14 protein-coding genes and 2 pseudogenes (2 of these 16 running past the window's edge) are annotated in these 57,671 nt (G+C 75.5%); 9 read left to right on the top strand and 7 right to left on the bottom strand.

Annotated features, from left to right (window positions below; all coding sequences use genetic code 11):
• Nucleotides 1–5,700, top strand: the 3' portion of a protein-coding gene (locus tag AFB00_RS29660) for a type I polyketide synthase (RefSeq protein WP_442965895.1). It extends 717 nt beyond the left edge of the window; the window shows 5,700 of its 6,417 coding nt (coding positions 718–6,417); the start codon falls outside the window, past its left edge; its stop codon occupies nt 5,698–5,700.
• A 24-nt stretch (nt 5,701–5,724) separates the two neighbouring features.
• Here AFB00_RS29660 and AFB00_RS34375 read toward each other — a convergent pair.
• The 3 genes and pseudogenes from AFB00_RS34375 to AFB00_RS29650 form a co-directional block, all read right to left on the bottom strand.
• A pseudogene (locus tag AFB00_RS34375) lies at nt 5,725–5,841 on the bottom strand (IS5/IS1182 family transposase); the annotation flags it as partial.
• A 327-nt stretch (nt 5,842–6,168) separates the two neighbouring features.
• A complete protein-coding gene (locus tag AFB00_RS29655) occupies nt 6,169–7,026 on the bottom strand; it encodes a TylF/MycF family methyltransferase (RefSeq protein ID WP_082375170.1) in 858 nt (285 codons plus the stop codon).
• 102 nt (nt 7,027–7,128) lie between these two features.
• A complete protein-coding gene (locus AFB00_RS29650; protein ID WP_060711078.1) occupies nt 7,129–7,710 on the bottom strand; it encodes a dTDP-4-dehydrorhamnose 3,5-epimerase family protein in 582 nt (193 codons plus the stop codon).
• A gap of 203 nt (nt 7,711–7,913) precedes the next feature.
• On the opposite strand from AFB00_RS29650, the gene rfbA reads away from it, so the two are divergent.
• The 3 genes from rfbA (at nt 7,914) to AFB00_RS29635 (ending at nt 11,079) form a co-directional block, all read left to right on the top strand.
• Nucleotides 7,914–8,789: a glucose-1-phosphate thymidylyltransferase RfbA gene (rfbA, locus tag AFB00_RS29645; RefSeq protein ID WP_068800854.1), complete on the top strand. Its 876-nt coding sequence runs from the start codon at nt 7,914–7,916 to the stop codon at nt 8,787–8,789.
• Complete coding sequence (gene rfbB, locus AFB00_RS29640; RefSeq protein WP_083276212.1) at nt 8,786–9,778, top strand: dTDP-glucose 4,6-dehydratase; 993 nt, start codon at nt 8,786–8,788, stop codon at nt 9,776–9,778. Before rfbA ends, rfbB begins: the two co-directional genes overlap by 4 nt.
• A 65-nt stretch (nt 9,779–9,843) precedes the next feature.
• A complete protein-coding gene (locus tag AFB00_RS29635; protein WP_068800853.1) occupies nt 9,844–11,079 on the top strand; it encodes a nucleotide disphospho-sugar-binding domain-containing protein in 1,236 nt (411 codons plus the stop codon).
• 80 nt (nt 11,080–11,159) lie between these two features.
• Here AFB00_RS29635 and AFB00_RS29630 read toward each other — a convergent pair whose 3' ends face one another.
• Together AFB00_RS29630 and AFB00_RS29625 are read right to left on the bottom strand one after the other, a co-directional pair.
• Entirely contained in the window at nt 11,160–12,167 is a 1,008-nt protein-coding gene (locus AFB00_RS29630) for a Gfo/Idh/MocA family protein (RefSeq protein WP_197520030.1), read from the bottom strand.
• On the bottom strand, nt 12,164–13,585 hold the full coding sequence (locus tag AFB00_RS29625) for an NDP-hexose 2,3-dehydratase family protein (RefSeq protein WP_068800851.1): 1,422 nt from the start codon (nt 13,583–13,585) through the stop codon (nt 12,164–12,166). The genes AFB00_RS29630 and AFB00_RS29625 overlap by 4 nt, the downstream gene beginning before the upstream one ends.
• A 273-nt stretch (nt 13,586–13,858) precedes the next feature.
• On the opposite strand from AFB00_RS29625, the gene AFB00_RS29620 reads away from it, so the two are divergent.
• From AFB00_RS29620 to AFB00_RS29600, 5 genes and pseudogenes are all read left to right on the top strand, one after another.
• On the top strand, nt 13,859–17,539 hold the full coding sequence (locus tag AFB00_RS29620; protein WP_068800850.1) for a type I polyketide synthase: 3,681 nt from the start codon (nt 13,859–13,861) through the stop codon (nt 17,537–17,539).
• A gap of 60 nt (nt 17,540–17,599) precedes the next feature.
• Nucleotides 17,600–27,199 carry a type I polyketide synthase gene (locus tag AFB00_RS35285; RefSeq protein WP_068800849.1) on the top strand — a complete coding sequence of 3,200 codons (9,600 nt, stop codon included), beginning with the start codon at nt 17,600–17,602 and terminating at the stop codon, nt 27,197–27,199.
• A 47-nt stretch (nt 27,200–27,246) separates the two neighbouring features.
• Entirely contained in the window at nt 27,247–48,189 is a 20,943-nt protein-coding gene (locus AFB00_RS29610; protein ID WP_068800848.1) for a type I polyketide synthase, read from the top strand.
• A 300-nt stretch (nt 48,190–48,489) separates the two neighbouring features.
• Nucleotides 48,490–55,446 (top strand): annotated as a pseudogene (locus AFB00_RS29605) (SDR family NAD(P)-dependent oxidoreductase); the annotation flags it as partial.
• A 37-nt stretch (nt 55,447–55,483) separates the two neighbouring features.
• Nucleotides 55,484–56,668: a cytochrome P450 gene (locus AFB00_RS29600; protein ID WP_068800846.1), complete on the top strand. Its 1,185-nt coding sequence runs from the start codon at nt 55,484–55,486 to the stop codon at nt 56,666–56,668.
• Nucleotides 56,669–56,741: 73 nt separating this feature from the next.
• Here the strand turns inward: AFB00_RS29600 and AFB00_RS29595 are convergent, their stop codons facing one another.
• Complete coding sequence (locus AFB00_RS29595) at nt 56,742–57,590, bottom strand: phytanoyl-CoA dioxygenase family protein (protein WP_068800845.1); 849 nt, start codon at nt 57,588–57,590, stop codon at nt 56,742–56,744.
• Between the two features lie 30 nt (nt 57,591–57,620).
• Nucleotides 57,621–57,671, bottom strand: partial view of a glycosyltransferase gene (locus AFB00_RS29590; RefSeq protein WP_068800969.1) — the 3' portion only. It continues 1,356 nt past the right edge of the window; only the last 51 of its 1,407 coding nucleotides appear in the window; its start codon lies off the right edge, out of view; the stop codon is at nt 57,621–57,623.

Here is a 57,671-nt window from a genome sequence, read left to right as displayed (position 1 = left end):
AGCCGTCAGGGCGGCCTCGCCGCGGACGGGCGCTGCAAGGCGTTCTCCGACGACGCCGACGGCACCGGCTGGGCCGAGGGCGTCGGAGTGCTGGTGCTGGAGCGGTTGTCCGAGGCCCGCCGGCGCGGGCACCCGGTGCTGGCGGTGGTCCGCGGCAGCGCCGTCAACTCCGACGGAGCGTCGAACGGGTTCACCGCCCCCAGCGGCCGTGCCCAGCAGCGGGTGATCCGCGCGGCACTGGCCGCCGCCGGGCTGAGGGCGGCCGACGTCGATGTGGTGGAGGCGCACGGCACCGGGACGCCGCTCGGCGACCCGATCGAGGCCCGCGCGTTGCTGGCCACCTACGGCGACCGGGACCCCGCGCAGCCGCTGCGGCTGGGCTCGGTGAAGTCCAACATCGGCCACACCCAGGCCGCCGCGGGCGTCGCCGGCGTGATCAAGATGGTGCAGGCGATGCGGCGGGGGACCGTGCCGGCGACCCTGCACGCGGACACGCCCTCCTCCCACGTGGACTGGAACTCCGGCGCCGTCCGCCTGCTCACCGACGCCGAACCGTGGCCCGAGACCGGACGGGCGCGCCGCGCGGCGGTCTCCTCGTTCGGTGTGAGCGGCACGAACAGCCACGTCGTCCTGGAACAGGCACCGGCCCTCGACCCGGCCCTCGACCCGGCCGGCGACCCGGCGGTCGACCCGGCCGACGGCCCGGCGCGCACCGTGCCGTGGCTGCTGTCCGCACCGACCGCGTCCGGGCTGCGGGCCCAGGCCGGGCGCCTGCACCGCGCCCTGGACGGCGCAGCGGCCGCGGCGTCGGACGTCGGGTACTCGCTCGCCACCTCACGCACCCGGTCCCCGCACCGGCTCGCCGTCGTCGGCGACGACACGTCCGCGCTGGCCGGGGCCCTGTCCGGCTGGCTCGACGGCGCACCGGCCGCGGCGCAGGGCACCGCCCGCCGCGACGCCCAGCTCGGCGTCCTGTTCGCCGGTCAGGGCTCGCAGCGGCTCGGGATGGGGCGTGAGCTGCACGCGCGGTTCCCGGTGTTCGCGCGAGCCTTCGACGAGGTGTGTGCGCACCTGGATCCCGCGGTGGGGGAGGTGATGTGGGCCGACGATGCCGGTGCGTTGAACGACACCGGTGTGGCGCAGCCGGCGTTGTTCGCGCTGGAGGTGGCGTTGTTCCGGCTGGTCGAGTCGTGGGGTGTGGTCCCGGATCACCTGGTCGGGCACTCGATCGGGGAGATCGCGGCCGCGCACGTGGCGGGGGTGTTCTCGCTGGCCGATGCGGCGACCCTGGTGTCGGCGCGTGCCCGGTTGATGGGTGCGCTGCCGGCCGGTGGCGTGATGGTGGCGGTCGCGGCCACCGAGGAGGAGGTCACGCCGCTGCTGACGGGGGGAGTATCGATCGCCGCGGTGAACGGGCCGTCGTCGGTGGTGGTCTCGGGTGCGGAGTCCGAGGTGGACGCGCTGGTGGGCCGGTTCGCGGACCGGCGGACCAAGCGGTTGGCGACCTCGCATGCGTTCCATTCGCCGTTGATGGCGCCGATGATGGAGGAGTTCCGGGCGGTGGTGGTGGGCCTGGAGTTCGCCGCGCCGCAGATCCCGATCATCTCCACCGTTGCCGGGCGCACCGGCGACGACGTCACCGATCCCGCCTACTGGGTGGAGCACGTCCGCGCCACGGTGCGCTTCGCCGACGCCCTCACCACCCTCACCGAGGAGGGCGTGCACACCCTGATCGAGATCGGCCCGGACACCACGCTCTCCTCGCTGGCCGCCGGGGCGGGAGCCGACATCGCCGTCCCGGCACTGCACCCCGACCAGGGCGAGGAGACCTCGGTCGTCACCGCGCTCGCCCGCCTGGACACCGCAGGCGCCACCGTCGACTGGGCACGGTTCTTCACTGGCGCCACCCGCGTCGACCTGCCCACCTACGCGTTCGAGCACGAGCGGTTCTGGGCCCGTGGCGGCAGCGCGGCGACCGACGCGGCCGGTCTCGGGCTGACCCCGGCCGGACACCCGCTGCTCGGGGCCACCGTGCCGGTCGCCGGCACCGGCGACGTCGTGCTCACCGCGGCCCTGTCCACCGCGACCCACCCGTGGCTGGCCGACCACGTCGTCGGCGGGGCCGTGGCCTTCCCCGGCACCGGCTTCCTGGAGCTCGCGATCCGGGCCGCCGACGAGGTCGGCTGCGAGCGCGTCGAGGAGCTCACCCTGGCCGCGCCCCTCGTCCTGCACGGCGCGGCCGCGACCCACCTGCAGCTGCGCGTCGGCGCCCCCGCCGACGACGGGCGTCGCGACATCGGGATCCACTCCCGGGCCGGGGGCACCGACGAGTGGGTGCGGCACGCCACCGGAACGCTCGCCGGCGGCGCGCCCGCGGGCGGCGCCGCGCACCCGGACCTGTCCGGGACCTGGCCGCCCGAGGGCGCCACCGCGGTCGACATCGACCACCTCTACGCCACGGACACCGGCGTGCAGCACGGCCCGGTGTTCCGTGGGCTGCGCGCGGCCTGGCGCCGCGGCGAGGACGTGTTCGCCGACGTCGCGCTCCCGGACGAGGTCGACGACGCCGGCGCGTTCGGGCTGCACCCCGCGCTGTTCGACGCCGCGCTGCACGCCATCCGCTCCGCCCACGACGACGAGGACACCGCGCTGCTGCCGTCCTCCTGGTCCGGGGTGACACTGGCGGCCTCCGGCGCGTCCGCGCTGCGTGTGCGGATCGGGCGCCGCGACGGCGACGAGGTCACCCTGGACGCCGCCGACCCCGACGGCGGTCCGGTGATCTCGGTGGAGTCACTGGCCCTGCGCCACGCCGACCCCGCGACGGCGACGGCGCGCCGAAACGACCTGTCCGGGCTGTTCCGCCTCGACTGGGTCACCGGCGCGGCCGTCCCCGGCCGCGCCCCGACGCGGGTGACGGTGCTCGGCCCGGACCCGCTCGACCTGGTCCCGGCACTGACCGGCGCGGGCCACCACGTCGCACACCGCGACGACTCGGCCGACGCCGGGCCGGCCGACGCCGCGGAGACCGCGGACACGGGTCCGGTCCTCGTGCCCCTCGCCGGGGGCCCCGCCGGATCGGGCGACACCCGCGCGCTGGTCGCCGCCGCGCTCCGGCGGTTGCAGGACCTCGTCTCCGGGGACGGCGCCGGACGGGTCGTCCTGGTCACCCGGGGCGCGGTCGCGACCGACCCCGGCGACGACGTCACCGACCCCGCCGCCGCGGCCGTCTGGGGGCTCGCGCGCTCCGCACAGGCCGAACACCCGGACCGGGTGCTGCTCGTCGACCTGGACTCCGCTCCGGAGTCCGCCGCGCGCCTGCCCGAGATCGTCGCCGCACTGGACCCGGAGGAGCCGCAGGTCGCCGTCCGCGCCGGCGTGCCCCGACCGGCCCGGATCGCGCCGCTCACCACGAGCACCGCACTGGTACCGCCGGCCGGCACCCCGTGGCGGCTCGACGCCACCGGCGGCGGCAACGCCGACGGCCTCGCACTGGTGCCCTGCTCGGAGGTGACCGAGCCGCTGACCGGACGCGACGTCCGCGTCCGGGTGCACGCGGCCGGCCTCGGCCCCCGGGACGTCCGCACCGCGCTGGGGGCGCACCGTGGCGACGCGCGGCGGCTCGGGTCCGAGGCGGCCGGTGTCGTCACCGACGTCGGACTGCTGGTCACCGACCTGCGCCCGGGTGACCGGGTCGCCGGGATGCTGTCCGGCGGGTTCGGCCCGGTCGGCGTCGTCGACGAGCGGCTCCTCGCCCGGATCCCGGACCGGTGGTCGTTCGAGGAGGCGGCCGCGGTGCCCTCGGCGTTCCTCACCGCCTACTACGCACTCGTCGACCTGGCCGGGGTGCAGGCGGGCCAGAAGGTGCTGGTGCACAACGGTGCCGGTGCGGTCGGGATGGCCGCCATCGAGCTGGCCCACCACCTCGGGGCCGAGGTGTACGCCACCGCGGGCCCCGGCACGCAGGACATCCTGCGCGGGCTCGGTGTCGCCGACGACCACATTGCCTCCCCGCGTGACACCACGTTCGCCGAGAGCCTCGCCGGTGCCGGGATCGACGTCGTCCTCCACGCGCCGACCGACGGGTTCGCCGACGCCTCCCGCGGACTGCCGGTGCCGGGCGGGCAGGTCCTGGACCTCGGCCCGACCGACGACCCCGTCGGGCAGCCCGGCACCACCGACGCCGCGTCCGCCCTCGACACCGTCGACCCGGACCGGATCCACACGATGCTCGAGACCGTGCTCGGACTGCTCGCCGACGGCACACTCGACCCGCTGCCCCGCGTCGCGTGGGACGTGCGCCGGGCGCCGGAGGCGTTCCGGTTCGTCACCCGCGCCGGGCACGCCGGCGCGGTGGTGCTGCGCGTCCCGCGCGAGCAGGACCCCGAGGGCACCGTGCTGATCACCGGTGGTCTGGGCGGGCTCGGCGCCGAGCTCGCCCGCCACCTGTCCGTGCGGGGTGCGTCCCGCCTGCTGCTGGCCGGCCGCCGCGGCCCGGACACCCCCGGCGCACTCGAGCTGGTGGCCGAGCTCGCCGCCCACGGCACCGACGCCCGGGTGGTGGCCTGCGACCTCGCCGAACCCGGTGCCGCAGCGGACCTCGTCGCGGGCGTCGACCCCGACCACCCGCTGACCGCCGTCGTGCACGCCGCGGGCGTCCTCGACGACGGCGTCCTGGAGGCGATGACCCCGAAGCGCCTGGACACCGTCCTGGCCCCGAAGGTCGACGCCGCCTGGGAGCTGCACCGGGCCACCGAGCACCTCGACCTGGCGGCGTTCGTCCTCTACTCCTCCACCGCCGGGGTGATCGGCAGCCCCGGGCAGTCCAACTACGCGGCGGCGAACGCCGGCCTGGACGCGCTCGCCGCGCACCGACGCGCCACCGGCCTGCCCGCGGTGTCGCTGGCCTGGGGTCCCTGGGAACAGGGTGCCGGCATGACGGCGACGCTCGGCGAGCGTCAGACCCGCCGGTTGGGCGCGGCCGGGATGCCACCGCTGCCGGTCGAGCGGGGACTCGCCCTGTTCGACGCCGCGCTCGGCTCCGACGAGGCGTTGATCCTGCCGCTCGGCACACCGCCCTCGGGCGGTGGCGCGCCGTCCGGGCCGGTGCCCCCGGTCCTGCGCAACCTGGTCCGGGGCGGGCGGCGCAGCGCCGCCGCCGGGTCGGCGGCCTCGGCCCCCGACCTCGCCGCGCGACTGGCCGACCTCCCCGAGACCGACCGCCGCGCCGCGCTGACCGACCTGGTCCGGACCGCGGCGGCCGCCGTGCTCGGGCACGCCTCGCCGGACGCCGTCGACGCCGACCGGGAGTTCCGCCTGCTCGGGGTCGACTCGCTGACCGCCGTCGAGCTGCGCAACCGGGTCGGCGCGGCCACCGGGCTGCGCCTGCCGACGACCCTGGTGTTCGACCACCCGACCCCGGTCGCGGTCGCCGAGCACCTGGCGGAGTTGCTGCCGACCGGCCCCGGGTCGCCCGACGGCGGGGGATCGGTGCTCGACCGGCTCGCGAACTTCGAGGCGGCCATGGGCGCCGCCGCCCCGGACGCCGACGAGCGCGCCGACGTCACCGCGCGCCTGCGCCGGATGCTGGCCCGCTGGGAGACCGCGCCCGCCGACGGTGTGGGTGACCGGCTGAGCGGGGCCAGCACCACGGACCTGTTCTCCTTCATCGACAACGAGCTCGGCCGCTCGGCAGGCGCCTGAGAGCGTGTCGTGAAACCTCGTGAGTCAGGTCCCGAGGTCTTCTGACATCCGGCGGGCGGCTTCCTTCTCGATCTCGCTGCGGGGTTCGGGGAGCTGCTCGCCGGCCGACCGCGCCGACATCAACCGCTGACCAGCACACTTACCGCCCACTGCCTGTTGGTCGACGACGAGTCATGAGCCGGGTGACTCCGGTGGGACCACCAACGCCGCCGCGCCGGACGATCACCGGTTTCACAACACGTTCTGAGCCGCGCTCCGGCCCGCCCCCGCCACCCGGCGGCGCCGCGGCCCGGCCGCCCGGCCATGATCGCCACGTCTGAGCCGATCGGTGCCGGAAACGGCACCGATCCCTGCACTGGTGGTGATCATGGGGTGCCTCGGCCCCCCTGAGCCGCCGGCTCGGACCGGGGGACACGGAACGGGCCGCGTCCTGGTGGACGCGGCCCGTTCCCGTCGGAGTGTCGTCGGTCAGGGCTTGCGCCAGTACACGCCCATCCGGTCGATGTCGATGATCTCCGCGTCGATCCCGTGCTGCGCGCGGTAGTCGGTGACGGCGTCGGCACAGCCCGGTACGCAGTAGTCGTCGATGATGACGAACCCGCCGGAGGACAGCCGCGGGTAGAGGTTCACCAGGGCGTCCATCGTCGAGTCGTACCAGTCGCCGTCGAGGCGCAGCAGCGACAGCCGCTCGATCGGCGCGGTCGGCAGGGTGTCGGAGAACCACCCCGGCAGGAACCGGACCTGGTCGTCGAGCAGCCCGTAACGGTCGAAGTTCTCCTGCACCTGCGCCAGGTCGACGGCCAACATCCGTTCGTTGACCGTCGCGACGTCGTGACCCATCGCCGCGACCGGGTCGGGGTCGCGATCCCCGGCGGGGGGCAGGCCGGCGAACGAGTCGGCCACCCACACGGTGCGGTCGGTACAACCGTGGGCGACGAGGAAGGCCCGCATGAAGATGCACACCCCGCCGCGCCAGACGCCGGTCTCGATGACGTCGCCGGGGACGTCGTCGGCGAGGATCCGCTCGAGGCACTCGTGGACGTTGTCCAGCCGCCGCCGCCCGACCATCGTGTGGGCCACCGTCGGCCAGTCCCGACCCCCGTCGCGGGCGTCGGCGTCGAACTCGAGCAGCCGCTCACCGAGACCTTCGACCGGAATGGGCATCTCGGTGGAGTCGGGATCGTCGATCTGCCGGATGTGGGCGTAGGCCCCGTCCGGATAGATGACGTTGGTCAGAACCTTCTTCATCAGATCCAGATAGCGGTCGGTGCCGGTGACCCGTCCGTCGGCCACGTCGACCACGTCGACCTGTGGGGAGATCGTCATTTCCTGCTCCTTCGCAGCAGTTCGGTGGGATGGCGCACAGTCACCGAAACTGTAGGACGACCGGATCTGGTGAATTCCCTGAACAACGCGGTCCGGGCCGGGTCAGGTGCCGGCCGGCTCGCGGTAGGCAGTGAGCAGGCCCAGCTCGACGGCCTCGGACAGCGTCGGCGCGGCCGCGTCCTTGTCCGAGCGGATCGGGTCCTCGGTGAGATTCCAGGGAATCGCCAGATCGGGGTCGAGCGCCTGAATGTCGATCATTGTTCCGGGCACGTACTCGGTGTCGCACAGATAGTTCATGCACGTGTCGTCGGTGAGTGCCAGGAATGCGTGCCCCAGGCCGTCCCCGAGGTAGACCCCGACACCGGAACCGGCCTCCTGCAGGGTGGTGTCCACGGCCCCGAACGTCGGCGAGCCCACCCGCAGGTCCACCACCACGTCCAGCGCGGCGCCCCGGACGCAGGTCACCAGCTTCGCCTGGCCGGGCGGCAGGGTGGTGCCGTGGATGCCGCGCAACGTGTTGCGGTGGGACACGGAGAAGTTGGTCTGCGCGACCCGGAACGGCCTGCCGAGCGCGGCCTCGACGTCCGAGATCCGCCACGCCTCGTAGAACAGGCCCCGCCGGTCGGGGATCTGGGTCGGGGTGATCCGGAACGCGCCCGGCACCGCCGTCTCGGTGATCTCCATCGTGCCGCTCCGCTCCGCTCGCTCGTCGTGTGACGGGCCCAACGCTAGGGCGGGGATCCGCACGGCCGGGGGCTTCCGGGGCAGGTCAGGGGATTGCCCTAGACATCGTCGCGCCGGCGGCACGGGTCGGCTGCTTCCGGGGTTCTTCCCAGTCCGGCGTTGGTAGACCTCGTCCGATCTCTCCCGACCCCGAGGAGCACGCAGTGAAAGGCATCGTCCTGGCCGGCGGATCCGGCAGCCGGCTCCACCCACTGACGCTGGCCGTGTCCAAGCAGCTGATGCCGGTCTACAACAAGCCGATGATCTACTACCCCCTGTCGGTGCTGATGCTGGCCGGCATCCGGGACATCCTGATCATCACCACCCCACGTGACGCCCCGGCCTTCCAGGCCCTGCTCGGCGACGGCTCGCACCTCGGACTCTCGCTGACCTACGGCGAGCAGCCGGAGCCGAACGGCCTGGCCGAGGCGTTCCTGATCGGTGCCGACCACATCGGCGACGACCCGGTCGCGCTGATCCTGGGCGACAACATCTTCCACGGCCCGGGCTTCGCACCGCTGCTGCAGCGCACGGTCGACGAGGTGAAGGGCGCCGTGCTGTTCGGGTACCCGGTCGCCGACCCGCACCGGTACGGGATCGGCGAGATCGACGCCGACGGCGTGCTGGTCTCGATCGAGGAGAAGCCGGCGTCGCCGCGCTCGAACCAGGCGGTCACCGGGCTCTACCTCTACGACAACGACGTCGTCGAGATCGCCCGTTCGGTCCGGCCGTCGGCGCGGGGGGAGCTGGAGATCACCGACGTCAACCGGGTCTACCTCGAGCGGGGACGGGCCCGGATGATCAACCTGGGGCGGGGGTTCGCCTGGCTGGACACCGGCACCTACCCGTCGCTGCTCGACGCCGGTCAGTTCGTGCGCACGCTGGAGGAACGGCAGGGCACCCACATCGCCTGCCTGGAGGAGATCGCCCTGCGGATGGGGTTCATCGACGTCGAACAGTGTCGCGTCCTCGGCGAGCGGCTGGAGCGGTCCGGCTACGGGCGGTACGTCCTGGAGACCGTCGAGGCGGTGCGGTCGTGAGGCGGGTCCTGGTCACCGGCGGCGCCGGGTTCATCGGCTCGAACTTCGTCCGCATGGCCCTGACCGGTGCGTTGCCCGGCCTCGAGCCGGACGAGCTGGTGGTGCTGGACAAGCTGACCTACGCCGGGAACCGGGCGAACCTGGCGCCGGTCTCCGACGACGACCGGCTCCGGCTGGTCATCGGCGACGTCTGCGACCCGGAGCTGGTCGCGCGCGAGACGGCGGGCACCGACCTGGTCGTGCACTTCGCCGCCGAGTCGCACGTGGACCGCTCCATCGCGGGCTCCGCGGACTTCGTCACCACCAACGTGGTCGGGACCCAGGTCCTGCTGCAGGCGGCGGTGGCCGCGCGGGTCGAGCGTGTCGTGCACGTGTCCACCGACGAGGTGTACGGGTCGGTGGGCGAAGGTGCCGCCGCCGAGGACCACCCGCTGCTGCCGAACTCGCCGTACGCGGCGTCGAAGGCGTCGTCGGACCTGCTCGCGCGCGCGTTCCACCGCACGCACGGCCTGTCCGTGTCCACGACGCGCTGCTCGAACAACTACGGGCCCTACCAGTTCCCGGAGAAGGTCATCCCGCTGTTCGTCACGAACCTGATCGAGGGCCGGACCGTGCCGCTCTACGGCGACGGGCTCCACGTCCGCGACTGGCTGCACGTCGACGACCACTGCCGCGGGATCGCGCTGGTCGCGAACGGGGGCCGGGACGGCGAGGTGTACAACATCGGCGGCGGCACCGAGCTGAGCAACCGCGACCTGACCGACCGGCTGCTGGCGGCCACCGGCAGGGACTCCTCCGCCGTCCGGCGGGTGACCGACCGCCTGGGCCACGACCGTCGCTACTGCGTCGACATCACCCGCATCTCCGACGAGCTCGGCTACCGGCCCCAGGTCGGTTTCGACGACGGCCTCGCCGCCACCGTCGACTGGTACCGCACCCGCCGCGACTGGTGGGAACCGCTGCGGACGGGTGTGTCCGGAGCGGCCTGAGCCCCGCCCTCCGGCCCCGCCCGCTGCACACCGACCGACCGCTCCCGACCGACGAAGGATCTCCCGTGCGTGTGCTCTTCGCCATCTCCTCGTGGACCGGCCACTACTTCCCGATGGTCCCGCTGGCCTGGGCGATGCGGGCCGCCGGACACGACGTCCGCGTGCTCTGCCGTCCCTCCGACCAGGCCGACGTGACCGCGGCAGGACTGATCCCGGTGCCCGCGCTGGACGGCCTCGACCTGCTGCGCGGCGCGCGGCTGCTCAACGTGATGAGCCTGCTGCAGGGGACGTGGCCCTACCCAGAGCCGCCGCCCCACCCCGACACCGGGGAGGCGATGGATCCGGCCGGGTTCGACATCGCGGCGTGGCACGCGGAGAACATGCCCGCCATGGTGGCGTCGTCGCGGGCCGGTACCGACGCCGCCGTCGCGTTCGGCCGGTCCTGGGCCCCGGACCTGGTCGTGCACGACCAGCTGAGCCTGGAGGGCCCGCTGGTCTCCGCGGTGACGGGCGCGCCGTCAGTGCTGCACCTGTGGGGGCCTGCCGGCACCGCCGACGCGTTCGCCCCGGTCGGTGGCGAGCAGGCGGGTCTGCCGCAGGACCTCTCCGACGCCTTCACCCGGTACGGCGCCGGGACGCTCAGCCACGACCTCGCCGACCACGTACTCGACCCCTGCCCGCCCCCGCTGCGGACCGCCGTGGCCGGGCGCGACGCCGGCATCCGTTACGTCCCCTACAACGGCCCCGGGGCTGCCCCGCTCGACCTGCCCGAGCCGGACGGGCGACGGCCGCGGGTCTGCGTGATCTGGGGCCGGTCGGTGACCAGGACGTTCGGACCGGTCGTGAACCGGCTGCCACAGGCCGTCCGGGCCGCCGCCGACCTCGGTGCCGAGGTGCTGCTGCTGGCCCGGCCGGAGGACGCCCGCGACGCCGGCCCGCTCCCCGACGGCGTGCGTCCGTTCCACGAGGTCCCGCTGAGCCTGGTGCTGCCGGGCTGCGAAGCGGTCGTGCACTACGCCGGTGCTGGTTCGGTGATGACCGCGCTGACCGCGGGCGTGCCGCAGCTGTCGGTGCCCTGCGGGTTCGACCAGCCGATGGTCGCCGAGCGCCTGAGCGCGACCGGGGCCGGTCTGCACGTGCACAACCTCGACGCGGATGCCGCGACTCTGGGCGGCGCCCTGGAGAAGCTGATCGGACAGCCGTCCTACGCCGACGCGGCCCGCGACCTCGCCCGGCGGTGCGCCGCCATGCCCAGCCCGGCCGAGGTCGTCGCGGACCTGGAGGCGCTGGCCGCCCGTTAGCGCGGCGGCCCGGACGTCACGGCGCGGCACGGCACGAACGACACGGGGGCGGGCGACCACGGTCACCCGCCCCCGTGTCGTCAGGCGACGGTGGAGCGCGTCGGCCCCGGGAGCCGGACCGCGACCCGGCGGATCTCCTGCAGCAGACGGGCGGTCTCCCGGGCCGCGGCGGTCCAGGCCCGCTCGTCACGGTGGTCCGGCCCCGCGGTCGCGGCGTGGGCGAACGACCGCAGCGACTCCCGGAACTGGTCGCACGGTTCGACCACGACCGTGTCGGTGGTGTGCTGCTCCTCGATCCGCAGCAGCGACCGGTGGTCCGGGGGCGGGGTGAAGAAGCGGTCGATCTCCAGCGACGCGGTGGAGGTCCAGAGCCGGTACCGGTTGCGGTAGCGGTGCCGGAACCCGAAGTCGAGATCGGCGACGACCCCGTCGGCGGAGTGCAGCAGGACGTGGCCGGACACGTCGACGCCGAACCGGTCGTCGACCTGGCTCGTCGCCGCGACGACCGTGAGGGGGCCCTCGAGCAGCTGCTGGGCCGCCCGTACCGGGTACACGCCGACGTCGAGCAGTGCCCCACCGCCCAGCTCGGGGGAGTGCCGGATGTCGTCGGCGGGCAGCTCCGGGATGCCGAACGTCGCGGCGAAGGTCCGCAACGAGCCGAGCCGGCCGGCCCGCAGCAGGTCCGCCACCACCGTGTGCTGGGGATGGTGCAGGAACGCGAAGTTCTCGCGCAGCACCAGGTCGCGTGCCTCGGCGAGCTCGGCCAGCTCCTCGGTGTCGGGGAGGTTGTCGGTCAGCGGCTTCTCGCAGAGCACGTGTTTGCCCGCCCGCAGCGCCGCGGCCGTCCACCGGTGGTGCAGCGCGGCGGGGGTCGAGACGTACACGGCGTCCACGTCCGGGGCGTCGATCAACTCCTGGTAGCCGGTGGGCCGTCCGCCGTGCCGCTCGGCGAACTCGGCCGCGCGCTGCCGGGTCCGGCTGGCCACGGCGACCAGCTCGATCTCACCGAGCGAGGTCGCCGCGGGCAGCGCCTTGCGGTCGGCGATCTCCGAGCAGCCCAGCGCACCGAGCCGCAGCGGCCGCGTCACGCGAGGCCCCGCAGGCAGGCGATCAGGCTGCGCGCCTGGACGTTGACGTAGTTGTTGTGCAGGAGCAGGCCGTTGAGCTGGGCGACGGTGAGCCAGCGGTGGTCGGGGGTCGTGCGGTCGTCGAGCACGGGGTCCACCTCGATGATCTGGTAGCGGTTGCGGGCGTGGTGGAAGCGCCCACCCTCCTCGGACAGCCCCGCGTCGAACAGGACGCGCTCGCCGCGTCCCACCTCCTCCACGACGTCGAGGAACGCGGGCGGGGCGAGCCCCAGACCCCGGTAGGTCTCGGGGGCGAACTGGACGGTCGGGGCCAGCTCGACCGCCTCCAGGTACCCGGGCTCGACCCGGGCGTGCATCAGGGCGTGCAGGACCCCGCCGAACCGGGCCACCAGCAGCGCGACCCGCCCGACGCCGTGCGGTTCCAGCAGGGGCTGGGTCCAGCTGCCCACCTCACGGCTGGTCGCGGTGACGGCGACGGCGATGACGCTGAAGAAGCTCTCCGGATCGTGCCGGATGCGGTCGGGGGTGCGCCGCCAGTGCGCCACGTCGTGCAGCGGGATCAGCTCGGTGCGGATCTCGTGCCCGGACTGCCGGTCGGTGATCCAGCTCAGCACCTCGGCGTCGGTGTGCAGCCCGCCGCTGGACGCGACGCAGGACCGGGCCAGCGCGTCGGCGAGCCCACCGGACCCGGTGCCGGCCATCCCCTCGAACCCGGTGGGCATCCCGGCCAGGACGGTGCGGGTGTCCATGTTGACGATGTTGTCCACGGCGCACAGCTCGTGCACCTGGCCGAGCGGGATCCAGCGGAAGTCCTCGTGCGCCTCGAACGGCTCCTCGACCTCGACGACCATGTTCCGGTTGCGCTTGCGGTAGAACCAGGAGCCCTGTTCGGACTGCAGCACGTCGGAGAGCACGCGCCCGGCTCCCGGGTTGCGGAAGTACTCGAGGTAGGGCACCGCGTTGCCGGCGTGGACGCCGGTGTAGTTGCTCCGCGTCGCCTGCACCGTCGGGCTGAGCTGGACACCGTTGACATTGCCGGGCTCGGTCTTGGCCTGCAGCAGGCAGTGCAGCACGCCGTCGATCTCGGCCATCAGGATGCCGAGGATCCCGATCTCGGGCTGGTTGATGATCGGCTGGGACCAGGACCGGACCGGGCCGTGGTCGGTGTGCACCTGCAGGCCCTCGACGCTGAAGAAGCGCCCCGTGTCGTGTCGCAGGTTGCCGGTGGCCGGGTCGAACGCCCAGCTCCGGAGCTCGTCGAAGGGGATCCGTCGGACGTCGTGCCGGTGCGCGGCGTTGCGCTCGGCGATCCACTCCCGTGCCCGCGCGGCACCGGCGGCGTCCCACAGCGCCGAACGGGCCAACCTCCGGGGCAGCGTCCGGTCGGCGGTCCGGAGTGCGGGAGGTGCCGGGCTCACGGTGTCCCTCCGGCCGGGACCGCGCGGTGGCCCTGCTCGCTCGGGTTCGGTTCCATTCCGGTCACACCTCTCACAGTCGGGCACGTGCACGTGCCCGGAGGCGGGCGGCACGCGGGACGCGATATCGGGTCAGTTATCGCACGCGGCGCACCGGTGAATCACCAGTCGTTGCCCCCGCCCGCATCGGCGGTCCCCCGGCTTCTGGGGAATCGACCAGTGGACCCGCACCTAATGTCCGTCGCGCCCCGACCGACGTCTCGAAGGTGATGGGATATGACGCAGACACCGGCGACGCTCGTCGACGACCAGGTGGCGATCGTGGGCATGGCCTGCCGCGCACCCGGTGGTGTGCGCAGCCCGCAGGACCTCCGCGAGCTGACCCTGTCCCGGGGCGAGGCGTTCTCCGCGTTCCCCACCGACCGGGGGTGGGACCTCGCCGCGCTGTCCGGTGACCGGCCCGTCGCGAACGGGCGCGGCGGCTTCCTCGACGACGCCGCGGGTTTCGACGCCAGGTTCTTCGGGATCTCCCCGCGCGAGGCGGTGGCCATGGACCCGCAGCAGCGTCAGCTGCTGGAGGTGTCGTGGGAGGCCCTGGAGCGGGCGGCGATCGACCCGCGCACGCTGCGCGGGACCGACGCCGGCGTGTTCGTCGGTCTGCACGGTCAGGACTACGCGGTCGCCGCCCACGGCTCGCGCGACGACCTCGTCGGCCACGCCATGACCGGGATGTCGGGCGCCGTCGCCTCCGGCCGGCTGGCCTACGTGCTGGGCTGCGGCGGACCCGCGGTCACGCTGGACACCGCGTCCTCGTCGTCGCTGGTCGCGCTGCATTACGCGGTGCGGTCGCTGCGCTCCGGCGAGTGCTCGCTGGCGCTGGCCGGCGGTGCCTGCGTGATGTCGACCGAGTCCGGGTTCCTTGGCTACGGACGCCAGGGCGGCCTCTCGCCGTCGGGGCGCCCGGCCCCCTTCTCCGACGACGCCGACGGCACGGTCTGGGGCGAGGGCGTCGGGCTCCTGGTCCTGGAGCGGCTCGCCGACGCCCGCCGCCACGGCCACCCGGTCCTGGCGGTGGTCCGGGGTACCGCGGTCAACCAGGACGGCGCATCGGACGGGCTGACCGTGCCCAGCGGGGCCGCCCAGGAACGGGTCGTCGCCAGCGCACTCGACGACGCGGGGCTGCGGCCCGCGGACGTGGACGTGGTGGAGGCCCACGGAACCGGCACCCGGGTCGGCGACCCGGTGGAGGTCACCGCGCTGCGGGCGGCCTACGGAGCGGGACGCGAGCGTCCGCTGCTGCTCGGCTCGGTGAAGTCGCACGTGGGCCACCTGCAGGCCGCGGCCGGGGTGATCTCGGTGATCGCGTCGGTGCTGGCGATCCGTACCGGGGTGCTGCCGGGCCTGCGCCGGCTGGGGACACCCACCACCCGGGCCGACTGGTCCGGGGAGGTGCTCGAGCCGCTCGCCCGCACCACCGACTGGCCGGACACTGGACGGCCGCGCCGGGCGGGGGTCTCGTCGTTCGGGGTCTCCGGGACGAACGCCCACGTCGTGCTGGAGCAGGGCGACGGGTCCGGGCCGGTGGACGGGGCGCAGGCTCCCGACGACGACCGGCTGGTGCTGTGGGCGGTGTCGGCGCGCACGGCGACCGCGCTGCAGACCGCCGTCGAGGAGCTGCGGGGCGCGGCGGCCGGGCGTTCCCGGCGCGACGTCGGCCACACGCTGGCGGTCGGGCGCGCCACGTTCGACCATCGCGCGGTGCTGCTGGCCGGTCCGCAGGGGACGGTGGAGGTCGCCCGCGGACGCGTGGGCGACGGGGAGACGGCGCTGCTGTTCGGTGGCCGGGCCGCACCGGCCGGGGCCGGCCGGGAGCTGGCGGAGCGGTTCCCGGTCGTCGCCACCGCCCTCGACGACGTCCACGCGCATCTGCACTCCGACGGCGGCGGCGGCGAGACCGCGACGTTCGCGTTGCAGGTGGCGCTGTACCGGCTGTGGGAGTCCTGGGGGGTCACACCCCGCCGGGTGGCCGGGGCGGCGGTGGGGGAGGTCGCCGCGGCACACGTGGCCGGGGTCCTGTCCCTCGCCGACGCGACCGCCCTGCTGGAGGCCCGGTCCCTGCTCGGCGAGCGCCCGGCCGACCGGGCGGCCGGGCCGGATCCGGAGCTGGACCGGTTCCGCGCGACGGTCGCGGGACTGCGGTTCGCACCGCCCCGGATCCCGGTCGTGTGCGGCGCGGCCGGACGTGCCGCCACGGCGGACGAGCTGGCCGACCCCGACCGCTGGGTTCCCCGTCCGGGCCCGGTGGCCGACCCGGTGGCCGCGGCGCAGGTGCTGCACGCCGACGGGGTGGAGACGTTCCTGGAGATCGGGCCGGACGCGACCGCGTCGGCGGCGGTGCGCACCGCGCTCGGCGAGCGGGTTACGACGGTGCCCACGCTGCGCGGCGGCGGCGACGAGGTCACCTCGGTGCTGACCGCGCTGGGCCGGCTGCACGTCGCCGGGACCCCCGTCGATCTCGCGGCGGCGGTCGGGGACGGTCGCCGGGTCGAGCTGCCCGGCTACCCGTTCGAGCATCGGACCTACTGGCCGGCTCCCGGCGACGGCGGCCGGACCGGTGCCACCGGGCATCCCCTGCTCGGCGCCCGCGACGACCTCGCGGGCGCGGGCGGGCTGCTGTTCAGCGGCCGGGTCCCGGCGCGGGCCCACCCGTGGATCGCGGACCACCGGCCGGGCGGCGGTGGCGCCACGCTGCCGGTCCCCGCGCTGGTCGAGCTCGTGCTGCGTGCCGCTGACGAGGTGGGGTGCGACCGGATCGACGACCTGCGCGCGGGCGACCCGTTGCCGGTCGAGGAGCACCGGACCGTCGAGCTGCAGACCTGGCTCGGAGCGGCGAACGCCGGCCGGCGCGTGGTCACGGTGCACAGCCGGACCGCCGGCACGGGGCAGCCCGGTGCCGAGGGGTCCGGCTGGGAGCTGCGTGCCCGGGCGACGGTGTCCCGGGGGGCCCCCGCCGCGGGCGGGGACGGTTCCGACCTGCCCGACGGGGCCGTGCCGCTGACCCCGGCTGCGCTGGGCGAGCGTCTCGACGGGGCCGGGTTCGGCCCGGACCTGGCCGGGCTCGTCGGTGCGGGCTGGGAGCTCGACGACGACACCTGGGTCGAGGTGACGCTGCCGCCGGACGTCGACCGGGCCGGTTTCGGGCTGCACCCTGCTCTGCTCACCGCCGCGCTGGGCGCCGTCGGTCGCCGGGGGGACGGCTCGGAGGTCCCGGCCCGGTGGCGGGACGTGGCGCTGCACGCCGAGGGTGCGAGCGCTGTGCGGGTGCGGATCACCCGCACCGACGGGTCGACGCTGCGGCTCGAGGCCGTCGACGTGGCCGGTGCCCCGGTGCTGACGGTGGGCGCGATCGAGCTGGGCCGCGGCCGGACGGTCCCGGTCCCGTCCGCCGTGCCCGACGCGCCGGACCGGCCCGCCCGCCCGGTGCGCCGGGCCGCGGCGCTGCCGGGCGCCTCCGGCGCCGGCGCTACCGGCGTCGACGTGGTGGCCCTCACCGGGCCGCACCGCAGGCGCGGGCTCCGCATGCTGGTCCGGGCCGAGGCCGCCGACGTGCTGGGGCTGTCCGGTCCGGACGAGGTCCTCGGCCGGGCCCGGTTCAAGGAGCAGGGCTTCGAGTCGTTGACCGGCGCCGAGCTGGTGAACCGGATGGCGGCCCGCACCGGGCTGGCCCTCCAACCCGGCCTGGTGTTCGACCACCCGACCCCGGACCTGCTGGCCGGCCACCTGGCCGACGAGCTGGACGCCCGCGACGACGGTCCGGCCCCCGATGCCGCACCCGGCCCTGCTCCCGGCCCCGGACCGGAGCCCGGGTCCCCGGACGACCCGCTCGACAGCGAGATCGCCGACGCCTCGCTGGACCGGCTGATGGACATTATCGATGCCGAGATCGGCGTGGCCTGAACCGCGCTCGGCGAACCGACCGCGCAGAGCACTTCTTCGCCCCGTACGTGAGGACGGACCATGACCGACGCAGAGCAGAACGCCGGCACCCAGCAGCACGACGGGGCCGCGACGGCCCCCCAGGACAAGGTGGTCGACTACCTGCGCAAGGTCACCACCGACCTGCGGCGCACCCGTCGTCGCCTCGACGAGATCGAGACCCGCGAGAACGAGCCGATGGCCGTCGTGGGCATGGCGTGCCGCTACCCGGGCGGGGTCCGCAGCCCGGAGCAGCTCTGGGACCTGGTCGCCTCCGGCACCGACGCGATCACCGGGTTCCCGACCGACCGGGGTTGGGACCGGCAGGCGCTCGCCGGCGGCGGAGCGGGCAGCAGTGCCACCGCCGAGGGCGGCTTCCTCGACGGCGTCGGCGACTTCGACGCGGAGTTCTTCGGCATCTCCCCGCGGGAGGCCCTGGCGATGGACCCGCAGCAGCGGCTGCTGCTGGAGGTGTCCTGGGAGGCGCTGGAGCGGGCGGGGATCGCCCCGACGTCGCTGCGTGACAGCGCGACCGGGGTGTTCGTCGGCTCCTACCACTGGGGGCACTCCCAGGGCCCGGCCGACCCGGAGGTCGACCTCGGCGGGCACACCCTCACCGGCACCGCGGCCAGCGTGGCGTCGGGCCGGATCTCCTACACCCTCGGGCTCCGCGGCCCGGCCCTGACCGTGGACACCGCGTGCTCGTCGTCGCTGGTCGCGCTGCACCTCGCGGCGCGGTCGCTGCGTGCGGGCGAGTCGTCGCTGGCGCTGGTCGGCGGCGTGACCGTGATGTCGGACCCGTCGCTGTTCGTGGAGTTCAGCCGCCAGGGCGGGCTGTCACCGGACGGGCGCTGCCGGGCGTTCGGTGAGGGGGCCGACGGCACCGGGTGGGCCGAGGGGGCCGGCGTCCTCGTGCTGGAGCGCCTCTCCGACGCCCGCCGGCACGGGCACGAGGTGCTCGCGGTCGTGCGCGGCTCGGCGGTCAACCAGGACGGCGCCTCGAACGGGCTCACCGCCCCGAACGGGCCGTCGCAGCGCGCGTTGATCGGTGCCGCACTGTCCGCCGCGGGGCTGCGCCCGGGCGACGTCGACGTCGTGGAGGCCCACGGCACCGGGACCTCGCTCGGTGACCCGATCGAGGCGCAGGCCCTGCTCGCCACGTACGGGCGCGACCGGGAGCAGCCGTTGTGGCTCGGCTCGCTCAAGTCCAACATCGGGCACACGCAGGCCGCCGCCGGCGTCGGCGGAGTGATCAAGATGGTGATGGCGCTGCAGCGCGGCATGCTGCCCGCGACGCTGCACGCCGAGACCCCGTCGTCACGCGTGGACTGGTCGGCGGGCGCGGTGCGGCTGCTCACCGAACCGGTCGCGTGGGAGCCCGGGGAGCGTCCCCGCCGGGCCGGTGTGTCGTCGTTCGGGGTCTCCGGCACGAACGCGCACGCGATCATCGAGGAGCCTCCCGCCACGGACCAGGAGGACACCTCCGACCGGCCGGACGCGCCGACCACGTGCGCGTGGTCGTTCTCCGCCCGCGGCCCCGAGTCGCTCGGCGCGCAGGCCGCCGGGCTGGCGGCGCGGCTCACCGACTCCGACCCCTACGACGTGGCCTACTCCCTGGCCCGCACGCGTGCCTCGCTCGAGGACCGTGCGGTCGTCATCGGTTCCGACCGGGAGGAGCTGCTCGCCGGGGCGCGCGCGGTCGCCGCGGGCGAGCCGTCCGCGGCGGTGGTGACCGGACGGGCCGACCTCGACGGCGGTACGGTCTTCGTGTTCCCCGGTCAGGGTGCCCAGTGGGCGGGCATGGGAGCCGAGCTGCTCGACACCTCTCCCGTGTTCGCCGAGGCGTTCGACGCCGCGGCGGCCGCCCTGCGGCCCCACGTCGGGTTCTCCCCGCACGACGTCGTCCGCCAGGTGCCCGGCGCACCCGGGCTGGACGCCGTCGACGTCGTCCAGCCGCTGAGCTTCGCCGTCATGGTCGCGCTGGCCGCGGTGTGGCGGCACCACGGTGTGCACCCGGACGCCGTGCTCGGCCACTCGCAGGGCGAGATCGCCGCCGCCGTGGTGGCCGGGGCACTGAGCCTGGACGACGGCGCGCGGGTCGTCGCCCTGCGGGCCAGGGCGATCGGCGAGCACCTGGCCGGAGCCGGGGGGATGCTCTCGGTCCCGCTGAGCCGCGACGAGGTCGTCACCCGGATCGGCTCCCGGAGCACGCTGTCGGTCGCCGCGGAGAACGGGCCGCGCGCGGTCGTGGTGTCCGGATCGGCGGAGACGGTGCAGGGCCTGCACGCCGAGCTCGTCGCCGACGGTGTCCGGGCGCGCATGATCGCCGTCGACTACGCGTCGCACTCGGCGCACGTGGAGGCGATCGAGCAGCGTCTGCTCGACGACCTCGCCGGGCTCACGCCCGGCCCGGCCGCCGTGCCGATGCTGTCCACCGTCACCGGCGAGTGGCTCGACGGCGGTGAGCTCGACGCCGGCTACTGGTACCGTAACCTGCGCCGCACCGTCGGGTTCGGGCCGGCGGTCGAGACGCTCGTCGAGCAGGGCCACCGGGCGTTCATCGAGGTCGGACCGCACCCGGTGCTGTCCGGCGCGGTGGCCGACTCCGCGCGCGAGCGCGGGACCGACGTGCTGGTCACTGGCACACTGCGCCGGGGCCGGGGCGGCCCCGCCCAGCTGCTCACCTCGTTCGCCGAGGCCCACGTCCGCGGGATCGACGTGGACTGGGCGTCGTTGTTCCCCGGTGGGCGCCGGGTCGCGCTGCCCACCTACCCGTTCCGGCGCAGGCGCTTCTGGGCCGGTCCGGCCACACCCGAGAGCGCGGCGGCCGACCCGGCCGGCGTGGACCCGCAGGAGCAGGCGTTCTGGGCGGCCGTGGAGGACGGCGACGTCGCGGCGCTGACCTCGAGCCTGCACGCCGACGCCGACTCCCTGGCGGCCGTGCTTCCGGCGCTGTCGGACTGGCGGCGGACGAACCGGGAGCGGGCGACCCTCGACTCGTGGAGCTACCGGGTCGAGTGGCGACCGGTGCCCGTGGCCGGCACACCCACCCTGTCCGGGGACTGGCTGGTGGTCACCACCGACGACGACACCGACACCGGGGACGACGTCGTCGCCGCCCTCACCGCGGCCGGTGCCGCCGTGCACCCGGTCGTCCTGGACGGGGCGTGCGACGGCCGTGCCGCCGCCGCCGAGCTGCTCGCCGCAGCCACCGGCGTCGCCTCGGCCGCCGGGGTCGTCTCGCTGCTGGCCGCCGACGAGCGGGCGGACCCGGACCACCCCGGCTCCACCGTGGGCCTGTCCCGCACGCTCGCCCTGGTCCAGGCGTTGGGCGATCTCGGGGTGCATGCGCCGCTGTGGTTCCTCACCCGCGACGCCGCGCGGACCGGTCCGTCCGACCGTCTCACCCACCCGATCCAGGCGCTGGTCCACGGCCTGGCCTGGACCGCGGCGCTGGAGCACCCGGACCGGATCGGCGGCACGGTGGATCTGCCGCCGGGCGCCCTCGACGCGAGCACTGGGCCGCGCCTGGCCGTCGCGCTGTCCGGTGCGCCGGGCGAGGACCAGCTCGCCGTCCGGCCGGCGGGGCTGTTCGCCCGCCGGATCGTGCGGACCGTGCCCGGTGCGGTGTCCACCGGGGGCCCGGAGCGGGAGTGGGCACCCCACGGGACGACCCTGGTCACCGGGGCCGGCGGCGCCCTCGCCCCGGACCTGGCCCGGTGGCTGTCCCGCCAGGGGGCCGAGGACCTGGTGCTCGTCGGCCGCCGCGGACCGGACGCCCCCGGAACCGCCGAGCTGGTCGAGGAGCTGGCCCGGCTCGGGACCGCGGTGCGCGTGGAGGCCTGCGACGTCGGCGACCGGGACGCCGTGGCCGCGTTGCTGGCCGGGCTGGCCGAGGCGGGTCACGTCGTCCGGCACGTCGTGCACGCCGTCGCGGTGATGGAGCTGGAGAGCGTCGACGCCACCGACGCGGGCGAGGTCGCGAACGTGCTGCGCGGCAAGGTCGACGGTGCCCGCCACCTGGACGAGCTCCTCGACGGCGGGTCGCTGGACACGTTCGTGCTCTACACCTCCACCGCCGGGATGTGGGGCAGCGGGCGGCACGCCGCCTACGCCGCCGGCAACGCCTACCTGTCCGCGTTGGCCGAGCACCGCCGCGCCCGCGGCCTGCCGGCCACCGCGGTGCACTGGGGCAAGTGGCCGGACGCGGTGGGTTCGACGGAGGAGGCCACCGACCCGCACCGGGTCCGGCGCACGGGCCTGGAGCTGATCGACCCCGAGACCGCCATGGCGGGTCTGCGCCGGGTGCTCGACCACGACGAGGACGTCATCAGCCTGATGGCGGTGAACTGGCCCCGCTACCACGACGTGTTCACCTCCGGGCGTCCGACGACCCTGTTCGACGAGATCCCGGAGGTCCGGCTGCGGAACACCGCCGCGGACGCCGGCGCACCCGCGGTGTCCGAGCACGGGGACGGGCGACTGCTCGGCCGGTTGCGGCCGCTGCCGGCGGCCGAGCAGGAGCGGCTCCTGCTGGAGATGGTCCGCGCCGAGGTCGCCGCCGTGCTCGGGCACGGATCCGGTGCCGAGGTGCCCGAGCTGCGGGCGTTCCGCGACATCGGCTTCGACTCGGTGACCGCGGTCGACCTGCGCAATCGGGTGGCCGCGGCGACCGGCGCGAACCCGCCCGCGACGATGGTGTTCGACCACCCGACCCCGATCGCGCTGGCCCGCCACCTGCGCACGGAGCTCCTCGGCGGGGAGAGCACCGCCCCCGCCGCTCCCGCGTCCGGTGCCGCCGCGTCCGACGACCCGATCGCGGTCGTCGCGATGAGCTGCCGGCTGCCGGGTGGGGTCGCGTCCCCGGAGGACCTGTGGCGCCTGGTCGCCGACGGGCTCGACGTGATCTCCGACTTCCCGGACGACCGCGGCTGGGACGCCGACGCGCTGCGTGATCCCGACCCGGACGCGCCCGGGCGGACGTACTCCACGGTCGGCGGCTTCCTGCACGACGCCACCGAGTTCGACGCGGGGTTCTTCGGCATCTCCCCGCGGGAGGCGCTGTCGATGGACCCGCAGCAGCGGCTGCTGCTGGAGACGACGTGGGAGGTCTTCGAACGGGCCGGGATCGACCCGGCGGCGCTGCGTGGCTCCGCCACCGGGGCGTTCGTCGGTGCCGGCGCGCAGCCCTACCCGCACGCCGTCGGCGACGCGGGTGAGACGCACATGATGACCGGCACCGCGGCCAGCGTGCTGTCCGGGCGGATCTCCTACCTGTTCGGGCTGGAGGGCCCCTCGGTCACGGTGGACACGGCGTGCTCGTCGTCGCTGGTGGCCCTGCACCTGGCGTGCCGGTCGCTGCGCAGCGGGGAGAGCTCGCTGGCACTGGCCGCCGGGGCCACCGTGATGCCCACCCCGGAACCGTTCGTCGGGTTCAGCCGCCAGCGGGCGCTCGCCACCGACGGCCGGTGCAAGGCGTTCGCCGACGGCGCGGACGGGATGAGCCTGGCCGAGGGGGTCGGTGTGGTGCTGCTCGAGCGCCTGTCCGACGCCCGGCGCCACGGCCACCGGGTACTGGCGCTGGTGCGCGGCTCGGCGATCAACTCCGACGGCGCGTCGAACGGGCTGACCGCGCCGAACGGCCCGTCCCAGCAGCGGGTGATCCGCGCCGCGCTGGCGGATGCCGGGATCACCCCGGACGGCGTGGACGCCGTCGAGGCCCACGGCACCGGGACCGCGCTCGGCGACCCGATCGAGGCGCAGGCGATCCTGGGGACCTACGGCCGCGACCGCGACCCCGACCGGCCGCTGCTGCTCGGGTCGCTGAAGTCCAACATCGGCCACACCCAGGCTGCCGCCGGTATCGCCGGGGTGATCAAGACCGTGCTGGCGTTCGGGCACGACGAGCTGCCGCGGACGCTGCACGCGGGAACCCCGTCGTCACGGGTCGACTGGTCGACGGGCGCGGTACGGCTGCTCGACGAGCCGTCCCCGTGGCCGCAGGCCGAGCGCCCCCGCCGCGCCGCGGTGTCCGCGTTCGGGATCAGCGGCACCAACGCCCACGCGGTGCTGGAGCAGGCGCCGCCGGAGCCGGCCGCCGCCGGACCGGAGGCCACCGTCGTGGCGCCGGGCGGCGACGCCCCGGTATACGACACGCCCACGATCTGGCCGCTGTCCGCGCGTTCGGCGGAGGCGTTGTGCGCCCAGGCCGCGCGGCTGCGCGAGTCCTTCGACAGGCACCGGCCCGACGGCCCCGGCCGCGCCGGGCACACCGAGGACACGGCGCGGCGCCCGGACGACGTCGGCTGGTCGCTGGCCCGGCTGCGGGCCGGCTTCGAGCACCGCGCGGTCGTGCTCGGCCAGGACCTCGACACACTGCTCGCCGGGCTGGAGTCGGTGGCCGCCGGGGAGACCGCCCCCGGGGTGCAGCGGGGCACCGCGGCCGAGGGCGACCGCCGTCCGGTGTTCGTCTTCCCCGGCCAGGGCTCCCAGTGGCAGGGGATGGGGCGCGAGCTGCTGGCGTCCTCGCCGGTGTTCCAGTCCACGATCGCCGACTGCGAGCGGGCGCTGTCCCCGCACGTGGACTGGTCGCTCACCGAGGTACTGGCCGGTGACGCCGACCCGGAGCTGTCCGCCCGGGTCGACGTCGTGCAGCCCGCGCTGTTCGCGACGATGGTCGCCCTGGCGGCGCTGTGGCGGGCCTACGGGGTCGAGCCGGCCGCGGTCGTCGGACACTCGCAGGGCGAGATCGCCGCCGCCCACGTCGCCGGTGCGCTCAACCTGGACGACGCGGCGATGATCGTCGCGCTGCGCAGCCGCGCGTTGCTGACGATCTCCGGCGCCGGTGGCATGACCTCGGTCGCGGCCGGGCCGGACCGGGTCGCCGAGCTGATCGCCCCCTGGTCGGACGCGATCACCGTCGCCGCGGTGAACGGGCCGTCCTCGACGGTCGTCTCGGGGGACGCCGCCGCCCTGGACGAGCTGGCCGCGCACTGCGCGGCCGAGGGGGTCCGGTCGCGGCGGGTGGACGTCGACTACGCCTCGCACGGCACCCACGTGGAAGCCGTGCGCGACGAGCTGGCCGCCGTGCTGGCCGGGGTGCGCCCGGTGTCGTCGCCGATCCCATTCTACTCCACGGTCGACGGTGCCGTGGTCGACACGGCCGGGCTGGACGCCGGCTACTGGTACACCAACCTGCGCGAACCGGTGCGGATGGAGGCGGCGACCCGGGCGCTGCTCGACGACGGCAGGAGGGTCCTGCTGGAGATCTCCCCGCGCCCGGTGCTGGGCACGGCGATCGAGGAGACGGTGGAGGCGCACGGAGCCGACACCGCCGTCGCACTGGGCACCCTGCGCCGCGACGACGGCGGCCCGGACCGGGTCCTGACCGCGGTCGCCGAGGCACACGCCCACGGTGTGGCGGTCGACTTCGCCGCGGTCTTCGCCGGGCGCGACGCCCGGCCGGTGGACCTGCCGACCTACGCGTTCCGCCGCCGCCGGTACTGGCCCGAGGAGATCGCACCGGCCGCACCGGCACCGACGGACGGTGCGGGCGGGCGGTTCTGGGAGCTCGTCGCCTCCGGTGACGGGGAGTCGCTGGCCGCCGAGCTGGGCGTCGGGTCGAACGGCACCCGGTCCTCGCTGGACGCGGTGCTGCCGGCCCTGTCGGCCTGGTGGGACCGGGCCGCCCGGCGCGACACCGCCGACGGCTGGCGCTACCGGATCGGCTGGACCCGGATCCGCCCGCAGGGCGCCGGGCGCCCGGCCGGGCGGGTGCTCCTCGTCCGCCCGCCCGGGATGCCGGACCTGGAACCGGTACGCGAGGCGTTCGGCCCGGGAGCGACGACGGTCGAGCTGGACCCGATCGTCGCGGCCGACCGGGCCCGCGCGGCCGCGGCGCTCGCCGACGCCGCGGTGGGCGCCGACCTGGTCGTGTCCCTGCTGGCCGCGGGCACCCCGTCCGACGATGGCGAGGTCCCGGCGGCGCTGGCGGCGACGTTGGGCCTGGTCCAGGCGCTCGGTGGCATCGGGGCGGCGGCGCCGCTGTGGTGCGTCACCCGCGGCGCCGTGCGCACCGGGCCCGGCGACACCACGGTCGTGGACCCGGGCGCCGGCTCGGTGTGGGGCCTCGGCCGGGTCGTGGCCCTGGAACACCCCGCGCGCTGGGGCGGGCTGATCGACCTGCCCGCCGAGCCCGACCGGCGCAGCGCCGAGGCGCTGGCCGCGTTCCTGGCCGCTCCGGCGGGGGAGGACCAGGTCGCGGTCCGCTCCTCCGGGATCTCCGCGCGCCGTCTGCTGCACGCCACCCCGGCCGCCGACCGGCCGTGGACCACGTCCGGGGCCGCGCTGGTCACCGGCGGCACGGGCGGGGTGGGCGCGCTCGTGGCCCGCTGGCTGGTCGACCGGGGTGCCCGGCACCTGGTGCTGACCAGCCGGCGCGGGCCGGACGCGCCGGGCGCGGCGGAGCTCGTCGCCGACCTGCGTGAGCGCGGGGCTACGGTCACTGTCGTGGCCTGTGACGCGGCCGACCGGGCGGCGCTCGCCCAGGTCCTGGACGGGATCGACACGCCCGGCGGGCTGCGCTCGGTGTTCCACGCCGCCGGGGTCTCCGACGGCGACGCCCCGGTCGCGGACCTGACCGGCGAGCAGCTGCGCGCGCTGCTGCACCCGAAGGCGCCCGCCGCCGAGCACCTGGACGAGCTCGTCGGGGACCGGGAGCTGGACGCGTTCGTCCTGTTCTCCTCCGGCGCGTCGGCCTGGGGCAGCGGCGGCCAGCCCGGCTACGCGGCGGCCAACGCCTGGCTCGACGCGCTGGCCGAGCGGCGGCAGGCACAGGGCCGGGTCGCGACGTCGGTGGCGTGGGGCGCGTGGGCACAGGCGGGGATGGCGACCGACCCCGTCGCGCACGCACGCCTGGAACGCCAGGGGGTCACGGCGATGGATCCCGACCTCGCCCTGCAGGCGCTCGACACGACGCTGGCCCACGCCCCGGCGGTGGCCGCGATCACCGCGATGGACTGGACGCGTTTCGCCGACGGGTTCACCTCGGTCCGGCCGAGCCCGCTGCTCGCGGAGCTGGCCGAGGCGCAGGAGGTGGTGGACACCGTCCCGGACGCCGCAGCCGACGGCGTGGCGCCGCTGCTCGGCCGGCTCGCGGGACTCCCGCCCGCCGAGCGCGACCGGGCGATGCTGGAGGCGGTGCGCACCGAGGCCGCCGCCACCCTGGGCCACGACGATCCGGCGGCGGTCCCGGCCGGGCGGGCGTTCCGCGACGTCGGGTTCGACTCGGTGACCGCGGTGGAGCTGCGCAACCGGCTCCGCGGCGCGACCGGGCTGCGACTGCCCGCCTCGCTGGTCTTCGACTTCCCGAACCCGCGCGACCTGGCCCGACATCTGGGCACGCTCGCGTTCGGCGGCGACGCCGCCCCGGACGGCCCGCCCGACCCGGACGCTCCCACCCGCGAGCTGCTCGCGTCGATCCCGCTGGCCCGGCTGCGCCGGGCCGGGCTGCTCGACGAGCTGCTGCGCCTGGCGGGAGCCCCGGAGGACGACCCGCACGAGCAGCCGGACGAGCACGGCACCTCACTGGACGACATGGACGGCGAAAGCCTCCTGCGCCTGGTGTCCGAGGCCTCGAACTGACCCGTGGGCAACTGACCCGTGGGCCACGAACCGAACCTGGAGAACCGATGACCACCGACAGCAACCAGTACGTCGAGGCGCTGCGGTCGTCGCTCAAGGAGAACGAGCGGCTGCGCCGGCAGAACGAGGCCCTGACGGCCGCCGCCGCGGAGCCGATCGCCGTGCTCGGGATCGGCTGTCGCTTCCCCGGCGGGGTCGCGTCCCCGGAGGATCTCTGGGAGCTGCTCGACCGGGGCGGCGACGCCGTGTCCGGGTTCCCCACCGACCGTGGCTGGGACCTCGAGACCCTCGCCGCCGGCAGTGCGGGAGGCGACGGCGGCGAGGGGCGCAGCCTGGCCACCGAGGGCGGCTTCCTGGACGACGCCTCCGGTTTCGACGCCGGGTTCTTCGGGATCTCCCCGCGGGAGGCCGTCGCGATGGACCCGCAGCAGCGGCTGCTGCTGGAGGTCACGTGGGAGGCCCTCGAACGGGCCGGGATCGACCCGTCGAGGCTGCGGGGCAGCGACGCCGGGGTGTTCATCGGCACCACCGGGCAGGACTACGGCGAGGTGCTCGCCGGGTCCGCCGACGACGCGGAGGTCTACGCCACCACCGGGCACGCGGCGAGCGTGATCTCCGGGCGGCTGTCCTACACCCTCGGCATCGAGGGCCCGGCCGTCACGGTGGACACGGGGTGCTCGTCCTCGCTGGTCGCGATGCACCAGGCGATGCAGGCGCTGCGGGCACGGGAGTGCTCGCTGGCCCTGACCGGTGGTGCGGCGATCATGGCGACCCCGCTGGCGTTCACCGCGTTCACCGCCCAGAACGGCCTGGCCGCGAACGGGCGGTGCAAGCCCTTCGCCGACGCCGCCGACGGCACCGGCTGGGGTGAGGGCGCCGGTGTGCTGGTGCTCGCGCGCTTGTTCGACGCGCGCCGGCTCGGGCGCCCGGTCCTGGCCGTGCTGCGCGGGTCGGCGATCAACCAGGACGGTGCCTCGAACGGGCTCACCGCGCCGAACGGACCCTCCCAGCAACGGGTGATCCGGGCCGCGCTGCGCAACGCCGACCTCGAACCGGCGGACGTGGACGTGGTCGAGGGACACGGCACCGGCACCACGCTGGGCGACCCGATCGAGGCCCAGGCGCTCATCGCCACCTACGGCCGGAACCGCCGGAAGCCGCTGTGGCTCGGGTCGCTGAAGTCGAACATCGGACACACCCAGGCCGCGGCCGGGGTCGCCGGTGTGATCAAGATGGTGCTGGCGATGCGGCACGGCACCGTCCCGGCCACGCTGCACGTGGACGCGCCGTCGTCCAACGTGGACTGGGACGGCGGCGGCGTGGAGCTGCCGGTGACCGCGCAGCCGTGGCCGGAGACCGGCCGGGTGCGGCGCGCGGCGGTGTCGTCGTTCGGGATCAGCGGCACCAACGCGCACGTGATCCTGGAACAGGCCCCGGCCGAGGCACCGTCCGGGGCGCAGACCCCGGCCCGCGACGCCGAACCGGCGTGGCCGGTGCCGTGGCCGGTCGGTGCCCGGGACGACGACGCCCTGTCCGACCGGGTGCGGGCCCTGTGCGACCCGGCCCGACCGGCCGGTTCCGCCGTGGACGTCGGCTGGTCGCTGGCCACCGGCCGCGCCGCGTTCGAGCACCGTGCGGTGCTGCTGCCCGGCCCGACCGGCCACGCCGAGGTCGCGCGCGGTGTCACCGACGAGGGGCTGCTCGCGACGGTGTTCGCGGGACAGGGATCGCAGCGACTCGGGATGGGCCGGACGCTCCACGAGCGCTTCCCGGTGTTCGCGCAGGCCTTCGACGAGGTGTGTGCGCACCTGGACCCCTCGGTGCGCGAGGTGATGTGGGGGACCGACGCCGGTGCCCTGAACGACACGGGAACCGCGCAGCCGGCGCTGTTCGCGGTGCAGGTCGCGTCGTTCCGCCTGCTGGAGCCGTGGGGGGTGGCACCGGACTACCTGGTCGGGCACTCGATCGGGGAGATCGCGGCGGCGCACGTCGCCGGTGTGCTGTCGGTGGCGGACGCGGCGCAGCTGGTGTCGGCCCGGGCCCGGCTGATGAGCCTGCTGCCCGCCGGCGGGGTGATGGTCGCGGTCGAGGCGACCGAGGACGAGGTCACCCCGCACCTGACGCCCGGGGTGTCGCTGGCCGCGGTGAACGGGCCGTCGTCGGTGGTCGTCTCGGGTGCGGAGCCCGAGGTCGACGCCGTGGTGGGCCGGTTCGCCGACCGCCGGACGAAGCGGCTCGCGACCTCGCACGCGTTCCACTCGCCGTTGATGGCGCCGATGGTCGAGGAGTTCCGCGCCGTCGTGGCGGGGCTGACGTTCGCCGCGCCGCAGATCCCGATCATCTCCACCGTCGTCGGGCGCACCGGTGACGACGTCACCGACCCCGGCTACTGGGTGGAGCACGTGTCCGCGACCGTCCGGTTCGCCGACGCCGTCGCCGAGCTCGGTCGCCGCGACGTCGGCACCACCCTGGAGCTGGGCGCGGACGGGACCCTGTCCGCACTCGTGGGCCAGGTGCTGCCGACCGCGACCGCGGTCCCGCTGCTGCACCGCGACCACGACGAGGACCGCTCCGCGATCACCGCGCTGGCCCGTGTCTGGACCACCGGCGCGGACGTGGACTGGACCGCGCTGCTGCCCGGCGGGCGTCGGGTCGACCTCCCGACCTACCCGTTCCAGCGGCGCCGCTACTGGCCCGCACCCGCCCGTGCGGCCGACGCGGGCGCGGCCGGCCTGGACGCCGTCGAGCACCCGCTGCTCCGCTCCGCGGTCACACTCGCCGACGACGCCGGCGTCGTGCTCGCCGGACGGCTCTCGCTCGCCACCCAGCCGTGGCTGGCCGACCACGAGGTCGCCGGGCGGGCACTGCTGCCGGGCACCGCGTTCGTCGAGCTCGCGGTGCGGGCCGGCGACGAGGTGGGCTGCGAGCGCGTCGAGGAGCTGACCCTGGCCGCCCCGCTGATGGTGCCCCCGACCGGCGCGGTGCAGATCCAGGTGCACGTCAGGGCGGCCGAGGGGACCTCGGCAGGGCCCGCCCGGCGCCCGTTCACGGTGTCCTCGCGCGCCGCGGGCGCGGTCGAGCTGCCGTGGACCCGGCACGCCGCGGGCACCCTGACTGGCGGCGACCCGGGCGCCGGGGAGACCGCGCCGTTCGACGCCGAGGCCTGGCCGCCGCCCGGGGCCGAGCCGGTCGACCTGGACGGCTGCTACGAGCGCCTCACCGACCTGGGCTTCCGCTACGGGCCCACGTTCCGCGGGCTGCGCGCGGCGTGGCTGCGCGACGGCGAGGTCTACGCCGAGGTCACCCTGCCCGGCGACGACCCGGACACGGCCCGGTTCGGGCTGCACCCGGCCGTGCTCGACGCCGCCCAGCACGCCGCCGTCTACGCCGACCTGGGGCCGCTGAGCGAGGGCGGGCTCCCGTTCACCTACGAGGGCGTGACGCTGCACGCCGCCGGGGCCACCACCGTGCGCGTCCGGCTGACCCGCCAGAGCGACGACTCGGTGTCGATCGCCATCGCCGACACCGCGGGCGGCGCGGTCGCCACCGTCGGCTCCCTGGTCTCGCGGCGGACCGGCGCCGGGTCCCCGGCCGGGGCCGCCGGTGCGGGCCGGGACCCGCTCTTCGCCATCGACTGGCACCCGCAGGCGCCCACCGCGGCGACCCCGGAGCCCACGGCCGTCGCCGTCGCCGGGCCGCTGCCGGCCGGGTTCGACGGCGCCCACGTCGCCGTGCACCCCGACCTCGACACGCTGCTCCACGACCCGGCCGGGCCGTCCGGCACGGTGCTGTTCCCGGTCGTGCCCTCCGGGGCGGACCTGCCCTCCGCGGTCCGCGAGGCCACCGCGACCGTGCTCACCGCCCTGCAGCGCTGGCTCGCTGACGAGCGCGGCGACGGGGCACGTCTGGTCGTCGTCACCTGCGGCGGCGCCGCCGTCGCCGACGGGGACGACGTGGACCCGGCCGGCGCCGCGGTGCGCGGCCTGGTCCGCTCCGCACAGGCCGAGAACCCCGGCCGGTTCGGCCTGCTCGACCTGGAGCGCGACGCCGACGCCCCGACCACCGCGGCAGCCGCCGCACTGGCCGGCCTGCACGGCGGCGAGCCGGACCTCGCCGTGCGCGGCGGGAGCGTCCTCGTCCCGCGCCTCGTCCGGGCCCTGCCCGGCACGGCGGACCCGGGCGCACCCGGCTGGCGCCCGGACGGCACGGTGCTGATCACCGGGGGCACCGGCGGCCTCGGCGCGCTCACCGCCCGACACCTGGCCGCCGAGCGCGGCGTGACCCGGCTGCTGCTACTCAGCCGGCGCGGACCGGACGCGCCCGGCGCGGCCGAGCTGGTCGCCGAGCTGGGGACGCTGGGCGCCGAGGCCACCGCGGTCACCGTGGACGTCGGCGACCGCGACGCCCTGGCCCGCGTGCTGGACGCCGTGCCGCGCGAGCACCCGGTGCGCGCCGTGGTGCACACCGCGGGCGTCGTCGACGACGGGGTGATCGGATCCCTGACCCCGGACCGGCTGGACACCGTGCTGCGACCGAAGCTGGACGCGGCGTGGCACCTGCACGAGCTGACCGGCGACCTCGACGCGTTCGTGCTGTTCTCCTCCGTGGCGGCCGTCGTCGGCAGCCCCGGGCAGGGCAACTACGCCGCGGGCAACGCCGCGCTCGACGCCCTCGCCGCGCACCGGCGCGCCGCGGGCCTGCCCGCGTTGTCGCTGGCCTGGGGTCCGTGGACGCGCACGGTCGGGATGACCGCCGCGCTGTCCGACGCCGACGCCGCCCGCGTCGCCCGGTCCGGCATGCCCGAGATCGACGTCGACGCCGGACTGGCGCTGCTCGACACCGCGCTGGACCAGCCGCGCCCGGCCGTCGCGCCGGTCCACCTGGACCTGGTCGCACTGCGCGCGGGCGGCGACGTGCCGCACGTGCTGCGGGCACTGGTCCGGCTCCCGCGCCGCCGCGCCGCCGCCCGCGGCGAGGTCGCCGACGGACTCGCCCGCAGGCTCGGCACGCTCGGCGCACCGGAACGCGACGAGGCGTTGTTCGACCTGGTCCGCGAGGAGGTCGCCCGGGTACTCGGGCACACCGACGCGGGGGAGGTCCCGGCGACCCGGCCGTTCACCGAGCTCGGCATCGACTCGCTCAGCGCGGTCGAGCTGCGCAACCGGCTCTCCGGGGTCACCGGCCTGCGGCTCTCGGCGACGCTGGTGTTCGACCACCCGACGCCGCGGGCCCTGGCCGGGCACCTGCGCGACGAGCTGTTCGGCGGCGGGACCGAGGCCCCGGTCCCGGTCCCGATGCTCCCCGCCACCGCCGAGGACCCGGTCGTCATCGTGGGGATGGCGTGCCGCTACCCGGGAGGGGTGTCCTCGCCGGAGGACCTGTGGCGCCTGGTCACCGACGGCGGGGACGCGATCACCGGGTTCCCGACCGACCGCGGCTGGGACCTCGCGAACCTCTACGACCCGGACCCCGACCGCCCGGAGCACACCCACGCGGTGGGCGGCGGGTTCCTGCACGGCGCCGGCGGGTTCGACGCCGAGTTCTTCGGGATGAGCCCGCGCGAGGCGCTGGGCACCGACGCCCAGCAGCGGCTGCTGCTGGAGTGCTCGTGGGAGGCGTTCGAGCGGGCCGGGATCGACCCGTCGTCGTTGCGCGGCAGCGCGACCGGCGTGTTCGCCGGCGTCATGTACAATGACTACTCCATGCTGCTGCCCGGCGGGGAGAACGAGGCGTTCCGCGGCAACGGCAGCGCGCCCAGCGTCGCGTCGGGCCGGGTGTCCTACAGCCTGGGCCTGGAAGGGCCTGCGGTCACCGTGGACACCGCGTGCTCGTCGTCGCTGGTGGCGATGCACTGGGCGGCGCAGGCGCTGCGGTCCGGTGAGTGCTCGCTGGCCCTGGCCGGCGGCGTCACGGTGATGTCCACACCCAGCACGTTCGTCGACTTCTCCCGCCAGCGCGGCCTGTCCCCGGACGGGCGGTGCCGGGCGTTCTCCGACGACGCCGACGGTGTCGGCTGGTCCGAGGGTGTCGGCATGGTCGTCCTGGAACGCCTGTCGGACGCGCGGCGCAACGGGCACGAGGTGTTGGCGGTGCTGCGTGGCAGTGCGGTGAACCAGGACGGCGCCTCGAACGGGTTGACCGCGCCGAACGGCCCGTCGCAGCAGCGGGTGATCATGGCTGCGCTGGCCTCGGCCGGCCTGCGCAGCTCGGACGTCGACGTCGTCGAGGCGCACGGCACCGGCACCACCCTGGGCGACCCGATCGAGGCCCAGGCCCTGCTGGCCGCCTACGGGCAGGACCGGGAGACCCCGCTCTACCTGGGCTCGGTGAAGTCGAACATCGGCCACACCCAGGCTGCGGCCGGGGTGGCCGGTGTGATCAAGATGGTGGAGGCGATGCGGCACGGGGTGTTGCCGGTGACGTTGCACGCGTCGACGCCGTCGTCGCACGTGGACTGGGACGCGGGTGAGGTGGAGCTGCTCACCGAGCCGCTGCCGTGGGACATCGACGGGCGTGCGCGTCGTGCGGGTGTGTCGTCGTTCGGGATCAGCGGCACCAACGCCCACCTGATCCTCGAGGCACCCGACCCGGCCCCGGTGACCGAGGCCGCGGACCAGGAGACCGGCGTCGTGGCGTGGCCGCTGTCCGGACACACCCCGCACGCGCTCCGCGCCCAGGCCGCACGCCTGGCCGACGCCGCCCTGCGCGAGCGGCCCGTCGACATCGGGCTCTCGCTGGCCACCACACGGGCGACGTTCGCCCACCGTGCCGTGGTCCTGGCACACGACCACTCCGACGCCGAGCAGGCGTTGCGTGCGCTCGCCGACGGGACCGCCGACGAGCGCGTCGTCACCGGGCGGGCCGGGACCGGCACCGGCGTCACGTTCCTGTTCGCCGGCCAGGGCGCCCAACGCCTCGGCATGGGTCGTGAGCTGTACGACCGGTTCCGGGTCTTCGCCGACGCCTTCGACGCGGCCTGCGCCCACCTCGACCCGGCCGTGCGGGAGGTGATGTGGGCCGACGACGCCGAGGCCCTGCGCGACACCGCGATCGCCCAGCCGGCGTTGTTCGCGCTGGAGGTGGCGTTGTCCCGGCTGCTGGAGTCCTGGGGCCTGACCCCGGAGCGGGTGGTCGGGCACTCGATCGGGGAGATCGCCGCGGCGCACGTGGCCGGGGTGCTGTCCCTGCCCGACGCCGGGACACTGGTCTCGGCGCGTGCCCGGCTGATGGGTGCGCTGCCGGCCGGTGGTGCGATGGTGGCGGTCGCGGCCACCGAGGAGGAGGTGACGCCGCTGCTGACCGCCGGGGTGTCGATCGCGGCGGTGAACGGCCCGTCGTCGGTCGTGGTGTCGGGTGTGGAGTCCGAGGTCGACGCCGTGGTGGCGCGGTTCGCCGACCGGCGCACGAAGCGGCTGGCGACCTCGCACGCGTTCCACTCGCCGTCGATGGCACCGATGCTCGACGAGTTCCGCACCGTGGTGGAGGGACTGAGCTTCGCCGCGCCGCGGATCCCGGTGGTCTCCACGGTCGCCGGGCGCACCGGCGCGGAGATGGCCGAGCCGGGCTACTGGGTGGACCACGTGGCGGCCACGGTCCGGTTCGCCGACGCCCTCACGGGCCTCGGCGACACCGTCACGGTCGAGATCGGACCGGACGCGACGCTGACCGCACTCGCCGCCGGCGTCGCGCCGGCCGGGGCCACGGCCGTCCCGGCACTGCACCCCGAGCGCGACGAGACCGGCACAGTCCGGGCCGCGGTGGCCCGCTGCTGGAGCGCGGGCGCCGACGTCGACTGGGCCGCGGTGCTGACCGGCGGTCGCCGTGTCGACCTGCCCACCTACGCGTTCCAGCACGAGTACTTCTGGCCCGAGCCCGTCCCGCGGGCCGCCGACGCCGGCACCGTCGGGCTGCGCCCCGCCGGACACGGGCTGCTCGACGGCGTCATCGAGACCACCGACGGCGTGCTGCTCACCGGACGCATCTCCCGGACCACCCACCCGTGGCTCGTCGACCACGCCGTCTCCGGCACCGTGCTGCTGCCTGGCAGCGCACTGCTCGACCTGGCCGCGCGGGCCGGGGAGGAGACCGGGTACGACCGGGTCGAGGAGCTGATGCTCACCGCGCCGCTGGCGCTGCCCGAACAGGGCGGCATCGCGCTGCGGGTCACCGTCGGCGCCGCCACACCGGACGGCCCGCGCACCGTCGTGGTGCACTCCCGCCCGGACGCGGCGCACACCTGGACGTCACCGACCTGGACCGAGCACGCCTCCGGGCTGCTCGGCAAGCACACCCCGCCGCTCTCCCCGTTCGCGCAGCAGTGGCCGCCGGCCGGGGCGGTCCCGGTCGACGTCGACGGGTGCTACCAGCGCTTCGCCGACGACGGCTTCGACTACGGCCCGGTGTTCCGCGGCCTGCGCGCGGCGTGGCGGCGCGGCGACGAGCTGTTCGTCGAGGCCGCGCTGCCCGACGGGACCGACCCGGAGCCGTTCGGCCTACACCCGGCGCTGCTGGACGCGGTGCTGCACCCGATCGCCGAGATCCAGCCCGACGACGAGCGCGGCGCCGTCCCGTTCGCCTGGCGCGGTGTCACCCGGTACGCCGACGGCGCCACGTCGGCCAGGGCACGGTTGCGCCGCGTCGGGCCCGGGGCCGTCTCGATCGACCTCGCCGACGCCGCGGGAGCACCGCTGGCCGCGGTCCACCAGCTCGAGCTGCGTGCACTGACCGCGTCGCGTACCGCGGCACCGGACCGTGACGCGTTGTTCCGGCCGGGCTGGGAGCGGGTCCCGGCGACTGTGCCGTCCGGGCTGACCGTCCACGCCGAGACCGTGGACGGCGGTCCGGTCGGGCCCGACCTGGCCGCGCTGCTCGAACGCTCCGGCGTCCGGGTCGCCGGCACCGCCGGCACCGCCGGCACCGCCGACACCGCCGAGGTCCTGCTGCTCGACGCCAGGTCCGGCGGGACCGCCGCGACGCCCGACGGCGCCGCGCACGCCCGTACCACGGCCGTCCTGGCCAGGCTGCAGACCGAGGCGTCCGGGACCCGCCGGACCGTCGTACTCACCCGCGGCGCCACCGACGGCGCCGACCCGGCGGCCGCCGCCGTCGCCGGTCTCGTCCGCTCGGCCGCGACCGAGCACCCCGGGCGGTTCACCGCGCTCGACACCGCGCTCGACACCGGGGCCGACGCCCTGGACGCGGCGGCGTTCGCCGCGGCACTCGGCCGCACCGACGAACCCCAGCTCGCCGTGCACGACACGGAGCTGCGGGTCCTGCGCCTGACCCGCCTGGAGCCGCCGGCCGACCCCGCGTCGGCGGAACGTCCCGCCGTGCCGTGGCGCCCGGACATGACGGTCCTGGTCACCGGCGGCACCGGCGGCCTCGGCGCGCAGGTCGCCCGGCACCTGGTCACCACGCACGGTGTCGGGTCGCTGCTGCTGGCCGGGCGGCGTGGCCCGTCCGCGCCCGGGGCCGCGGAGCTGACCGCCGAGCTCACAGCGGCCGGGGCCCAGGTCGAGGTCGTGGCCTGCGACGCCGCCGACCGCGACGCACTGGCCGCGCTGTTGGCCCGGCGTCCGGTCGACGCCGTCGTGCACGCGGCGGGCGTCGTCGACGACGGCGTGCTGGAAGGCCTCACCCCCGACCGGCTCGCGGCCGTGCTGCGGCCCAAGGTGGACGCCGCCCAGAACCTGCACGAGCTGGCCGGGGACGTCGAGGCGTTCGTGCTGTTCTCCTCGCTGGCCGGGACGCTCGGCTCGGCGGGGCAGGCCAACTACGCCGCCGCGAACGCGTTCCTGGACGGCCTCGCCGTCCACCGGCACGCCGCGGGACTGCCCGCGACGTCGCTGACGTGGGGGCCGTGGAGCGGCGCCGGCGGGATGGTGGGCGACCTCGACGACGCCGCCCGCGAGCGCATGGCGCGGGCCGGGATGCCGCCGGTCGAGCCGGGCCGCGCGCTGGCGCTGTTCGACTCCGCCGTCGCCACCGGGGAACCGGTTGTCGCGCCGGTCCCGCTGGACCCCGCCGCCCTGCGGGCACGGGGCGGCGACGTGCCGGCCGCGCTGCGCGGCATCGTCGGCGCGGTGCGCCGTGCCGCGGCCACCGCGGTCATCCCGTCCGGGCTGCGCGAGCAGCTGGCCGCACGGCCCGTCGCCGAGCGCCGGGCCCGGATCGGCGGACTGGTCCGGGACGAGATCGCCCACGTCCTGGGGCACGCCGAGGGGTCCCGGATCGATCCGGATCGCGCGTTCCTCGACCTCGGGTTCGACTCGCTGACCGCGGTCGAGCTGCGCAACCGGCTCGCCGCGTCCACCGGCCTCGGGCTCCCCGCGACGCTGGTGTTCGACCACCCGACCGCCGCCGCGCTCGCCGTGCACGTGCACGACGAGCTGTTCGGTGCCGACACGGCGCCGGAGCCGGTGACGGCCACGGCGACCGGACCGGCGGACGGCGACGACCCGGTCGTCGTCGTCGGGATGGCCTGCCGCTACCCGGGCGGGGTGTCCTCGCCCGAGGACCTGTGGCGCCTGGTCACCGACGGCGGGGACGCGATCTCGGAGTTCCCGACCGACCGCGGCTGGGACCTCGCGAACCTCTACGACCCCGACCCCGACCACCCCGGCACCTCCACCACCCGCCACGGCGGGTTCCTGCACGGGGCGGGCCGGTTCGACGCCGAGTTCTTCGGGATGAGCCCCCGCGAGGCGCTGACCACCGACGCCCAGCAGCGGCTCCTGCTGGAGTGCTCGTGGGAGGCGTTCGAGCGGGCCGGGATCGACCCGGTGTCGTTGCGCGGCAGCGCGACCGGCGTGTTCGCCGGCGTCATGTACCACGACTACGGCGACCTGCTCCACGCCCCGGAGCACGAGGGGTACCAGGGCCACGGCAGTGCCGGCAGCATCGCGTCCGGCCGGGTCTCCTACACCTTCGGCCTGGAGGGCCCCGCCGTCACGGTGGACACCGCGTGCTCGTCGTCGCTGGTCGGGATGCACCTGGCCGCGCAGGCGTTGCGTTCCGGTGAGTGCTCGCTGGCCCTGGCCGGCGGCGTCACGGTGATGGCCACGCCGGCCACGTTCGTCGAGTTCTCCCGGCAGCGCGGGCTGTCCCCGGACGGGCGGAGCAAGGCGTTCTCCGACGACGCCGACGGTGTCGGCTGGTCCGAGGGTGTCGGCATGGTCGTCCTGGAGCGGCTCTCCGACGCCCGCCGCAACGGGCACGAGGTCCTCGCGGTGCTGCGCGGCAGTGCCGTCAACCAGGACGGTGCCTCCAACGGGCTCACCGCGCCGAACGGGCCCTCGCAGCAGCGGGTCATCCGTACCGCACTGGCCGCGGGCGGGTTGACCGCCGCCGACGTCGACGTCGTCGAGGCACACGGCACCGGGACCCGCCTCGGCGACCCGATCGAGGCCCAGGCCCTGCTGGCCACCTACGGGCAGGACCGGGAGACCCCGCTCTACCTGGGGTCGGTGAAGTCGAACCTCGGCCACACCCAGGCCGCGGCCGGAGTCGCCGGCGTGATCAAGATGATCCTGGCGATGCGGCACGGCGTGCTCCCGGCGACCCTGCACGCGTCGACGCCGTCGTCGCACGTGGACTGGAGCGCCGGGGCCGTGGAGCTGCTCACCGCGAACCGTGTCTGGAACGCGGACCGTCCCCGCCGGGCCGGGGTGTCCTCGTTCGGGATCAGTGGCACGAACGCCCACGTCGTCCTGGAGGCGCCGGAACCGGCCGAGGCCGTCGCGCGCCCGGACACGGCGGGGCCGCTGCCCTGGGTGCTGTCCGCCCGTACCGGCCCCGCGCTGGCCGCGCAGGCCGCGCGGCTCGCCGGGTCGCTCGAACACCGGACCGACGTCGACGCCCTCGACGTCGGGTGGTCGCTGGCCACCGGGCGCGCCCGGTTCGGCCACCGCGCCGTCGTCCTCGCCGAGGACACCGCGGCAGCCCGCCGTGCACTCGCCGCGTTCGCCGCGGGCGAGCAGCACCCGGCCGTCGTCGAGGGAACCGTGGCCGCCGGCGGGACGGCGTTCCTGTTCGCCGGTCAGGGCTCGCAGCGGCTCGGGATGGGGCGTGAGCTGCACGCGCGGTTCCCGGTGTTCGCGCGAGCCTTCGACGAGGTGTGTGCGCACCTGGATCCCGCGGTGGGGGAGGTGATGTGGGCCGACGATGCCGGTGCGTTGAACGACACCGGTGTGGCGCAGCCGGCGTTGTTCGCGCTGGAGGTGGCGTTGTTCCGGCTGGTCGAGTCGTGGGGTGTGGTCCCGGATCACCTGGTCGGGCACTCGATCGGGGAGATCGCGGCCGCGCACGTGGCGGGGGTGTTCTCGCTGGCCGATGCGGCGACCCTGGTGTCGGCGCGTGCCCGGTTGATGGGTGCGCTGCCGGCCGGTGGCGTGATGGTGGCGGTCGCGGCCACCGAGGAGGAGGTCACGCCGCTGCTGACGGGGGGAGTATCGATCGCCGCGGTGAACGGGCCGTCGTCGGTGGTGGTCTCGGGTGCGGAGTCCGAGGTGGACGCGCTGGTGGGCCGGTTCGCGGACCGGCGGACCAAGCGGTTGGCGACCTCGCATGCGTTCCATTCGCCGTTGATGGCGCCGATGATGGAGGAGTTCCGGGCGGTGGTGGTGGGCCTGGAGTTCGCCGCGCCGCAGATCCCGGTCGTGTCCACGGTGGCCGGGCGGACCGGTGCGGAGATGACCGACCCGTCGTACTGGGTGGAGCACGTGTCGGCGACCGTCCGGTTCGCCGACGCCGTCACCGCCCTGAACGAGGACGGCACCCTCGTCGAGATCGGGCCCGACGCCACCCTGTCCGGGATGGCCGGGCAGCTGACCGACGCCCGCACCGTGCCCACGCTGCGGACCTCCGGACCCGACGGCGACCGGGACGAGGTCACCGCCCTGTTCGCCGCGCTCGCCCGGCTCGGGACCGCCGGCGCCGACATCCGCTGGGAGACCGCCCTCGACGGCGGCCGGACCGTCGACCTGCCCACCTACCCCTTCCAGCACGACACCTACTGGCCGGCACCGGCACCCGCGGACCGCGGCGACGCCGGATCCCTCGGCCTGTCCGGGCCGGGGCACCCGCTGCTCGGCGCGGTCGTCGCCCGCGCCGACACCGACGGCGTCCTGCTCACCGGCCGGCTGTCGACCGTGACGCAGCCGTGGCTGGCCGACCACGTCGTCGGCGGCCGGGTACTGCTGCCCGGCACCGCCCTGCTGGAGATGGCGGTGCGGGCCGGGGACGAGGCCGGCTGCGACGTCGTGCGCGAGCTCACCCTCGCCGCGCCGCTGGAGATCCCGCAGGGCGGCGTCACCGTGCAGGTCTGGCTCGACGCCCCGGACGACGCGGGCGACCGCGCCGTCTCGATCCACTCCCGGGCGGGCGAGACCGCCCCGTGGACGGTGCACGCGACCGGCCTCCTGGGCACCGGCGGGACCGCCGCCCCGGAGACCCTGACCGTCTGGCCGCCGCAGGGCGCGGAGCCCTTCGACGTCACCGACCGCTACGACCGCCTCGCCGAGACCGGACTCGCCTACGGGCCTGCGTTCCGCGGGCTGCGCGCGGCGTGGCGCCGCGGCGGCGACGTGTTCGCCGAGATCGTGCTGGGCGAGAGCGCCGGGCCCGCCGACGGGTTCGGCCTGCACCCCGCGCTCCTCGACGCCGCCCTGCACGCGGCGGGCACCGTAGGCGGGACGGCGTCGGTGCCGTTCGGCTGGGGCGATGTCACGCTGCACGCGACCGGCGCGACCGCGCTGCGCGTCCGCCTGCGCACCGACGCCCCGGACACCCTGTCGGTACTGGTCGCCGACGGCGCCGGGGACCCGGTCGCCACCGTCGGCGCACTCACCCTGCGTCCGCTCCCCGAGGGAGCCCCCGGTCGCGCCGAGCGTGACCTGTACCGGCCGGTCTGGATCCCTGCCACCGACACCCCCGACACCGGGGAGACAACGATCGGTGTGCTCGCCGAGGACACCGCCGTCCTCGACGTGCCGGGCGGCACCCGCCACGCCGACCTCGCCGAGGCCCTCGACGCGGCACCCGACGTGCTGCTCGTCCCGGTCGCCACCGGCGACGGCGACCTCGCCGCCCGCACCCACGACGCGACCTCGCGGGTCCTGGACCTGCTGACCCGCTGGACCGCCGACGAGCGCAGCGCCGGCTCCCGGCTGGTCGTCCTCACCCGTGGTGCGGTCGCCGCGCAGGACGGCGACGGTGTCGTCGACCCGGCCGCGGCCGCCGTGTCCGGCCTGGTCCGGGCCGCGCAGGCCGAGCACCCGGGCCGTATCGGGCTGCTCGACCTCGACTTCGACGCCGACCCGGCGTCGGCGGCAGCGATCCCGGTCGCGCTGGCCGGGGACGAGCCGCAGCGGGCGATCCGCGCCGGCCGCGTCCTCGACCCGCGCCTGCAGCGCCACGACGTCACCGCCACCGACGGCACCGACGTCACCGCCACCGATGGCACCGACGCCACCGGCGGCACCGCCGGGGGGACCGGATGGCGCCGCGACGGGACGGTCCTGATCACCGGTGGCACCGGCGGGCTCGGTGCGCTCACCGCCCGGCACCTGGCCGCCCGCCACGACGTGAGGCACCTGCTGCTGCTCAGCCGCCGCGGCCCGGAGGCGCCCGGCGCTGCCGATCTGACCGCCGAGCTGGAGGAGCTCGGCGCCCGGGTCACCGTGGTCGCCGCCGACGCGGCCGACCGCGCGGCACTGACGCGCGTGCTCGACGCGATTCCCGCCGAGCACCCGCTGACCGCGGTCGTGCACACCGCGGGCGTGCTCGACGACGGAGTCCTCGCCTCGCTGACCCCGCAGCGCCTGCACACCGTGCTGCGCCCGAAGGTCGACGCGGCGTGGAACCTGCATGAGCTCGCCGCTGACATCGAGGGGTTCGTGCTGTTCTCCTCGGTCGCCGGGACGCTCGGCGCCGCCGGGCAGGCCAACTACGCGGCCGCCAACGCGTTCCTGGACGCGCTGGCCACCGTCCGCCGGGCGGCCGGCAGGCCCGCGTTGTCACTGGCCTGGGGCCCGTGGGAGCCGGTGGGCGGCATGACCGGCACCCTCACCGACGCCGACCGCGCCCGGATGTCCCGCAGCGGCCTGCCCCCGATGCCCGTCGCGCGCGGCCTCGAGCTGCTCGACGCCGCCCTGGGAGAGGCCGCTCCGGGAGAGGCAGCTCTGGGAGAGGCCGCCCCGGTAGAGACAGCACCGGTGCTGCTGCCGGTGCCCTTCGACCTCGACGCACTGCGCGGACGACCGGAGATCCCCGCGATGCTCCGGGGTCTGGTGCGCGCGCCGTCGGCCCGCCGCTCGGCCGCGGCCGGCTCCTCCGGCGCGTCCGGCACGCTCGGTGACCGGCTCGCGGCGCTGGGCGAGGCCGACCGGCACGACCACGTGCTGGGCCTGGTCCGGGACGAGGTCGCCGCGGTGCTGGGACACGCCTCCGCGGCGTCGGTGGACCCCGCGCGGGCGTTCACCGACCTCGGGTTCGACTCGCTGACCGCGGTCGAGCTGCGCAACCGGCTGACGACCGTCACCGGGTTGCGGCTGCCGTCCACACTGGTGTTCGACCACCCGTCGGCCGGCGCGCTCGCCACGCATCTGCTCGGCGAGCTGGTCGGGCACGTCGCGGCGACGCCGGTCGGGTCCCCGACCGCGGTGGACCGCGACGACCCGGTCGTCATCGTCGGGATGGCCTGCCGCTACCCGGGCGGGGTGTCCTCGCCCGAGGACCTGTGGCGTCTGGTCACCGACGGCGGCGACGCGATCTCCGGGTTCCCGACCGACCGCGGCTGGGACCTGGAGGGGCTCTACGACCCGGACCCGGACCACCGCGGCACCACCTACGCCCGCGGCGGAGGGTTCCTCGACGGCGCCGCCGACTTCGACCCGGGCTTCTTCGGGATGAGCCCGCGCGAGGCGCTGACCACCGACGCCCAGCAGCGGCTCCTGCTGGAGTCGTCGTGGGAGGCGTTCGAGCGGGCCGGCATCGACCCGGTGTCGTTGCGCGGCAGCGCGACCGGCGTGTTCGCCGGCGTCATGTACCACGACTACACCGAGCTGCTCGACGACCCGGAGCACGAGGGCTACCACCACGGCAGCGCCGGCAGTGTCGCCTCGGGCCGGGTGTCCTACAGCCTGGGCCTGGAAGGGCCTGCGGTCACCGTGGACACCGCGTGCTCGTCGTCGCTGGTGGCGATGCACTGGGCGGCGCAGGCGCTGCGGTCCGGTGAGTGCTCGCTGGCCCTGGCCGGCGGCGTGTCGGTGATGGCGACCCCGGGCGCGATCCTGGAGTTCTCCCGCCAGCGCGGCCTGTCCCCGGACGGGCGGTGCCGGGCGTTCTCCGACGACGCCGACGGTGTCGGCTGGTCCGAGGGTGTCGGCATGGTCGTCCTGGAACGCCTGTCGGACGCGCGGCGCAACGGGCACGAGGTGTTGGCGGTGCTGCGTGGCAGTGCGGTGAACCAGGACGGCGCCTCGAACGGGTTGACCGCGCCGAACGGCCCGTCGCAGCAGCGGGTGATCATGGCTGCGCTGGCCTCGGCCGGCCTGCGCAGCTCGGACGTCGACGTCGTCGAGGCGCACGGCACCGGCACCACCCTGGGCGACCCGATCGAGGCCCAGGCCCTGCTGGCCGCCTACGGGCAGGACCGGGAGACCCCGCTCTACCTGGGCTCGGTGAAGTCGAACATCGGCCACACCCAGGCTGCGGCCGGGGTGGCCGGTGTGATCAAGATGGTGGAGGCGATGCGGCACGGGGTGTTGCCGGTGACGTTGCACGCGTCGACGCCGTCGTCGCACGTGGACTGGGACGCGGGTGAGGTGGAGCTGCTCACCGAGCCGCTGCCGTGGGACATCGACGGGCGTGCGCGTCGTGCGGGTGTGTCGTCGTTCGGGATCAGCGGGACCAACGCCCACCTGGTGATCGAGGCCCCCGAGCCGTCGGCCGCGCCGGTCGCACCGGCCGGAGCCGCCCAGGACGACCCGGGCGACCTGGTCCCGTGGGTCCTGTCCGGACGTACTCGGGACGCCCTGCAGGCCCAGGCCGCCGCGCTGCGGACCGCGGCACCGGACGGCCCGCGGGCCGACGTCGGGTTCTCCCTGGCCACCACACGCAGTGCGTTCGAGCACCGGGCGGTCGTACTGGCCACGAGCCGCGACGAGGCGCTCGCGGCGTTGGAAGCGCTGGCGCGCGGGGACCGGGACGAGCGGGTCGTCGACGGGCGCACCGCCGCGGGCGGGACGGCGTTCCTGTTCGCCGGCCAGGGCTCGCAGCGGCTCGGCATGGGCCGGGAGCTGCACGCGCGGTTCCCGGTGTTCGCCGAGGCGTTCGACGCGGCCTGCGCCCAGCTGGACCCCGCCGTGCGCGAGGTGATGTGGGCCGACCACGCCGAGGCCCTGCGCGACACCGCGATCGCCCAGCCGGCGTTGTTCGCGCTGGAGGTGGCGTTGTTCCGGCTCGTGGAGTCCTGGGGTGTGCGGCCGGACCGGTTGGTCGGACATTCGATCGGGGAGATCGCGGCCGCGCACGTGGCGGGGGTGTTCTCGCTGGCCGATGCGGCGACCCTGGTGTCGGCGCGTGCCCGGTTGATGGGTGCGCTGCCGGCCGGTGGCGTGATGGTGGCGGTCGCGGCCACCGAGGAGGAGGTCACGCCGCTGCTGACGGGGGGAGTATCGATCGCCGCGGTGAACGGGCCGTCGTCGGTGGTGGTCTCGGGTGCGGAGTCCGAGGTGGACGCGCTGGTGGGCCGGTTCGCGGACCGGCGGACCAAGCGGTTGGCGACCTCGCATGCGTTCCATTCGCCGTTGATGGCGCCGATGATGGAGGAGTTCCGGGCGGTGGTGGTGGGCCTGGAGTTCGCCGCGCCGCAGATCCCGGTCGTGTCCACGGTGGCCGGGCGGACCGGTGCGGAGATGACCGACCCGTCGTACTGGGTGGAGCACGTGTCGGCGACCGTCCGGTTCGCCGACGCCGTCACCGCCCTGGACGAGGACGGTGTCACCACCCTCGTCGAGATCGGCCCGGACACGACCCTGACCGCGCTCACCGCGCAGGCCCTGACCGGTGAGCAGATCTCGGTGCCCACCCTGCGCGCCGGGGAGGCCGAACCGGCGACCCTGCTGCGGGCCGTGGCCACGGTGCACGTCCGCGGGCGGACCGTCGACTGGGCGGCGCAGCTGCCCGGCGCGCGCCGGGTCGAACTCCCGACGTACGCGTTCCGGCACACCCGGTTCTGGCCGACCGCGTCCGCGGCACGCTCCGGCGACGCCACCTCGCTCGGCCTGGCCCGCCCCGGGCACCCGTTGCTCGGCGCCGTCATGGACCGCGCCGACGCCGACGGCGTCGTGCTCACCGGGCGGCTCTCACCGGCCACCCAGCCGTGGCTGGCCGACCATACCGTCGGCGGCCGGGTGCTGCTGCCCGGCACCGCGCTGCTCGAGATGGTGGTGCGGGCCGGGGACGAGGTCGGCTGCGACCTCGTGCACGACCTGACCCTGGCCGCGCCCGTCGAGATCCCCCACGACCGGGCGGTGCAGCTGCAGGTCGTGGTCGGTGAGCCGGACGGCGACGGACGCCGGACCGTCGACGTGCACTCCCGCGGGGAGGGCGACCGCACCTGGACCCGGCACGCCACCGGCGTCCTGGCCGGTGGCGCGTCCGCCGGGTGGAGCCCGGACGTCTGGCCGCCGGCCGGCGCCGTCCCGCTCGGGCTCGACGGGTGCTACGACCGGTTCGCCGAGGCCGGCTTCGGCTACGGGCCCGCCTTCCGGGGGCTGCGCGCGGCCTGGAGCGACGGTACGACGACCTTCGCCGAGGTGGCCCTGCCCGAGGGCACCGGCGCCGACCGGTTCGGGCTGCACCCGGCCCTGCTCGACGCCGCACTGCACGCCGCGATGCTCGACACCGGTGACGACGACGCCGCCGGCCTGCCGTTCTCCTGGCAGGGCGCCGCGCTGTACGCCTCCGGGGCGTCCGCGTTGCGGGTCCGCCTGGGCCGTGACGCCGGGGGCGGGCTCACCATCGACGCGACCGATCCCGCCGGGGCACCGGTGGTGTCGGTCGGCTCGCTGCAGGTCCGTGCCGTCCCGGCGCAGGCGCACACCGGCGCCGTGCCGCGGGACGCGCTGTTCCGCCCGACCTGGGCGCCGCTGCCCGACGCCCCCGCCCACACCGGGTCGGTGACCGTGCTGGAGGCGGGGCTCGACGAGCTCGGCGCCGGCCTGGACGCCGGGAGCGCCGCGCCGGAGACGGTGCTGCTGCCCGTGCACGGCACCGGGGACGTGCCCACGTCGGCGCACGAGCTCAGCGCCACGGTGCTGGCCGCGGTGCAGACCTGGCTGGCCGACGAGCGTCTGGCCAGGTCCCGGCTGGTGCTGCTCACCCGCGGAGCGGTCGCCACCGGGATCGGGGACACCGACGGCGACGTCACCGACCCGGCCGCCGCGGCGGCCCGTGGCCTTGTGCGGTCGGCCCGCGCCGAGCACCCCGTCCGGTTCGGACTGCTCGACCTCGACCCGGCCACCGACACCGGGGTACCGGACGGCCTGCCGTTCGACACCGAACCGGACCTGGCCGTCCGCTCCGGCACGGTGTACGCCCTGCGCCTCGCGCGGGTCCCGGACACCGCCCGCGACGACGCCGCCACCGGGTGGGACCCGGACGGCACCGTCCTGGTCACCGGTGGCACCGGCGGTCTGGGCCGGGCCGTCGCCCGGCACCTGGTCACCGACCGGGGTGCCCGGCACCTGCTGCTCGCCAGCCGCCGCGGCCCGGCCGCCGACGGCGTCGACGCACTGGTCGAGGAGCTCACCGCGCACGGCGCCCGGGTGGGTGTCGTGGCCTGCGACCTCGCCGACCCGGCGGCCGCCACCGCCCTCGTCGACGGAGTCGACCCGGAGCACCCGCTGGTCGCCGTGGTGCACACCGCCGGTGTGCTCGACGACGGCGTGGTCGATGCCCTGACCCCGCAGCGGGTTGAGCGGGTGCTGCGGCCCAAGGTCGACGCCGCGTGGGCGCTGCACGAGGCCACCCGCGGGACCGACCTGCAGGGCTTCGTCCTGTTCTCCTCGGTGGCCGGCACCGCCGGGTCGGCCGGACAGGCGAACTACGCGGCCGGCAACGCGTTCCTGGACGCGCTCGCCGGGTACCGCCGGGCGAGCGGCCTGGCCGGGCAGTCGCTGGCCTGGGGCGCCTGGGACGGCGACGGCGGCATGGCGGCCGCGCTCGACGACGCCAACCGTGCCCGGATGGCGCGGGCCGGGATGCCGCCGCTGTCCACCGCAGAGGGACTGGCCCTGTTCGACGCCGCCCTCGATGCGGACGACGCGCTGCTCACGCCGGTCCGCCTGGACCTCGCGGTGCTCCGCGAGCGTGCTGAGGTGCCGTCCCTGTTGCGCGGTCTCGTCAGGGCGCCTGCCCGCGGCGCCGCCGCGAGCGCACCGGACGTCGCCGACCTCGCGGGGCGGCTCGCCGGCCTGGACGAGGACGGCCGCAGGCAGGTCCTGCTCGACGTCGTCGCCACGCACGTGGCGGGCACGCTCGGGCACACGGACCTGTCCGGGATCGGCCCGGACGACGAGTTCGGCGAGCTCGGGTTCGACTCGCTGACCGCGGTCGAGTTCCGCAACCGCCTCGGCGCCGCGACCGGGCTGGCCCTGCCCGCAACGCTGGTGTTCGACCACCCGACACCGGGTGCGCTGGCGGGGCATCTCGGCACGCTCGTCACACCCGCCGGGGCGGACGGGGCCGACGCGCTGCTCGACGAGCTGGCGGAGCTGGAGCGCCGGTTCGGTGCCGTCGAGGTCGACGAGGCGGCGCACGAGCGTGTCGGAGCCCGCCTGGAGGCGTTGCGCTCGCGGTGGGCGGGCATCCGCCCGACCACGGACGAGGCGGCCCCGGCCGACTCCGGCACGGCGGAGTTCGACTTCGACACTGCCTCCGACGACGACATGTTCGCTCTGCTGGACAGCCAGCTCGGGACGACCTGACGCGTCGGCTCCGCGCAGCGCGCGCGATCCCGGGGGAGTCGGCGAGTGACCTCGTCGACTCCCCCGGCTACGGGTGCTCGGCGGCGGCCGAGGTGACCTGGTCGCCGGACCCGTCCTTCCTGGTCCGCGCGGCACGCGACCCCCAAGACTAGGCATTTCCGGGCGGTCCGTGCGCTTCAGTCGTGGCCAGGATGCGAGGACGGCCTCGACCGGAGCACCGGCCACGACATGGGCGACCGGGCCGCGGCGCGCCCCACACCGGAGATGGAGAGGTGCACTGCGATGACGGACGAAGAGAAGCTCGTCGACTACCTGAAGTGGGTCACCGCCGATCTGCACGAGGCGCGGCGACGACTGGCCGAGGTCGAGGCCGGCCGGCAGGAGCCGGTCGCCATCGTGGGCATGGCGTGCCGGTTCCCCGGCGGGATCGGATCCCCCGAGGACCTGTGGGAGCTCGTCTCCACCGGGGGTGACGCCATCTCCGGTTTCCCCGCCGACCGCGGCTGGGACATGGACGCGCTCCGCGACGGCCGCAGCGCCACCGACCAGGGCGGGTTCCTGGAGGGCGCGGGCGACTTCGATCCCGGGTTCTTCGACATCTCCCCGCGCGAGGCCGTCGCGATGGACCCCCAGCAGCGCCTGCTGCTGGAGGTCTCCTGGGAGGCGCTCGAGCGGGCCGGGGTCGACCCGCGTGGCCTGCGCGGCAGCCGCACCGGGGTGTTCGTCGGGACCTCCGGGCAGGACTACATCCACCTGGCACTGGCCGCGGACGTCGACATGGAGGGGCACGCCTCGACCGGCCTGGCCGCCAGCGTGATGTCCGGCCGGTTGTCCTTCGCGCTCGGTCTGCAGGGCCCGGCACTGACCGTGGACACCGCCTGCTCGTCGTCGCTGGTGGCGCTGCACCTCGCGGCGCGCTCGCTGCGCGACGGAGAGTGCTCGCTGGCACTGGCCGGGGGCGTGACCGTGATGTCGACCTCGGCGAACTTCAGCTCGTTCAGCCGCCAGGGCGGCCTCGCCCCGGACGGGCGCTGCAAGACCTTCGCCGACGCCGCCGACGGCACCGCGTGGTCCGAGGGCGTGGGGGTGCTGCTGGTGGAGCGGCTCGCCGACGCCGAGCGGCTCGGGCACCCGGTACTGGCCGTGGTCCGCGGCAGCGCGGTGAACCAGGACGGCGCCTCGAACGGCCTGACCGCGCCGAACGGCCCCTCCCAGCAGCGGGTCATCCGGGACGCCCTGGCCGCGGGCGGTCTCGGCCCGGCCGACGTCGACGTCGTCGAGGCCCACGGCACCGGAACCCGCCTCGGCGACCCGATCGAGGCCCAGGCGGTACTGGCCACCTACGGCGCCGAGCGCGAGCGACCCGCGCTGCTGGGCTCGGTGAAGTCGAACCTGGGTCACACCCAGGCCGCGGCCGGCGTCGCCGGGCTGATCAAGATGGTGCAGGCGATCCGACACGGGACCGTGCCCGCGACACTGCACGTCGACCGGCCGTCCTCCCACGTGGACTGGACACAGGGCGCCGTCGAGCTGGCCACCGAGTCGCAGCCCTGGCCGGAGACCGGCCGGGAGCGCCGGGCCGCGGTGTCCTCGTTCGGGATCAGTGGCACCAACGCCCACGTCATCGTCGAACAGGCACCGCAGACCGGCCCCGACCCCGAGGCGGACACCGGCACCCCCGTCCCGGGCCTGGTCCCGTGGGTCGTCTCCGCCCGGACCCCGGACGAGCTGGACGCCCAGATCGAGCGGATCGGCGCGCTCGCCGCCCCCGGCGGCCCCTCGGCGACCGACGTCGGTTTCGCGCTCGCCACCGGCCGGACGCTGTTCGACCACCGGGCGGTGCTCGCGCCGACCGCCGACGACGTACGTGAGCTCGCACGTGGCAGCGCCGCGCACGCAACGGGCAGCGTCGGCGTCCTGTTCTCCGGCCAGGGCTCGCAGCAGCTGGGGATGGGCCGGGAGCTCGCCGCCCGCTTCCCGGTGTTCGCCGAGGCCTTCGACGCGGTCTGCGCCGAGCTCGACCCGCTCCTGGGCCGCCCGTTGCGCGAGGTCGTGTGGGGCGACGACGAGTCGGTGCTGCAGCAGACCGGATGGGCCCAGCCCGCGTTGTTCGCCGTCGAGGTCGCGCTCTACCGGCTGGTCGAGTCGTGGGGCGTGCGGCCGGGGATGCTCGCCGGGCACTCGGTCGGCGAGATCGCGGCCGCGCACGTCGCCGGGGTCCTCTCGCTCCCCGACGCGGCCCGGCTCGTCGCCGCCCGCGGACGGTTGATGCAGGCCCTGCCGGCCGGCGGGGTGATGGTGTCGGTCCGCGCCACCGAGGACGAGGTGACGCCGCTGCTCGAGGGCGTCGTGTCGGTGGCCGCGCTGAACACCCCCGGCGCGGTCGTGCTCTCCGGCGCCGAGGACGCCGTCGACGCGGTGCTGGCCGGCCTGGGCGGGCGGCGCAGCACGCGGCTCTCGGTCAGCCACGCGTTCCACTCCCCGCTGATGGACCCGATGCTCGAGGACTTCCGGGCCGCCCTGTCCCCGATCGTGTTCGGCGAGCCCACCATCCCGGTGATCTCCGACGTCACCGGCGAGCCGGCCACCGACCTCGGCGCCGACTACTGGGTGCGCCACGTCCGGGAGACCGTCCGGTTCGCCGACGGCGTCCGCGCGATGTCCGCCGCGGGCGTGACCACGTTCGTCGAGGTCGGGCCCGGAGGTGTGCTCGCCGCGGCGGCCGCCCAGTCGCTCCCGGCGTCGGCCACGGTGGTCCCGCTGCTGCGCCGTGACCGCAGCGAGGAGGAGTCCGCGGTCGCCGCGCTGGCCGGGATGCACTCCGTCGGCGTCGCCGTCGACTGGCCGGCGCTGTTCGCCGGCACCGGGGCCCGGTGGGTGGATCTGCCGACCTACCCGTTCCGCCACGAGCGCTACTGGCCACGGCCGGCGACGACGGGACACCCGCTGCTCGGCCCGCCCGTCCCGGTCGCCGGTACCGGCGAGACGGTGCTGACCGGGCACCTGTCGGTGCGCTCGCACCCCTGGCTGGCCGACCACGTCGTCGGCGGGCACGTCATCATGCCCGGTGCGGCCACCGTCGAGCTGGTGAACCGGGCCGGCGACGCGGTCGGCCGGCACCGGATCGAGGACCTGACGCTGGTCGCGCCGGTCGTCCTGCCCGACCGTGACGCGGTGACGGTGCAGGTCCGTGTCGGGGAACCGGACGGGCACGACCGCTGCGAGATCACCGTGCACGCCCGCCCGGACGGCGGCGAGTGGATGGTGCACGCGGTCGGTTCCCTGGCGGGCGACCCGGTCGACCTCGGCTTCGACGGCGGCGTGTGGCCGCCGGCGGGCGCGACCGAGGTCTCGCTCGAGGGGTTCTACGAACGCTACGCCGAGACCGGCCTGCAGTACGGGCCCGCCTTCCGGGGTCTTCGGTCGGTCTACACCCGCGGGGACGAGGTGTTCGCCGAGGTCGTCGCGCCGGAGTCGGCCGCGACGGCGAACGGGTACGGGCTGCACCCCGCACTGCTCGACGCCGTCCTGCACGCCAACGTGTTCATCGGCCGGGGCGACGGCGGCGCACTCCCGTTCGCCTGGAACGGAGTGTCGCTGCACCGCAGCGGGGCCTCGGTGCTGCGTGCCCGCCTGCGTCCCGGCACGGGCGACGGCGTCGAGATCGCCGTCACCGACGCCGAGGGCGACCCGGTGCTGTCGGTGGCGTCGCTGGTCGTGCGGGCCGCATCCGGCGCGGGCGCCGGGACCGCCGGTCAGCTGTCCGGCATCCGCTGGGTGCCGGGTACCGCGGCCCAGCCCGCCACCGGGACCCGCTGGGCCGTCGTCGGTGGCGACGAGCTCGACCTCGGCTACGCCCTGCACCGGGCGGGGGAGGCCGTGACGGCCTACGCCGACGCCCTGGGCGGCGCGGTCGGCGAGGACGGCTCGCTGCCGGACGTCTTCCTGGTCCCGCTGGGCACCGCAGGCGCCGGGGAGGACGACGTCGACGTCCCGGCCACCGCGCACACGCTGACCCATCGGGTGCTCGCGCTGCTGCAGGAGTGGCAGTCCACCCCGGCGCTCGCGGCGACCCGGCTGGTGTTCGTCACCTGCGGCGCCGTCTCCGTCGACGCCGAGCCGCTGCGCGACCCGGCCGCCGCGGCGGTGTGGGGCCTGGTGCGCGCCGCCCAGGTGGAGATCCTGGGCGCGAAGCTGCTGCTGGCCGACCTGGACGACGCGTTCGCCTCGGCGTCGGTGCTCCCCGCCCTGCTCGGTGCCGACGAGCAGCAGGTCGCGGTGCGCGACGCCGCGGTGCGGGTGGCCCGTCTGGCCCCCCTCAGCGCCGGGCCGGACCTGGTGCCGCCCGGACCCGTCTGGCGGCTGCACCCCGCCCGGCCCGGCAGCATCAGCGGGCTCGAGCTCGTGGAGTGCCCGGAGGTCACCGAGCCGCTGACCGGCCGCCAGGTGCGGATCGGCGTCCGGGCGGCCGGGATGAACTTCCGCGACGCCCTCACCACGCTGGGCATGTATCCCGGGGAGGCCGGGCTGCTCGGCGGGGAGGCCGCGGGCGAGGTCACCGGGACCGGTCCGGAGGTGACCGGTCTGCGCACCGGCGACCGCGTGACCGGCCTGGTCTTCGGCGGGTTCGGGCCGATCGGCGTCACGGACGAGCGTCTGCTGGTGCGGGTGCCGGAGCCCTGGTCCTGGGCGCAGGCGGCGTCGGTGCCCCTGGTGTTCCTCACCGCCTGGTACGCGCTGGTCGACCTGGCCGGCCTGCGTGCGGGGGAGAAGGTCCTGGTGCACGCCGGCGCCGGCGGGGTGGGCATGGCCGCGATCCAGATCGCCCACCACCTCGGGGCCGAGGTCTACGCCACCGCCAGCGACGCCAAGCAGGACGTGCTCCGCGACCTCGGTGTCGCCGACGACCACATCGCCTCCTCGCGCACGACCGACTTCGCCTCGGCCTGGGCCGGCGCCGGCATCGACGTCGTGCTCAACGCGCTGTCCGGTGAGTTCGTCGACGCCTCGCTCGGGCTGCTCGGCGACGGTGGCCGGTTCGTCGAGATGGGCAAGACCGACGTCCGCGACCCGGACGCCCTGCCCGGTGTCGCCTACCGGGCGTTCGACCTGATGGAAGCCGGCCCGGACCGGATCGCGGCGATGTGGCAGACGCTGCTGGAACTGTTCGAATCCGGGGTACTGGCCCCGTTGCCGGTGCGTACCTGGGACGTGCGCAGCGCCCGGGCCGCGTTCACGCACATGAGTGCCGCCCGCCACGTCGGCAAGCTGGTGCTGACCGTGCCGCCGGCCCGCGACCCCGACGGCACGGTGCTGATCACCGGGGGCACCGGTGGTCTCGGCGCCGAGCTGGCCCGGCACCTGGTCTCCGAGCACGGCGTGCGGCACCTGCTGCTGACCGGGCGCCGCGGCCCGGACGCCCCGGGGGCCCTGGAGCTGCGCGCCGAGCTGACCGCGCACGGCGCCGACGTCACGGTGCTGGCGGCCGACGTCGCCGAGCGCGACGAGGTGGCCGCGCTGCTGTCCACCATCCCCGACGAGCACCCGCTCACCGCCGTCGTGCACGCCGCCGGTGTCCTCGACGACGGCATGCTCGACTCGCTGAACCCCGACCGGATGGACGCGGTCCTGCGGCCCAAGGTCGACGGCGCCTGGCACCTGCACGAGCTCACGGCCGAGGCCGACCTGTCTGCGTTCGTCCTGTTCTCCTCGATCTCCGGGCTGATCGGTGGCCTCGGACAGGGCAACTACTCCGCCGCGAACACGTTCCTGGACGCGCTCGCCGAGCACCGCCGCGGACTGGGACGGGTGGGGACGTCGCTGGTCTGGGGCCCCTGGGACAGCGAGGCCGGCATGGTCGGCGGGCTCACCGACGCCGACCGTGCGCGGATGAGCGGATCCGGGATGCCGCCACTGCCGGTCGAGCGCGGACTCGCCCTGTTCGACGCGGCGCTGACCACGGCCGAGCCGGTCGTGGTGCCGGTACGGCCGGACGTCAGGGGGCCGGCCGTGGCCGGCGCCGTGCCGTCGGTGCTGCGCGGCTCGGGAGCGGCGACGCGCCGGACCACCGAGACCACATTGGACCGGCTCCGCGGCCTCGACGCCGACGCCCGGGAGGAGCTGCTGCGCGAGCTGGTCATCAGCCGTGCGGCTTCCGTGCTCGGGCACACCGACACGACGGCGATTGACCCGCGCCAGGAGTTTCTCTCCCTGGGGTTCGACTCGCTGGTCGCGGTCGAGCTGCGCAACCACCTGGCGGGCGAACTCGACCTGACGCTGCCCGCCTCGGTGGTCTTCGACAACGAGACCCCCGACCGGCTCGCGTCCTGGTTGCACGAGGAGCTCGCCGGGCACCTGGTCGCGGCGGACGCACCGACCGAGGGCGGGCAGCCGGCCGCCGTCGCGGTGGACACCGACTCGGAGGAGACCCTGGTCGGGTTGTTCCTCGCGGCGGTGCGCCGGGACAAGAGCGTCGAGGCGATGCAGATGCTGGACGCGGTCGCCGCACTGCGTCCGACGTTCAGCCGGACCTCGGAGCTCGAGCGGCCCGCCTCCCCGGTGGTGCTCGCCGACGGGCCGACCACACCGAAGCTGATCTTCGTCAGCGCGCCGGGAGCGACCGGCGGCGTGCACCAGTACGCGCGGCTGGCGGCGCACTTCCGTGGCCGCCGCCGGGTGCTCGCGCTGCCGCTGGTCGGGTTCGAGCCCGGTGAGACGCTGCCGGCCACCGGCGAGGCGGCGATCGAGTCGGTCGCCGAGAGCGTGCTCCGGGCCGCGGACGGAGCACCGTTCGTGCTGGTCGGGCACTCCACCGGCGGTTCGCTGGCCTACGAGGCGGCCGGGTTGATGGAGGAGCGGTGGGGGGTGCAGCCGGAGGCGGTGATCATGCTCGACACGATGAGCCTGCGCTACGCCGAGGGGGAGGGCGCCGACTACGAGGGCGTCGGCCGCTACTACCTCGCCGACATCGACTCACCGGCGGTCGCGCTCACCAGCACCCGGCTCACCGCGATGGTGCACTGGTACAACCGCGCGGCCGCGCTGCGCCCGGTGGGCGAGACGACCGCCCCCACCCTGCTGGTCCGCGCGTCGATCCCGCTGCCCGGTGGGAAGGGCCCGCAGGAGGCGCCTCCGCTGGACACCGACGCGGTGCTCACGATCGACGCCGACCACCTGACGATGGCCAAGGAGCACTCCGGTGTGACCGCCGAGGCGATGGAGGAGTGGCTCACCAGCCTGCAGGCGGCCACCCGGTGAACAGCACGGCCCCGATCCCGAACAGGAAGGATCCGTCATGACCACGAACGACATCCCGACGGTCGCCACCGGGCCGAAGCAGCGCCTGCGCCCGAGCCAGGAGATGGCGCGGCTGCAGGAGCAGGCTCCGGTGCACCGGGTGCGCACCCCGGCCGGCGACGAGGCGTGGCTGGTCACCCGGTACGCCGAGCTGAAACAACTGCTGATGGACAAGCGGGTCGGACGTTCGCACAAGGACCCCGCGTCGGCGCCGCGCTACATGGACAACCCGTTCATGGACATGCTGATCATCGAGGGTGACGGCGAGACCGGGATGCGCGAGCACACCGACATGCGCTCCACGCTGAGCCCGATGTTCTCGTTGCGACGCATCAACGCGCTGCGACCGATGGTGGACGCCTCGGCGAACGAGCTGGTCGACGCCATGGAGGCGGCCGGCCCTCCCGCGGACCTGCACCGTGACTTCTCGATGCCGTTCGCGCTCAACGTGCTCTACGGGCTGATCGGGGTCGCCCCGGACAAGCGCGGCCGGATGTTCGAGCTCCTCGGCGCGATGGCGGTGCTGACGGACCCGCAGAGCGCCCGAGATGCCGGGCTGGCGATGTCGGCCTTCCTCAACGACCTCGTCGCCGGGAAGCGGTCCGACCCGGGCGACGACGTGATCAGCCGGTTGATCGAGGCCGGGTTGTCCGACCAGGTGATCGCCACCCGGTGCGCCGGACTCCTGTTCGCCGGCCTGGACAGTGTGGTCAGCCACATCGACGTCGGCGTGGTGCTGCTCGCCGAGTACCCGGAGCAGCGCGCCGCGGCGCAGGCGGACCCCACCGTGCTCAAGCACGCGGTGGAGGAGGTGCTGCGGACCGCCTCGGCGGGCGACTCGAGCCTGCCGCGCTACGCCAACGCCGACATCGAGATCGGTGGCGTGACCATCCGCGAGGGGGACCTGGTGCTCCTCGACTTCACCCTGACCAACTTCGACCCGCGTGAGTTCGACCGTCCCTCCGAGTTCGACGTCGAGCGCCACCCGAACCCGCACATGACGTTCGGGCACGGGATCTGGCACTGCGTCGGCGCCCCGCTGGCCCGGGTCGAGCTGCAGTCGGCGTTCGTGACGCTGTTCGGGCGCCTGCCCGGGCTGCGACCCACCACCCCCCTGCTGGACCTCGACGCCGACTCGGTGTCGCTGTCCGGAGGGTTCAACCACCTGCCCGTCACCTGGTGAGGACACCCTCCAACCACGAGAACGGCCGCCCGCGGACTCCGCGGGCGGCCGTTGTCGTGTGACCGGTGGGTGGTCAGGACACGGTCGCGTCCTCCCGCAGCACCCGGTGCGGGTCCTCGTTGTCGACCCAGCCCAGGTTCGGCGGGCAGATGTCGTAGCCGAGCAGGCGCTGCAGCTCCTCCGGGTACTCCCGGAGGATCTCGCGCGGCACGGCCAGGTACTGGTTCTCCTCCTGGCGGAGGTTCCCCCGGACGTAGGACATCGTCAGGCCGGTGCGCGGGCCGGGGGAGCGGTTCGGTCCACCCCGGTGGTAGAGGCCGCCCACCCAGATCAGGCAGGAGCCCGGCGACATCTCGGTGGCCACCGCCTCCTCGGGCTTCGGGGACCGGTCGGCCTCCCAGCGGTGGCTGCCCGGGTAGACGACCGTGCCACCGTTCTCGGCACTGAACTCGCTCATCGCGAGCATGATCTGGACCCGGTTGGTCGGGCCGGGGCAGGGCAGCAGGTGCGCGACGTCGTCGCGGTGCGCGACCTGCTGGCTCTCCCCGGGCCAGATCTGGATCGCCTGGGTGATGCTGACCTGGATGTTCGGCGTGATCTCGACGCGCTGGGACCCGAACTGCTCGGCCGACGCACGCTGGATCTGGGCCCGCGCGACACCCAGGAACAGCGGGTTCAGCGCGAGCTTCTCCATCTGCCTGGACCGGGCGAACAGCGACGAGAGTCGCTTGGTCTTCTGCCCGGCGAAGGAGTTGGTGCCGTACTCGTTCCCGGCCAGTGCCGGTCGCAGATCCGCCCACAGCGCCTTGAGGGTGTCGCGGTCGATCAGGTTCTCGGCGATCAGACCGCCGTCGCGGTCCAGGATCTCCGACGCCTCATCGACGCTGGCGTCGGCGGGGAGTCGGCTGAGCTGGGGTGACATGGTGATCTCCCGGTCTCGGTGGTGATGGGGTCATGCCGGCTGGGTGGGGGTTGCGGTGGGCGTGAGCAGTCCGAGCAGTTC

Source organism: Pseudonocardia sp. HH130630-07 (assembly GCF_001698125.1).
Lineage (GTDB): Bacteria > Actinomycetota > Actinomycetes > Mycobacteriales > Pseudonocardiaceae > Pseudonocardia.
Note: the sequence above shows the minus strand (reverse complement) of the source record. Positions and strands in the feature narration are given on the sequence as shown.

Coding starts and splice junctions, on each gene's coding strand:
- AFB00_RS29655 (WP_082375170.1), bottom strand. CDS start 7,026: ATGACGATCTCCCCACAGGTCGACGTGGTCGACGTGGCCGACGGACGG.
- AFB00_RS29650 (WP_060711078.1), bottom strand. CDS start 7,710: ATGGAGATCACCGAGACGGCGGTGCCGGGCGCGTTCCGGATCACCCCG.
- AFB00_RS29620 (WP_068800850.1), top strand. CDS start 13,859: ATGACGCAGACACCGGCGACGCTCGTCGACGACCAGGTGGCGATCGTG.
- AFB00_RS35285 (WP_068800849.1), top strand. CDS start 17,600: ATGACCGACGCAGAGCAGAACGCCGGCACCCAGCAGCACGACGGGGCC.
- AFB00_RS29610 (WP_068800848.1), top strand. CDS start 27,247: ATGACCACCGACAGCAACCAGTACGTCGAGGCGCTGCGGTCGTCGCTC.
- AFB00_RS29600 (WP_068800846.1), top strand. CDS start 55,484: ATGACCACGAACGACATCCCGACGGTCGCCACCGGGCCGAAGCAGCGC.
- AFB00_RS29595 (WP_068800845.1), bottom strand. CDS start 57,590: ATGTCACCCCAGCTCAGCCGACTCCCCGCCGACGCCAGCGTCGATGAG.